At 47.0% G+C, this 54,617-nt stretch carries 46 protein-coding genes and 1 pseudogene; 9 read left to right on the forward strand and 38 right to left on the reverse strand.

The annotated features are described in order from the left end of the window. Positions 1-346: 346 nt before the first annotated feature. The gene (locus tag ASG89_RS25910; protein ID WP_057313917.1) at positions 347-1,090 is read right to left on the reverse strand and encodes an IclR family transcriptional regulator; all 744 of its coding nucleotides are present in this window, start codon (positions 1,088-1,090) and stop codon (positions 347-349) included. A gap of 296 nt (positions 1,091-1,386) precedes the next feature. Between ASG89_RS25910 and ASG89_RS25915 the strand changes: the two genes are divergently transcribed. Further along, the gene (locus ASG89_RS25915; RefSeq protein ID WP_057313918.1) at positions 1,387-2,415 is read left to right on the forward strand and encodes an alpha/beta hydrolase; all 1,029 of its coding nucleotides are present in this window, start codon (positions 1,387-1,389) and stop codon (positions 2,413-2,415) included. 917 nt (positions 2,416-3,332) lie between these two features. Here ASG89_RS25915 and ASG89_RS25920 read toward each other — a convergent pair. From ASG89_RS25920 to ASG89_RS25965, 11 genes and pseudogenes are all read right to left on the reverse strand, one after another. Continuing rightward, positions 3,333-4,658 (reverse strand): deoxyguanosinetriphosphate triphosphohydrolase family protein, encoded by a 1,326-nt coding sequence (locus tag ASG89_RS25920; RefSeq protein WP_057313919.1) that lies wholly within the window; start codon positions 4,656-4,658, stop codon positions 3,333-3,335. A gap of 262 nt (positions 4,659-4,920) precedes the next feature. Next, the gene (gene folE / locus ASG89_RS25925; RefSeq protein ID WP_057313920.1) at positions 4,921-5,508 is read right to left on the reverse strand and encodes a GTP cyclohydrolase I FolE; all 588 of its coding nucleotides are present in this window, start codon (positions 5,506-5,508) and stop codon (positions 4,921-4,923) included. Positions 5,509-5,552: 44 nt separating this feature from the next. Continuing rightward, on the reverse strand, positions 5,553-5,774 hold the full coding sequence (locus ASG89_RS25930) for a YneF family protein (RefSeq protein ID WP_028555371.1): 222 nt from the start codon (positions 5,772-5,774) through the stop codon (positions 5,553-5,555). 78 nt (positions 5,775-5,852) lie between these two features. Beyond that, a complete protein-coding gene (locus tag ASG89_RS25935; RefSeq protein ID WP_057313921.1) occupies positions 5,853-6,884 on the reverse strand; it encodes an HD-GYP domain-containing protein in 1,032 nt (343 codons plus the stop codon). Positions 6,885-6,918: 34 nt separating this feature from the next. After that, positions 6,919-7,458, reverse strand: coding sequence for a methylated-DNA--[protein]-cysteine S-methyltransferase (locus ASG89_RS25940; RefSeq protein WP_057313922.1), 540 nt, complete (start codon positions 7,456-7,458; stop codon positions 6,919-6,921). A 162-nt stretch (positions 7,459-7,620) separates the two neighbouring features. Then, positions 7,621-8,781, reverse strand: a complete 1,161-nt coding sequence (locus tag ASG89_RS25945; protein ID WP_057313923.1) for an RNA-guided endonuclease InsQ/TnpB family protein — start codon at positions 8,779-8,781, stop codon at positions 7,621-7,623. A gap of 20 nt (positions 8,782-8,801) precedes the next feature. Beyond that, positions 8,802-8,988, reverse strand: a pseudogene (locus ASG89_RS37880) (IS607 family transposase); the annotation flags it as partial. A 39-nt stretch (positions 8,989-9,027) separates the two neighbouring features. Continuing rightward, positions 9,028-10,206, reverse strand: a complete 1,179-nt coding sequence (gene queG / locus ASG89_RS25950; RefSeq protein ID WP_057313924.1) for a tRNA epoxyqueuosine(34) reductase QueG — start codon at positions 10,204-10,206, stop codon at positions 9,028-9,030. A 40-nt stretch (positions 10,207-10,246) separates the two neighbouring features. Further along, a complete protein-coding gene (gene lepB, locus ASG89_RS25955) occupies positions 10,247-10,846 on the reverse strand; it encodes a signal peptidase I (RefSeq protein WP_057313925.1) in 600 nt (199 codons plus the stop codon). Then, on the reverse strand, positions 10,847-11,401 hold the full coding sequence (locus ASG89_RS25960; RefSeq protein ID WP_057313926.1) for a DUF402 domain-containing protein: 555 nt from the start codon (positions 11,399-11,401) through the stop codon (positions 10,847-10,849). It abuts the gene before it with no gap. Positions 11,402-11,543: 142 nt separating this feature from the next. Further along, positions 11,544-11,975 (reverse strand): GNAT family N-acetyltransferase, encoded by a 432-nt coding sequence (locus tag ASG89_RS25965; RefSeq protein ID WP_157276806.1) that lies wholly within the window; start codon positions 11,973-11,975, stop codon positions 11,544-11,546. 325 nt (positions 11,976-12,300) lie between these two features. On the opposite strand from ASG89_RS25965, the gene ASG89_RS25970 reads away from it, so the two are divergent. The 5 genes from ASG89_RS25970 (at position 12,301) to ASG89_RS25990 (ending at position 17,126) form a co-directional block, all read left to right on the forward strand. Continuing rightward, positions 12,301-13,857 carry a spore germination protein gene (locus ASG89_RS25970; protein WP_321166533.1) on the forward strand — a complete coding sequence of 519 codons (1,557 nt, stop codon included), beginning with the start codon at positions 12,301-12,303 and terminating at the stop codon, positions 13,855-13,857. Next, positions 13,854-14,954 (forward strand): GerAB/ArcD/ProY family transporter, encoded by a 1,101-nt coding sequence (locus ASG89_RS25975; RefSeq protein WP_057313928.1) that lies wholly within the window; start codon positions 13,854-13,856, stop codon positions 14,952-14,954. The genes ASG89_RS25970 and ASG89_RS25975 overlap by 4 nt, the downstream gene beginning before the upstream one ends. Then, positions 14,951-16,075 (forward strand): Ger(x)C family spore germination protein, encoded by a 1,125-nt coding sequence (locus ASG89_RS25980; RefSeq protein ID WP_057313929.1) that lies wholly within the window; start codon positions 14,951-14,953, stop codon positions 16,073-16,075. The genes ASG89_RS25975 and ASG89_RS25980 overlap by 4 nt, the downstream gene beginning before the upstream one ends. Before the next feature lie 70 nt (positions 16,076-16,145). Then, positions 16,146-16,364 (forward strand): hypothetical protein, encoded by a 219-nt coding sequence (locus ASG89_RS25985; protein WP_057313930.1) that lies wholly within the window; start codon positions 16,146-16,148, stop codon positions 16,362-16,364. 150 nt (positions 16,365-16,514) lie between these two features. Continuing rightward, positions 16,515-17,126, forward strand: coding sequence for a superoxide dismutase (locus ASG89_RS25990; RefSeq protein ID WP_028555379.1), 612 nt, complete (start codon positions 16,515-16,517; stop codon positions 17,124-17,126). A 103-nt stretch (positions 17,127-17,229) separates the two neighbouring features. On the opposite strand, the gene ASG89_RS25995 is transcribed toward ASG89_RS25990, so the two are convergent. Next, entirely contained in the window at positions 17,230-17,577 is a 348-nt protein-coding gene (locus tag ASG89_RS25995) for a DUF805 domain-containing protein (protein WP_057313931.1), read from the reverse strand. Between the two features lie 199 nt (positions 17,578-17,776). Between ASG89_RS25995 and ASG89_RS26000 the strand changes: the two genes are divergently transcribed. Next, positions 17,777-18,457: a Crp/Fnr family transcriptional regulator gene (locus ASG89_RS26000; RefSeq protein WP_057313932.1), complete on the forward strand. Its 681-nt coding sequence runs from the start codon at positions 17,777-17,779 to the stop codon at positions 18,455-18,457. Positions 18,458-18,479: 22 nt separating this feature from the next. On the opposite strand, the gene mutY is transcribed toward ASG89_RS26000, so the two are convergent. Next, on the reverse strand, positions 18,480-19,604 hold the full coding sequence (gene mutY / locus ASG89_RS26005; protein WP_057313933.1) for an A/G-specific adenine glycosylase: 1,125 nt from the start codon (positions 19,602-19,604) through the stop codon (positions 18,480-18,482). Positions 19,605-19,703: 99 nt separating this feature from the next. Between mutY and ASG89_RS26010 the strand changes: the two genes are divergently transcribed. Next, complete coding sequence (locus ASG89_RS26010) at positions 19,704-20,303, forward strand: hypothetical protein (RefSeq protein WP_057313934.1); 600 nt, start codon at positions 19,704-19,706, stop codon at positions 20,301-20,303. Positions 20,304-20,613: 310 nt separating this feature from the next. On the opposite strand, the gene acpS is transcribed toward ASG89_RS26010, so the two are convergent. Then, positions 20,614-21,003 (reverse strand): holo-ACP synthase, encoded by a 390-nt coding sequence (gene acpS / locus ASG89_RS26015; RefSeq protein WP_057313935.1) that lies wholly within the window; start codon positions 21,001-21,003, stop codon positions 20,614-20,616. A 234-nt stretch (positions 21,004-21,237) separates the two neighbouring features. Between acpS and ASG89_RS26020 the strand changes: the two genes are divergently transcribed. Beyond that, positions 21,238-22,215: an aldo/keto reductase gene (locus ASG89_RS26020; RefSeq protein WP_057313936.1), complete on the forward strand. Its 978-nt coding sequence runs from the start codon at positions 21,238-21,240 to the stop codon at positions 22,213-22,215. 298 nt (positions 22,216-22,513) lie between these two features. Here ASG89_RS26020 and ASG89_RS26025 read toward each other — a convergent pair whose 3' ends face one another. The 23 genes from ASG89_RS26025 to ASG89_RS26140 form a co-directional block, all read right to left on the reverse strand. Beyond that, entirely contained in the window at positions 22,514-24,076 is a 1,563-nt protein-coding gene (locus ASG89_RS26025; RefSeq protein ID WP_057313937.1) for a response regulator transcription factor, read from the reverse strand. Continuing rightward, positions 24,054-25,967, reverse strand: a complete 1,914-nt coding sequence (locus ASG89_RS26030) for a sensor histidine kinase (protein WP_057313938.1) — start codon at positions 25,965-25,967, stop codon at positions 24,054-24,056. The genes ASG89_RS26025 and ASG89_RS26030 overlap by 23 nt, the downstream gene beginning before the upstream one ends. Before the next feature lie 131 nt (positions 25,968-26,098). After that, positions 26,099-27,802 (reverse strand): extracellular solute-binding protein, encoded by a 1,704-nt coding sequence (locus ASG89_RS26035; protein WP_057313939.1) that lies wholly within the window; start codon positions 27,800-27,802, stop codon positions 26,099-26,101. 90 nt (positions 27,803-27,892) lie between these two features. After that, positions 27,893-28,780 (reverse strand): carbohydrate ABC transporter permease, encoded by an 888-nt coding sequence (locus ASG89_RS26040; RefSeq protein WP_057313940.1) that lies wholly within the window; start codon positions 28,778-28,780, stop codon positions 27,893-27,895. A 24-nt stretch (positions 28,781-28,804) separates the two neighbouring features. Next, a complete protein-coding gene (locus tag ASG89_RS26045) occupies positions 28,805-29,773 on the reverse strand; it encodes an ABC transporter permease (RefSeq protein WP_057313960.1) in 969 nt (322 codons plus the stop codon). 271 nt (positions 29,774-30,044) lie between these two features. Further along, entirely contained in the window at positions 30,045-31,517 is a 1,473-nt protein-coding gene (locus tag ASG89_RS26050) for a M56 family metallopeptidase (RefSeq protein ID WP_057313941.1), read from the reverse strand. Then, positions 31,514-31,846 carry a BlaI/MecI/CopY family transcriptional regulator gene (locus ASG89_RS26055; protein ID WP_063868163.1) on the reverse strand — a complete coding sequence of 111 codons (333 nt, stop codon included), beginning with the start codon at positions 31,844-31,846 and terminating at the stop codon, positions 31,514-31,516. Before ASG89_RS26055 ends, ASG89_RS26050 begins: the two co-directional genes overlap by 4 nt. A 206-nt stretch (positions 31,847-32,052) precedes the next feature. Continuing rightward, entirely contained in the window at positions 32,053-32,862 is an 810-nt protein-coding gene (gene nadE / locus ASG89_RS26060) for an ammonia-dependent NAD(+) synthetase (RefSeq protein ID WP_057313943.1), read from the reverse strand. Positions 32,863-33,834: 972 nt separating this feature from the next. After that, entirely contained in the window at positions 33,835-34,272 is a 438-nt protein-coding gene (locus tag ASG89_RS26070; protein WP_057313945.1) for a BrxA/BrxB family bacilliredoxin, read from the reverse strand. Positions 34,273-34,402: 130 nt separating this feature from the next. Then, the gene (locus ASG89_RS26075) at positions 34,403-34,795 is read right to left on the reverse strand and encodes a DUF3905 domain-containing protein (RefSeq protein ID WP_057313946.1); all 393 of its coding nucleotides are present in this window, start codon (positions 34,793-34,795) and stop codon (positions 34,403-34,405) included. Then, entirely contained in the window at positions 34,792-35,700 is a 909-nt protein-coding gene (locus ASG89_RS26080) for a hypothetical protein (RefSeq protein WP_057313947.1), read from the reverse strand. Before ASG89_RS26080 ends, ASG89_RS26075 begins: the two co-directional genes overlap by 4 nt. Before the next feature lie 157 nt (positions 35,701-35,857). Continuing rightward, complete coding sequence (locus ASG89_RS26085; RefSeq protein ID WP_057313961.1) at positions 35,858-36,838, reverse strand: substrate-binding domain-containing protein; 981 nt, start codon at positions 36,836-36,838, stop codon at positions 35,858-35,860. Between the two features lie 16 nt (positions 36,839-36,854). After that, positions 36,855-38,648: a sensor histidine kinase gene (locus ASG89_RS26090; RefSeq protein WP_057313948.1), complete on the reverse strand. Its 1,794-nt coding sequence runs from the start codon at positions 38,646-38,648 to the stop codon at positions 36,855-36,857. Beyond that, positions 38,645-40,267 (reverse strand): response regulator, encoded by a 1,623-nt coding sequence (locus ASG89_RS26095; protein WP_057313949.1) that lies wholly within the window; start codon positions 40,265-40,267, stop codon positions 38,645-38,647. Before ASG89_RS26095 ends, ASG89_RS26090 begins: the two co-directional genes overlap by 4 nt. 171 nt (positions 40,268-40,438) lie before the next feature. After that, positions 40,439-43,489: a glycoside hydrolase family 2 TIM barrel-domain containing protein gene (locus tag ASG89_RS26100; protein WP_057313950.1), complete on the reverse strand. Its 3,051-nt coding sequence runs from the start codon at positions 43,487-43,489 to the stop codon at positions 40,439-40,441. Positions 43,490-43,538: 49 nt separating this feature from the next. Beyond that, positions 43,539-44,363: a carbohydrate ABC transporter permease gene (locus ASG89_RS26105; RefSeq protein WP_057313951.1), complete on the reverse strand. Its 825-nt coding sequence runs from the start codon at positions 44,361-44,363 to the stop codon at positions 43,539-43,541. Then, positions 44,360-45,238, reverse strand: a complete 879-nt coding sequence (locus ASG89_RS26110; protein WP_057313952.1) for a carbohydrate ABC transporter permease — start codon at positions 45,236-45,238, stop codon at positions 44,360-44,362. Before ASG89_RS26110 ends, ASG89_RS26105 begins: the two co-directional genes overlap by 4 nt. Positions 45,239-45,349: 111 nt before the next feature. Next, the gene (locus tag ASG89_RS26115) at positions 45,350-46,657 is read right to left on the reverse strand and encodes an ABC transporter substrate-binding protein (protein WP_057313953.1); all 1,308 of its coding nucleotides are present in this window, start codon (positions 46,655-46,657) and stop codon (positions 45,350-45,352) included. A 184-nt stretch (positions 46,658-46,841) separates the two neighbouring features. Next, complete coding sequence (locus ASG89_RS26120) at positions 46,842-48,620, reverse strand: histidine kinase (RefSeq protein WP_057313954.1); 1,779 nt, start codon at positions 48,618-48,620, stop codon at positions 46,842-46,844. A gap of 20 nt (positions 48,621-48,640) precedes the next feature. After that, complete coding sequence (locus ASG89_RS26125) at positions 48,641-50,185, reverse strand: response regulator transcription factor (RefSeq protein WP_057313955.1); 1,545 nt, start codon at positions 50,183-50,185, stop codon at positions 48,641-48,643. Positions 50,186-50,419: 234 nt separating this feature from the next. Next, positions 50,420-51,421 carry an ABC transporter substrate-binding protein gene (locus ASG89_RS26130; protein WP_057313956.1) on the reverse strand — a complete coding sequence of 334 codons (1,002 nt, stop codon included), beginning with the start codon at positions 51,419-51,421 and terminating at the stop codon, positions 50,420-50,422. A 64-nt stretch (positions 51,422-51,485) separates the two neighbouring features. Further along, entirely contained in the window at positions 51,486-52,493 is a 1,008-nt protein-coding gene (locus tag ASG89_RS26135) for an ABC transporter permease (RefSeq protein ID WP_057313957.1), read from the reverse strand. A 10-nt stretch (positions 52,494-52,503) separates the two neighbouring features. Continuing rightward, positions 52,504-54,006 carry a sugar ABC transporter ATP-binding protein gene (locus tag ASG89_RS26140; RefSeq protein ID WP_057313958.1) on the reverse strand — a complete coding sequence of 501 codons (1,503 nt, stop codon included), beginning with the start codon at positions 54,004-54,006 and terminating at the stop codon, positions 52,504-52,506. Positions 54,007-54,617 lie beyond the last annotated feature (611 nt).

The raw sequence follows: 54,617 nt of genomic DNA on the forward strand, positions 1-54,617 counted from the left end.
TTCACCGTGATCCGGCTCTGAAACTGTGTTCTCCTTTGTATGAGATGTATGGATTAGGTCCCTACATCTCTACACTGGAGATTTTTTTATGCATTGTCCATGAAAATATAAGATAAAATTACATAAATAGTAAATAATTGAAGTATTTTTTCGTGTTAGCTTTGATGCAACGCTAGTGTAGTTTCTCCATCTAATCTCGAAAACAAGTCAGTTACGAGCAAATTAGCTGTACTTTTTCCATCTAAACACGAATCGGCAGTGGGACAGCCACTTTGTCAGGTCTTATCGTGAGATACGACCACCGCAGGTGCTTATCAGTTGCAATAAGACCAATATTGCCCCGCTCTTAGCTCAGCATGGTGCCCATCCGCCGCGCCGCCTCCATAATCGTCGGCGCCTGCTCTTGCATCAGCTCCAGCGTGAGCCTGTTCGCTGGACCCGAAACCGCGAGGGCGGCTACTAGCCGGCCACCGCGGTCGAGAATCGGCGCGGACACAGCCGCCGCGCCGGGCTCGCGCTCTTCGACGCTCGTGGCGAAGCCCGCGCGTCTTGTGTCGCTGAGCTGCTGCAGGTACGCGTGCGTGTCTAACCCAGTCGGCCAATCGGCCGAGGTTAGCAGCTGCTCCAGCAGCCCTGGCTCAGCGAAGGCGACGAGCACCTTGCTCGAGGCGCCGACGTAAAGCGGCATTCGCGCCCCCACAGGGGCAACTCGGCGAATGGCATGGTTGCTCTGGACGGCTTGGATGCGCACGCGCACTAGGCCGTCCTGTACGTACAGCGAGATCGTTTCGCCGAGTTGATCGCGCAGCCGTTCCATTTCCGGCAGCAGAATGATGCCGGGGTCTCCCTCTTTGGACAGGTTAGCCGAAAGCTCCCAGAGCCGGTAACCCAGTCTGTACTTATCCGTCGCTTCATCACGCATGATGAAGCCCTTGCCTTCTAGGGATGCTAGAAGGCGATGGACTGTACTTTTATGAAGCTGCACACGTGTAGCAATTTCAGTTAACGTCAATTCGGACGCTCCCGTGAAACAAAGCATAATATCTAAAGCGCGCTCAACAGCACGCACGGTCAGCTTGCCATCTTCCATAGAAGAGTCACCACCTTCATAAGCCAAACTGTTTCACTATATGAAACCTTGTTATGTCCAGTATAACGAAACTACATCGAACCGTAAAGGTCAAACACCTCTTTTTCCCATTATTACAGAACCGTTACAAAAGGCTTACAAATGTCGCATCTACATTGACTTGAAAGCGCATTCAGAATACTATTAAAGTACAGTATCACTTATCAGAATATTTAAACAATTAACTCTCCTTCCCATGTAATACCTCTACCTAGCGGCTTTTCACATACACATCTTCACGGAGGGAGGCTTCAAGCATGTCTACAACCACTCTAAATCCCGTAACTGGTTCGCTTCAACCGACAATCGACCAAGTCATTACGCAACCTTTTTTACGTAGGAAAAAGCTTATCATCACGACTCTTTTAGCCTTATTAATTGTATGCACTTCCATCCTTCTCATCTTCCACGCTTACATTGCTTGGACCTTAGCTAGACCGCATATTGAACCTCTACATTCGAATCCGATGAAGGCAGTTCGACTTCCTTATGCGAACGTTACCTTCCCGAGTCACAACGGTAATTCCACTTTAGACGGTTGGTTCGTCCCAGCTACCGGCTCGAGTAAAACTGTCATTTTCTCACATGGCTATGGTGGTAATCGTGAAGAAGAATGGGTTCCTTTGTATACGTTAGCCCGCGAGCTTCATAAAAAACAGTATAACGTTCTCATGTTTGACTATGGCTATGTGAATCCCACTAGTAGTCGCCTCATGACCGGCGGTGTTCAGGAATCCCAAGAGCTGCTTGGGGCCATTGATTACATCAAACAGTCCACTGGCGGTTCGATCTTTATTTGGGGCTTTTCCATGGGGGCAGGTACTGCCTTACAGACTGCTCTACAGCAAAACGGGGATATTTCAGGGATGATTCTGGACAGTACATTTCTACTGAACTCGGACACCCTTTATCAAAATATGAATCAGATCGTACGCCTGCCTAAATACCCTTCTCTGCCACTTGTTCGTTTGTTTTTCCCATTGCTTAATGGCGTAAGCTTGCATGACGTACCCTTCACTAAAGTGACCACAACGTCATATGAGATGCCGATCTTCATGATTCATGGCACAAATGACAACAAAGCTCCTCATGTTTTAGTGGAAGCTATGTTCAAGCAGCAACATAACACCGCCTCTAAGCTATGGATTCTCCCTAACGCACAGCATGAACTCCTGTATCGAGCTGAGCCCAAAACGTATGTGAGCCGCACGATGGACTTTCTAGGCAGCATTGAACCACCGGCCACATCCGAGCATGTTAACGCTGGTATTCCCTCCTCCCTATAAAATCGACCTCTGATGAGGTCGGTATTTTTTTGCCGTTTACTAGTCTTGCATCCTATTCGAAACCTAAACGAAAAAGAGGCAAGCAGCGCTGGTTGCTTTGAGGCTAGTTGGAGTTACTCATCCGACAAGTGTTGTTGGAGTCTAGTTAGAGTTAATTGAATGACGGCTACTTTGAAGTAATGGTATGTGCTAAGTGTTACGTGGCCTCTGTTGAATGCTAGTTTATGCACGGTGAGGGTTGGGTTGGGTTGGGTTGGGTTGGGTTGGGTGATGGCTACTTTGAAGTGCTAGTTTGCGACGATTGAATGTTGGGTGCTGTCAGGGGCGGTTATTGGAGAAAGTAAGTTGAGTAGCTTAAATTTTTTCCGCAGTACTCGCAACTCCCAGCGCGCGGTACCTGACTGTGCTCTTGGGCATTAGCGCACCAATACAACTCGATTCAAGCCCCCACGTACGCCTGCCAGCCCGCTCCACGAACTTAACTGGAAAACATACAGCTAATTTCTGTCTATTTCATTGTTTTTTGAGTTTAACTGTAAAAAGTACAGCTAAATGTAGCGATTTTCGCCGATATCCCCAAAACTCGCTGATTTAACTACAGAAAATCCATCTATTCCTCTGAATTCTGAAAAACTAGCTAAATTAGATGTATAAAATCCATCTATTCGCGCGGGGGCGGCGGGGTGGATTGCGCGGGGGCGACGACGGCAAGCGTTGCCGCCACGATGGGCTGCCCGGCTCGGCGACGACAGCACGCATTGCCGCCACGATGGGCTGTACGGCTCGGCGACGGTACGCGTTGCCGCCACGATGGGCTGCCCCGCTCGACGACAGCCCGCGTTGCCGCCACGACGGCCAGGCGGCGACGGCACGCATTGCCGCCGCATCACGTCAGCCCTGGCTTACAGCAGGCCCACTCAATCCATCTCGTAGATCGAGCCGGATTTGCTCGCGAACAGCTCCGCGTACACCTTCTCCGCATAGGCGTCGGTCATGCCCGAGATGTAGTCCGCGATGAAGCGCGGCCAGCTCCAATTGCTGTTGCTGCTGCGCCGCTCGTAGCTATCGATCCAGTCGGGCGGGATGATCCACTGCCCTTTGTCCTTCTCGATGAAGCTGTCCCAGAGACGCTCGACGATGATCTCGCTGCGCTTCTGCAAGCGCAGGACCCGGAAGTCCTTGATCAGCGTGACCCACGCCAGCTTCTTGAGGATCTCCATCGTCCGCAGCAGGTCCATGTCCTCTGCGCCGTCTTTGACGAGAGCGACCTTCTTCCAACCGCGTTCTGTGTCGTCGATGATGTCGAGGCGGCTGGCGAATGAGCTGACCCAGCGCGCTTTCATCTCTCTGCGCGTCCGTGACTCCTCGCCGTTGCACTCGGCAAAAATAAGCTGCCATTGCTCCAAATAATCATGGAGAACCCGGCGCACCATCTGCTCAATATCAACCTGCTCCCAGCCGAATTTATGTTGGTTGGGATCGTTTAATATCTCCATCACGAGATGCCTGATCAACCGTTGATCCTCGAAGAAGGTGGCGTTCATTTGAATTTTGCCTGCGCGGATGCCATCTTCGATATCATGTGTGGAATAGGCAATATCATCGCATAAATCCATCAATTGCGCTTCCAGCGTGGAACAACCGGCAGGCATTTTCCAAATATCACGCAGCTCTTGAATGACTTCCCACTCTGCCCCGTATACACCCTTCAATCGCCCCTCTTCCTCGATCAAAAAAGGATACTTATTGATGCCGAGAAGCACAGCTGCCGTCAGATCCAAGCCGCTCTCGCTGCCCGCTCGTTTTTCCAAAAACATGAGAATCCGGAAATTTTGCGCATTGCCTTCATATTTCAAGCCGTGATCCCTCATCAGGATATGGTTGAGCACTTCTTCGCCCTTATGTCCAAAAGGCGGGTGACCGAAGTCATGCGCAATGGATGCACACTCGACCACGGTCGGATCGATGATCAGGCCTGGATGCTCTCTTTTGCTCAAAAAGGGATTCGTCCGCTCTAATCGCTTCGCCACTTCCCGCGCGATCTGTGCAACCTCCAAGGAATGTGTCAGACGCGTCCGATAGTAATCGCCCGAGCCGGCTCCGAACACCTGAGATTTCCCTTGTAAACGACGAAAAGTCGGTGACTGAATCAACCTTGCATAATCCCGTTCAAATTCATCCCGTTCTTCACTCCATTTTGAGGAAGCTGCCTCACCAGGCCGATATTTCCGTATGTTGTTCATATGCTTGCCTCCTCTTGCCCTCTAGCGCTTGTAGGGCGCCGTTCTCACCTGTGTCCTGCCCCTAAAGCCGTTCCTCACACTATTATCAGTTTATGCGAGAGCATGTACGATAGTAACCATTCGACCTCACGATGCAGAAGGATTATATTTTTAAAAGAATACTATATTCTCCGTGCCCCAACAAGCCTAATATGGCGCACAATTGAAAAAAGGGAATGATGCACAAGACCATTGTCTCCATGCACATTCCCCGGTGCTCTTATTATTTTAATAAGGAAAGAAATTCCGAACGCAGTGTTGCATCCTTACGGAAGGAACCGCGTACAGCGGACGTTACCGTCTGACTGCCGTACTTCTTCACGCCTCTGGCACACATACACATATGTTCGCCTTCAACGACAACCATGACGCCATGCGGCTTAAGCACATCGAATAGGATGTCAGCAATTTCAGAGGTAATTCGTTCTTGTACCTGCAGCTTGCGTGTAACAACATCAACCAAACGTGCAAATTTGCTCAGACCAGCCACTTTGCCGCTCGGCAAGTAACCAACATGGACTTTTCCGAAGAAAGGCGCCATATGGTGCTCGCACTGGCTGTAGTAAACGATATCTTTGATAATAACCAGCTCTTCATGCTGTTCATCAAAAGTTACACCAAGTACTTCGCGAGGATCCGCAGCATACCCTGCAAAAATTTCTTCATACATACGCGTTACACGAGCTGGCGTATCCAACAGACCTTCCCGATCTACATCTTCACCAATCAGTCGCAAAATTTCACGGACATGACTTTCAATCTGCTCACGATTCTCCGCGACTAATGCATTTTTATAATCGATGGATGCCATCTTCTCTACCACTCCACCCTGTTTCTTAAAATTAAGAATGTATTTTATTTCCGCTTTTGGTTAAAATTTTGGTTCTTCATCATTTGCTGTGCTTTATTCAATTGTTGCTTATTCATGTTGTAGCCCATTTGCTTCGCCATTTTGGCAAGCATTTCAGGATTGTTCTGCATGGATTCCAGCTGTCTCTTCAAATAGAATACACCAATAAAGAAACCGCCAACCAAACCAACAATCAACGTGAGAATGGGAATTAAATAACTCCACATAACCTATGCCCCCTGCTTGTACAAATTTAGAATAGAATGCTTGTTCTATCATATCATTACTGTTCCACGGTTTACAAATTAAAGAACTTGCTCAATGAATAACGTCGTTTCTTTGGCCAGGTCGATCTCTTTGATCTCCAGCACTTTATCTGTGGCATCTTGCTTCACAATCCGAATAATCGGGCGCGTTGGAAGCCCCCTGTGTTGACCCACGACAACGCCGGTCTCCCGATTCGTCAACCGAACGGAAGTTCCTGTCGGATAGATCGAAACTATTTTCAGAAATTGAATCAACACATCGCGATCCAGCTTCGTCTCCGCCAATGCCAGCATATATTCACAGGCTTCATGCGGCAGCTTGCGGCGTCCTGCAGACATATCAAAGAGCAAATTATCGTACATATTGGCGACGGCTGTTATTTTGCCATAGAGATGAATCTCTTCACTCAAGATCCCTCTCGGAACGCCTTCTCCATTCAGGGCCTCATGATGCTGAAAGGCAACATGTGCAATAAGCAGATTGAACTCGCGCTTATTCTTCAAAAGCTCAAACCCGCGCCACGTATGATGTCTTCGCGGATCCTCCGATTCATCGTCTGTGAGGAGCTCCACTTTGCCTATATCATGCAGAAGCGCCCCCATGGCGAGATCCTTCAATTGGGTTGCATTCATTCCCATATTCATCCCGATGAGCACCGACATCATACAGACGTTCATGGCATGGATGTACATTTGGTTGTCCTGCGTTCGAATATCATTCAGCTGTACGAGGACATCCCGATTTTTCATAATCTCATCTAACAATGTATTGATCGACATGCTGACGTTACGCGAGTTGAACTCTTTACCCGACTGAATTGATGCGAACGTCTGCCCCATCTGTGTCATGACAAGCCGCTTCGTTTCATCCGACAGGATTTCTGGGATCTCCACATCTTCTAAGTTCGGGTCTTTGATATATATCATCGTGACACCAATGCGATTCAGTGTATTAATCATAAATACGGTTAGCTGCACATTCTCCGAAAGCAAAATAGCCCCATTGCTGGCGTATATCGTGCGTCCCAGGTATTGGCCAGCCTCCACCGAATCCAAATGCACATATTTCATAGGATTCACTCCACATGTTGTAATTGTTGAACTTCTAGGAGAACAGTGTTCGTTGTTCCAAATCTAATAAGTGCACTTTGGTCGGAAGGCCCCCGCCATAACCCACAAGATCCCCGCTAGCTCCAATAATCCGATGACAAGGAATGATAACAGGAATGGGATTCTGATTGTTCGCTCCCCCTACGGCTCTAACCGCTTTAGGCGAGCCAATCACTTCCGCTATATGTTTATAGGAAGCTGTCTCCCCATAAGGGATCGTCTGCAAAGCCAGCCACACACGCTTTTGGAAATCCGTCCCTTGTAGATCCATATCCCCTTCAAAGCTCTCTCGTTCCCTCTGAAAATACTGCGTTAACTGCTCAGCTACGGGCGCTAGCTGCTCTGCATTTTCGCTCAGCTCAAACGCCCCATACCAACGACCTGCCCATTGTTCACGTTGTTCTCGATTCTTCTCATAGGTACCGAACTCGACTTTGCAGAGTCCTTGTGGGGATGCCACAAGCACGAGGGGACCGATAGGCGAGTCGATCTCGGTATAGGTGAGCAAGACTGTTTCTTGCGGCGGCTGTTTCATCTTAATCCTGCTACTTAAAATATGGACAAAATATCCATATCAAGAAAATTCCTTCTTCAATGTGCCTGTTCTCGATATAACTCATATCTACTAACATTTGATATAGCACTCCAAAGGCTTAAATTCCCGACTAGCCATCGGTACATACGTATAATAGCTTGATTATGCTACTTTATACGTTAGAGCATTCAACAAATTAACACTAGCATTTTTATCTCTATCCATCACAATGCCACATCCACAGACATAAAGTCGATCTGATAATTTCAAATCTTCTTTAATTTTCCCGCAAGATGAACAGGTCTTACTAGAGGGATAGAACCGGTCAACAATTCTCAATTCAATTCCAGTAAGTTTGCATTTCGTCGTCAACTTGATTCGGAATTGATTAAAGCATTGCTGTGCTATTGCTTTTGACAAATGCCTATTCTTCATCATTCCTCTAACATTCAAATCTTCAATTGAAATGAAGCTTGGTTTTTGCTTCATAATTGTATTAATCGTTTGATTAATATGATTTTCACGAATATGAGATAGCCTGCAATGAAGTTTCTGTACCTTTAAGACCTGTTTGGATATATTACGCCTAGTAGCATCTCCTTTTCGTGTATTTTCCTTCAAACTCTCGTATTTCTTCGAAAGTTTTCTTTGTTGCCTTTTCAATGACTTTTCAAGTTTTTTTACTTTTGAAGTCTTGTTGATATTTTTAATTGGCTTTTCAACATTGCTTATATTGGCAAAATCTTTAATACCCAGATCAATACCGATTCCATTGTTCGGATTCGAAGGAACAATAGGTGAGCTATTGTCAACTACCAACACAGATACAAAATATCTTCCTGCCTTTATGGATACGGTACCGCTTTTAATAATTGCATCTGTTGGAATATATCCATATTCTTTTAATGTAACCCATCCAAGTGTAGGGATTTTAATTCTGTGTCTTTCGCATGGAATGATAACCTTTGCATCATTTTTAACAAAGTACATCTTTACATCTTGATTTTTCTTCTTTTTGAATCTAGGGAATTTGCTTACTCCCTTAAAGAAGTTCTTAAATGCTTTTTCAGCGTTCATGATCGATTGTTTAGTAGCTTTTGCGTAAACATCTTTCATCCAGCAATACTCAGGATTCTTGGGGATGAACTCATTGTTTAGCCATTTTGAAAATTCAATACCTGAAACAAAGCGCTTCTCATTTTCGTGAATTTCCTTATTGTGTGCTAAGTAAAAGTTATAAGTGAATCTACTTACACCAATCGTTTGATTGATAATTTTAATTTGTTCTATACTCGGCTTAAGTTCTGTTTTAAATGATCTCATTTAAACTCATCCTTTATATCTTTTCTTAATCCATAAATCCGACACGAAAATACATGGATGATTGAAATTAAGTCTTTAACAATCTCTTCCTCTGGTGACACCCTCATCATTGTTTATAACTAATATTTCCATACCTTGTGAAGCCAGAAAATCTCTAAACCAATCAAATCCAAAGCGGATAACTCTATCCTTGTGCGGTTCAATGATTACTAAGTATGTTTCTTTGTCTTCTATTTCGTTTACTGTTTATTCCTCCTGTATGATCACTTGGTTATTCAGTGCAGCCAGTACCTTCTCGATATCCATCCGAACCTGCGGCTCTTGCTCAGCCGCAGCAGCTTTACTTAATGCAGCGATAGCTTCCTCGCCGCCGATGCGCCCTAATGCCCAAGCTGCGGTAGCCCGGATCTCCGGGCGAGGATCGCTCCGCAGCAGCTCTGTCAGGACCGGCACCGCTGACGCGTCCTTGAAATTGCCGAGCGCAATAATCGCGTTGCGCTGGATCGGTTTTTTGCCGCGCCAGGATGCCGCGATGCGCCCGTACTGCTCTTTGAAATCCTTGTTCGACATCGTGAGCAAGGGAATAAGGAGCGGCTTGACCTTCTCCGGGTCAGGCGTAAGCTCGGGATGATGCGTCCAGTTCATCCCCTTGTTCTTCGGGCAGACGACCTGGCATGTATCACAGCCGTAGAGTCGGTTGCCGATCTTGCGTTTGTATTCATCATCCACGTACCCTTTGGTCTGTGTGATGAACGAGATGCAGCGGCTCGAATTCAGCTGCCCTGGGCCGACTAGCGCCCCTGTTGGACAAGCATCGATACAAATCGTGCAGTCACCGCATTGGTCCATAATACCTATATCGGATTCGAACGGGATGTTCGTGATCATTTCGCCCAAATATACCCATGATCCCCATTCGGGGGTGATGACGGCGCAGTTTTTGCCGCTCCAGCCGATGCCGGCCCGTTCGGCGACGGCCCGGTCGACGAGGGCACCGGTGTCGACCATGCTCTGCAGCCTCGCCTCCGGCACGCGCTCGGCGATGAAGGCTTCCAGTTTCGCGAGTCTGTCGCGAAGCACGTCGTGGTAGTCGCTCCCCCACGAGGAGCGCGAGATCATGCCCCGATAAGCCCCTGGCTCGGATCGGGGCGGGTTCGGGAGCTTCGACGGGTACGCGACAGCGATCGAGATGATCGACCGCGGCGCGTCGAAGCTCAGCTCGGGATGTACCCGCTTCTCGATGTCCGGCTCCTCGAAGCCGGATTCGAAGCCCTTCTCCCTGTGGCGGAGAAGGATATCCTTCAATGCGTGAAACGGCTCCGCAGAAGTGAAGCCGATCTTATCAATGCCAAGAGAGGGTGCGGCTTCCACGATCTCTTGTTGTAGCTTGCGCCAGTCTGCTGTGTCTGTAATGGAAACCGCCAATCTGCTCACCTCTCTCTTTCACATCATCTATGGGTTGTACTTACAGCTTTCCCGCCATGTCTAACGGCCATAACACGAAGTCAGCTCGTCCTTGAACGAGACTGATCGGTATGACTCCGAACATACGGCTGTCTGCACTTGCTGCCAGATGCCGATTATCGCCCATGACGAAGATCTGGCCCGGTCCGACTTCTGTCGGTCCGAAATCGCCATCCTGGATAAGCGTATCCGTATATGTCTCTGATACTTTATCGCCATTTACATAAAGCGCCCCTTGGCGGCCCTGCACTTCATCACCTGCGATTGCAATGACCCTTTTGACCAACAAGGGGTGCTGAGGTAACGCTAACTTCTCAGGCTCCTCAAGAATCACAATTTCGCCTCGGCTCGGTGCTTTCAAGTAGGTGATAGCTTTATTCACGAAGAGCCACTCCCCTTCTCGAAGGGTCGGATCCATCGAGTGACCACGCACCGTAGATAGATTGAAACCGAATTGATGAACAATAATAACAACAAGAAGAGCTACGAGAATGGATTTCGTCCAATCCCACAGCTCGTGCGTGAAGCTTTTCGATTCATGAACATACCCTTGTGCAGAAACCTTCCTTTTCGAATCTTCTCGCCCTACAAAGAAGCTCACTTAACCGCCTCCGCTCTTATACTTTTCCCATTGCTCATAGTAATAGATCACCATATCATCCTGGAAAGGAGGCTTGTCCTCATTCACTAATGCCAGCAGCGCTGCGAGCCCTTCTTTCACCTTCGTTTCGACAAGGGACGAATAATGGTAGCCTAGCTTATGACGCTCGTATTCGTCTTGATCCACAATATGTACAGATCGATCTGGCAACCGAATAACATCCAAGTCATAATCGATATACGTTAAAATTTGCTGATTCACATATAAAGGAGAGGCCACATTGCAGTAATAACGCACCCCTGTCTCTTCAATAAGAGCAACGATATTAAACCACATTTTCGGAATAAAAAAAGAAACACCGGGAATGCGGCTTACCCACTCCTTGCCATCCGCTTCTTGAATCTTAGTTTGACTATTAATGAACACAAGCATGCCCTGTTTCTGATGCTCTTCATGGAGCATACTTGAAGGAACCCGCCAATTAGTCAACCACATGCGATGGAGATGCCCGTCGTGTTTGAAGCTTTTTATCACATACGGCGTGAAAGTATCCATATTCCAAGCTCCTCTGTAAATTGCTGCCGAAACGTCACCTTATTATACTAGAAAAGCATATCTGACCCCCAATTGCAATGGCGGCACAGATATGCTCCCTATAAGCAAATTCATTTATTTCCCTATCAGCAACAAGTGACGACTACACGCTTACTTTTTTGACAATGCTAAGCCGATGAGCAGCTCTGGAAAAATCATCTGAACTGTACCCAGCAGATTCATACACAGGCAGCACCATTTCATTGTGTACATCTACTGTTACCATAATTTTCTTAACATTCCGCCCGAGAAACCGCTGCTTCATTGCCCCGATCAAAGCTTTGCCAATACCTTTACGTTGATATGCTGTTGCGACTGCGATCCTATAGTAGTAGCCATTGTTATTATCAATCGTGCCGATAATCATGCCTACGACTTGCTCTTCTTCTTGAGCGATTAAAACAAGCTCCGTGTCCCACGATAGCTGACGAGCGAAGGCTTCAATCGTCTCCTCATAGCAGGTTTCCGACAGAACGTCTTCTAGAAGTTCTTTAACCGACGAGGTATCACCAAGCTGAAATGAACGAACATGCATACGGTTCTCTCCCAATTCCATATTAATTTGTAGAGATTAATTTTCTGGTAAAGAAGTAAATACGACAAAAAAACACGAAATCCTGCTGAAAATGTGGTGAAATTCACAAAAAACTTTGTTTTTTTCGATATATCTCTTGAAAGCGCTTAAATGCAAGCGTTTCCAACAAATTATTTTCGTCTTTGCTGATTATTCTAGTTCTTTTTACCTCTTTGCGATCCGTTATGACCTAGCCTTTTAGACGCATAAGACGCATAAAATGAGAACCGCCAAGGAACAATGTAAAACAGAACTATGAAATTGAGAATATATGGGATGGTTGCATATGGAATTGGTCCGTCGGTTACTCAAGGCCGCATCTCGCATGCTCGAAGAGGGCTCGGCCCATCAACAAGAAGCCCAAGCGCCAGAAATCGTCGATATTAGCCCTAGCCTCGTGGAAAATATAGACCACCTCACTACGATTTTCAGCGACACACCTGATTTAATCGTTCGCACTTTTACTTACAAAAAATCTGGTGCCCCTGCCGCGCTTGCCTTTATAGAAGGGTTGGTGGATAAAAGCTCCATCAATAATAATGTGCTTTATCATCTCATGTTTCACACATCTGGCGATGAGCAGGATGAAGTTCCTGTCACATTAGGCGAACTCCAAAACCACATGGCTTGGTCTGCGGTTGAAGCATCGATTTTACATGGCTACAGCATTCTATTTATTGATGGGCAAGCGCATGCTTTTGCATTAGAAACCCAAGGATGGCCTCAACGAGCGATCTCTGATTCTCAAATTGAAGCCTCACTGAAAGGCGCTCATCAAGGCTTTGTCGAAACAGGCAGTCAAAATATTGCGTTAATTCGCCGCTACATCTCCAGCCGAGAGCTAAAGATTAAAGAGTTTTTTGTCGGAAAACGAACGAAAAGCAGGGTTTCCATCTTGTATTTAGAGGATGTTGCACTTCCCGAGATTCGCCTTGAATTGGCGCGCCGGATCACGAGCTTGCAAGTTGACTGTATTTTGAATACAGGGGAGCTTGCAGAGCTGATTGAGGATAATCCCCTCTCCTTATTTCCTCAGATGATTACTACGGAGCGACCAGACACTGCCGCTTCGCAACTTCTGCAAGGCAGATATTGTGTTGTCGTGGACCGTTCATCAAGCGTACTTATCGCACCAGTAGGCTTAGCTGCCTTCTTTCAAGGCATCGATGATTACAGTAATCGGTGGCCCGTTGCTACCTTCTTTCGACTGCTTCGTTTTTTTGCGTGCTTGATCGCCGCCTTCCTACCCGCCTTCTACATTGCCTGCATCTCCTATAACCATGAACTGATTCCTCTAGATTTAATTTTGTCGATCGGAGAATTTCGGTCAGCGGTCCCATTCCCTCCCTTTATAGAGGCACTCATCATGGAGATTATGCTCGAGATGCTGCGGGAGGCCGGCGTTCGCTTACCTGCACCAATTGGACAAACGGTAGGCATTGTAGGCGGGATTGTCATTGGACAAGCCGCGGTTCAAGCAGGCATTGTGAGCAATCTCATGGTCGTTGTCGTCGCCTCCACGGCGGTTGCTTCGTTCATTCTCCCCAATTATGACATGGCGTCATCGGTTCGATTAATTCGCTTTCCGATGATGACGCTCGCTTCTCTGTACGGCATCATAGGGATGATCGCAGGCGCGATGGTTATCCTAGCGCATCTCATCTCCTTAAAATCTCTCGGAGAACCGTATAGTACGCCCATTGCACCGCTGCGAATATCAGACTGGAAGGATGTGTTCATCCGCCTGCCTCTCAGAAATATGGTGTATCGGCCCAAAAGCGTCCGTTCTCTTCAAAAGCGTCGATACGGCAAGGTGAATCAGAAAGGGGATGATACTACATGATTCCAGGTAAAGGCAATCAGGTTACGCTATTTCAGTACATTTTGCTTATACATAGTGTTCAGATGGGTGTTGGCCTCGTTCCTCTGCCTGGCGACCTCGCCAAAGGCTGCGGTACAGATGGGTGGATTGTTTTAGTCATTGGTTGGCTTGCCTCTACAGCCAGCAGCTTGATGATCATTCAGATTATGAAAAGGCGCCCCGATGGCACGGTCATTGATTTGCTGAATCACTATTTCGGTCGTTGGGTTGGAAAAATCGGAATGCTGATGTTTATCAGCTACTTCCTCATCTTTATTTTTTTAATCTATAATCGCATGGCCCTTCTCATTCAGAACTGGATTATGCAGCAGACCAATACCGCCGTCCTCATGCTGTTGTTCTTCCTGCCTGCTTATATGATCACAAGGGGAGGGTTTCGCAACATTGGCCGCTATTCGGAAGCCCTTATTTTTCTTTCTTTGACCTTCCTGCTGATTAGTCTTTATTTATTTAAGCATGCGCATTGGATTCACTTGTTGCCTGTCCTCAAGCATGGCTGGATCCCGATCTTCGAAACCTTGCGATCGACGATTTTGGCCTTTACCGGCTTTGAGATCACCTTCTTTCTTTATCCTTACTTGGAAAAAAAGAGCTCCGCCTCCATCGGCGTCATTCTTGCAAATGGGTTAACTTTTTTCATTTACCTGTTAGTAACGATTCTTGCCTATGTTAATTTCAGTCCGGATGAAATCACGCAATTCCACAATACACTCATGTCGCTATTCAAATTTGTTGAATTTCGCTTTCTGGAACGTTTTGATATTATGGTTCTCTCCATGTACCTGCTCATTATTATGAGATGCTGGATTCCCATGTTGTTTGCGACGGTCTTATGTACGCAGCAGCTTGGCATCAAGGGAGATCCACGCTTGCACATCCTGTTCATTCTTACTGCCATGATTGGTTTGGCCTGGATATGGAACCCTGGCTGGAATGAGAGCTTGCAATTGAGCAGCTTCATACAAACGATCGGCATCTGCATCGCCTTTGTTATGCCGCCACTGTTGTGGGCCGTTCTAGCTGCCCTGCGCGGATTCTCACGGAGGTTTTCCTCATGAAGCCGATGCGCACAAGCCTTGTGTTATTGCTCGTATTCTCTGTCATCGCCGGCCTGTCCAGCTGCAAAGATCAGATGCCCTTAGAAAATGTTACACTCGTGCTCATGGTAGGATTTGATTTGGATAAAGACAATCATCTTGTTATGTATTCATCAAGTCCGGTCTTTAGTAAGGAAGCCAAAGAGCAGAATGAAGTGGTGCAAGTGAAGGCTATCACCATCAAAGATGGACGGAACGAACTCGAGGGACGCGTATCGGCGCTGATCAGTGCAGGTAAAATCCAAAATGTGCTGATCAGCAAGCGGATTCTGGCTCATGATGACTGGTTTAAGCTCATGGACGTCTTCTACCGTGATCCCAAAACGTCGGAAACTGCTCGCGTCATCGCCGTTGATGGCTCCGTGGAAGAGGTTATGCGTTTCGCGCCACGAGATAAACGAAGATTGTCGATGCATATAGCCAAACTAGTGGATACCGCTCATATGCGCAGCCTTGTACAATCTACAAACTTATTCGACCTCCATCGGCAAATGTATGATAAAGGGATCACGCCGTATATAACGAACCTGCGCAAGGATGGGGACATTGATGCTATAGGCACGCTGCTGCTCGATAAGAAAGGCAAGTATGCCTATCCGATCAACAATGAAGAGAATCAATTCCTTCAAATGTTGCAAAATGACAGGCAGGGCTCTCTCACCTTAACTGTCGTGATCCCTGAGGAAAAAGGCGATTCGCTGTTTGACACAGGGGCGATAAGCTTCTTCGCTTTGCGTGTGAAAAGAGACATTAAGGTTATGTATGACCAGCAGAAGTTCCATTTTGATATTCAGCTATCGATCCCTGTTCAATTGACTGAAAAATATTTCGCCGTTGATGTCAGGCAGGAAGCAGCCCGATTGGAAACTCAGATTAATGAGCAGTTGGAAGCGAAAATGAACGCTCTGGTTACGAAAATGCAACAGCATGAAATTGATCCCATCGGTCTAGGCTTATATGCGAGAGGCTATCAATTCAAGGCTTGGGAATCTGTGCAGGATGATTGGGGACACGCGTTTTCACGAGCTGAGGTCCGTATACAAGTGAAGACGAAAATAAAGAATATGGGCGAAACCTTATAAGGCATGTATGAGATCGATCAAAAAACACCATCTTATAGGAGGATATTCCGATAAGAAAGAGGTGAAACCTATGTTCGATAAAGAATTGGATCATGAACTTACAGCACATGAGTATCCTCGTGAAATTCCAGATTTTCAATTTATGAGCACGAAAAAACCAGAAGAATGGACGGAGATCGAGCTGCTCCAGCTCCACCGTACGATGAGCGACTTATCCCCCTACCTTCACGAGCAAGATACCGCCTTGCATAATCAAATCACACGGGAAATGGAACGTCGCGGCATTTGATTATCGATTGAGTTACGATTGGGTAACTATTGGGTAACTACTTAGTAACTACTTCGGACGACCGACTTAGTAAACACAAATGTTGCTTTATTAGCTTGGTTCATTCATAATGAGATTGAAACTACATAATTTTTAGGAGGTATTTATTCAATGGCACATCAACTACCAGCTCTTCCGTACGCTAACGAGGCTCTTGAGCCGCACATCGATGCAAAAACGATGGAGATTCACCATGATCGTCACCATAACGCTTATGTAACTAACTTGAATGCAGCATTGGACAAACACCCAGCTCTGCATGACAAATCCCTTAATGACCTGATTGCTGACCTTAACAGCCTTCCTGAAGATATCCGCACAGCAGTTCGTAACAATGGTGGCGGACACGCTAACCACTCCCTATTCTGGGAAACAATCGGACCAGAAGCTGGCGGCGCACCTACAGGCGCTCTAGCAGCTGCTATTGACAGCGAGCTTGGCGGCTTTGATAAATTCAAAGCAGATTTCGCTGCTGCTGCAACTACACGTTTTGGCTCTGGCTGGGCTTTCCTAGCTGTTGACAAAGCTGGTAAATTGAAAGTATACAGCTTGCCTAACCAAGACAGCCCGATCATGGAAGGCGAAACGCCGGTTCTTGGTCTTGATGTTTGGGAGCATGCTTACTACCTGAACTACCAAAACAAACGCCCTGACTACATCGCAGCTTTCTGGAACGTTGTTAACTGGAACGAAGTTGGCAAACGTTACGACGCAGCGAAGTAATCTGAGAGACTTTTAGCTCCGCTAAAAGATCCCTGTATTATGATTGAAAAAGCGACCCTGAGGGGTCGCTTTTTTGTTGCATACCGCTTTTACCTCGGATCTCTTATTCTCTCTTCGGATTTGGTCCATATTGATTATCGTTGTCGTCGCTGTCTTGACAGAAGAATATAAGCAAAATAATGGAGCCAATTAGGGGGATTAAGCTAATCAGCAACCACCACCCGCTTTTACCGGTGTCATGCAATCTTCGAAAGGCTACGGCTAGAGAAGGTAAAAGGACTGCTAACGAATAAATACCTGACAAGAACTTATCTACTCCGATGATGGACTCAACGATAGCAAGACCAATAGAAATAATAATATTGAATAGAACGAACATCCAATACTCCTTGCGTCTTGCCCTGCCTGAAAACCCTACATAATTTGTTAGCACTTTTAAATACCATTCCATCTGCAACGACTCCTTTTCATGTAGTCACCGAACAGTGTCTTGGATAGTTAACTTTCTCCCATTCATATTCCAGTTTGGAGCATCTCATACATCTTTTCCATCGCAGCTAGGTTCTCTTTCGCTTTTCTCTTTACGCAGACAAAACGAAGTTGTACGATAATGGTAAATAATTCTACAACCGGAAAGAGATGACGAGCCCTTGACCATCGTACCGTTACTTCAACATGTCCCCTTGTTTCATGAGCTTTCGGAAGAAGATCTGATCGGGATTGCCCCTTTATTTACAGAAAAGAAAGTAAAGAAGGAAACCATACTTTTTGAAGAAGGCGAAATTGGTGAGGAATTATTCCTGATCCAATCTGGCGTAGTAAAAATTTACCGATTGGACGAGGCGAGAGAGGTCACACTGGCCTTATTTCGTGATGGGGACTTCTTCGGAGAGATGTCACTGCTCAGCAGCGGGATGACGCGTTCGGCAACAGCTGAAACGATGGCTTCTTGCACCCTCTATGTACTCAACCGCACTGATTTCACCACGTTCATGGAAAAGAGCCCTAGGCTATGCCTAAAGCTCCTGGAAACGACAATGCAACGGTTACGCCATGCCAATGATCAAATCTACGATTTGACGTTCCTTGGGGTTCGCTCACGTATTATTAAAACAATCCTTCGATTGTCTGAGCAGCACGGAATCTCTACCCCTGACGGTCTTCTGATTGATGTTAAGCTGACTCATCAGCAGCTCGCCAACTTGGTTGGCACAGTAAGGGAGTCCGTCACAAAGGTACTACAGGAATTGCTTGATGATGAGCTGATTCTTATTGATAAAAAACTCATCACCTTAATAAATATCGAAGGGATTCAGGCCGAGATTCGTTAAGATTGTAGGCTTCTGACTGCAGCTACTCAACATTACGGTCCTGCCATTCTTTGATGATTCGGACAAAAACATTGGGGAACGCATAGTTCTGGAGATCTTCCGGCCCTACCCAACGGTAATGGAACGGAATCCATTCTTCTCCGGTACTTGGACGATTCGCGTCACCGAGCTTTGCACGGTACACCTTCATTTTCCACACAATATGGCTAAAAATATGTTCCGTATCCATGAACCACTCATCGGGTTGAATACCAATTTGCTCTTGTTCAGCAAGGGCTTCGCGAAGTATTGTCTGGTTGTCCTCATCGGACTGCCAGCCGTCTTGCGTCCACTCGACATGCGGTAATTCCCACATCCGGGCGAGCAAGCCCTCTTGCGGGCGCTGTCTGATCAACCATTTGCCTGCATGCTCACCTGTACCTTCGATGAAAGCCACGGCCCTCAGTTCTGGACGGGGCGGTTTGGCTTTCTTTTTGATGGGCAGGGCTTCTTCCATGCCTGCTTCACGTGCCGAACAGTGCGCCATGACAGGGCATGTCAAGCAATGCGGTGACCTTGGCGTACACACCATAGCTCCCAGCTCCATGAGAGCTTGATTGAAATCGCTGGCGGTCCCCTCCAGAATGAGCTCGCGTGCGAGCTTCTCCATAATCGTCCGCGTCGACGGCTTCATTATGTCTTCTTCGATGAGAAAATAGCGCGAAAGCACGCGCATCACATTGCCATCGACAGCTGGCTCCGGCTTGTTATAGGCGATGCTCAAGATCGCCCCTGATGTGTACGGACCGACGCCTTTGAGCGCGGAGATGTCGGCTTTATTTTGCGGGACAATACCTTCGTAACGTTCATGAACTTCTCTAACCGCAGTTTGCAGATTCCTCGCACGTGAGTAATAGCCGAGACCTTCCCATGCTTTCAGTACATTTTCTTCCGGTGCCGTCGCTAAGGCCTCCACAGTTGGGAATTGATCCACAAACCGATGGAAATACGGAATTACTGTATCTACGCGTGTTTGCTGCAGCATCACTTCGGATATCCATATATAATAAGGGTTTTTACTTCTACGCCAAGGTAAATCTCGTTTATGTGTCTGGTACCAATCCAAGAGGTTCTTAGAAAAATACATCTTCTGTTCTTCGCTGTACATGGGCACTCCTTCTCTATGGGGCACGTTCAAGTTATAATGGATGAATAGATATGGTACCATTATACGAGAAGTGCGGAACATAAAACTAGAGGTGAATGTATGCAAACGTCGAAACAAGCTGATATGACTACACCAGGACAACAACAATTAGAAAATAAAAGAAAAGATTGGCTGCGCGAGGCCCAGGGTCTAATTCCCCTTCTGTTCATTTGGGGCGCTGAGTGGGTGTTTAGTGCAATCATTGATTTTGCGCTGTACTGGCGCGACTTGGATTGGCTGAAGCAAGCGGCTTTCGTTACAGCCGTGGTGGCCAGTTTGATTCAGATATGGGGAATGCGGAAACTGTTTAACACGGGGGAAACGCGTACGACTGATGATACTGTCAAAAGTGGCTGGGGGCATCCGGTATTCCTAGTCCTGCCTGGCGCTATGCTCATTGCCGCAGTGGCTTTATTAGAGGCGATCGGTGCGGTGAATCCGCTGTTTGCTCCTATTTTGCGAGCTTTTCTACTCGCGATCGGGTTCGTTCAAGTTGGACTGCTGCTCGGCAGATCACTTATTTATGTGGGGTTCTGGCTTTTCGCGCTAACCGTGCTGATGAGCGTGTGGTATTTGGGCTATTCTGGGATGGTTCTTGAGGGAATGGGCGGCATCAGCCTGCTTGTTAGTGGGTATATGCTGCGAGTTTGGGCGCGGTAGGGATCTTAGTTGAACACGAACCCAAAATAACTGGAAAACCTCCAGCTATTTTATGACAAATACGCGTTCCTCAATGATTAGATGGATTTTCTGCATCTATTTTCGCCGAAAATAGCTACTTTAGCTAGGTTTGGCTGAAATTAACAGCAGAAAATCCATCTATTTGCTTTAAACGCCGATATTTCGTCCATTTAGATGTAGAAAATCCAGTTATTTGTGATGCTGGTCGCCGCAGACTGCCACTGGCGGCCGCAAATTACAGCGGGTTGCAACAAGTTACTGAGATTGCTGCATATGTGGAAGTCGCTGCTTACACGACTTGCTCAACAATCGCATAGGCAGCAGCCATGGACTCCGTGTGCGTAATGCTGATATGGATGCGATGACTGCCTGATAGTCCTGCCCGGAGCAGAGCATCTTCCTTCACCGTACAGATCGGTTTGCCCAGCGCGTCCGGCAGCACCTCTACATCTTGAAAACCAATCTGCTTACCAATCCCGCAGCCAATTGCTTTGACGATCGCTTCCTTCGCCGCAAAACGACCAGACACAAATTCCGCGAGCCGTCCGCGGCGCTTCTGTGCCAAATCCCGCTCCGCTGGTGTCAAAATCCGCTCCATAAACCGATCACCTGAAGAACCCTCTAACATGCTGCGCACTCGCGCGATTTCAAGTAAATCCGTTCCGACCCCAATGATCATCGTTAGCCGATCCTCTCTTCTTCCAGAACTAGCCTTTTGCGTACAATTTAACTGATTCCTCGCTTAAGGTCAAGGGAACATATCTAGTTGGTTGCATCGTATATGCCATATCACCCTTCCTTGAGTAACCATAGCTTACGTTGAGGTAAGTAAGTAACACTATTTTCAGCTCTTATGCCAATCTTTCTCAGGGGTTATACTAAGCGTAGAAATTATAGCTGGGAGGCCATCATAGTGAAAATCATGCCACTGGAAAGACGAGGAGTTTCGAACAGCCGAATTGTTTTCGGATGTATGGGATTAGGCGGAGATTGGGCTGGAAATGCCTTAACCAAGGAAGATTACATCACCGCTGAAAAAGCTGTAGAAGCCGCATTATCTATCGGAATTACGATGTTCGATCATGCCGACATTTATAAAAGAGGGAATTCCGAGACTGTTTTCGGTCAGGTTCTCAAAAATAGACGGGATTTGCGCGATCAAATCATTTTGCAATCGAAATGCGGGATTCGTTTCCAAGATGATCAGAACCCACAGCGTTTTGATTTTAGCAAAGGTCACATCCTTAGCTCCGTTGACGGCATTCTTGGTCGTCTTGGGGTTGAGCACATCGATATCTTGCTGCTGCACCGCCCGGATCCGCTTATGGAGCCTGAAGAAATTGCGGAAGCTTTCAATACATTGCGCTCTGCGGGTAAGGTGCGCCATTTCGGCGTGTCCAACATGACGTCCGCGCAAATGCGCTTCATTCAAAACTCCTTGCCTGAGCCACTTGTCGTGAACCAATTGGAGATGAGCTTGGCGCGCGTGGACTGGGTTGAGCAAGGTATTCTGGTGAATCAGAAGGTAGGCGCCGGCGTTAATTTCGCAGATGGCATCCTTGAATATTGCCAAATGAACGACGTTCAAATTCAGGCTTGGGGCCCACTCGCCAAAGGCAAGTTCTCCGGCAGCGATATCTCGGATGCGCCTGAAACCGTCAAGAAAACGGCCGCACTCGTCCAGAAGCTGGCCACTGAGAAAGAAACGACGCCCGAAGCCATCGTGCTCGGCTGGCTCATGAAGCATCCGGCACGCATTCAGCCGGTCATCGGCACTTCTTCTGCCAAGCGTATCGTCGCTTGTGAAGACGCAGTTCGCATCGCGGACACCATGAGCCGCGAAGAGTGGTACACGCTGCTCGAGAGCTCCCGCGGCGTGCGCATGCCGTAGACTCACCCATAGAGGGAACGAGGGTATACTATTTCCGACGAAATAAGCAAAATAAACGTCGAAGGGAACGAGAATGTCCTATTTCACCAAGAAGTTGCCAAATATGGCGAAAATCGAAGAAATAGAGCATCTACGTTCCTCTCGGAGCAAATTTCGAATGTTTTCGGTGCAATAGAGCATCTACGTTCCTCTCGCCACCTTGTCCCAGGCAATTCAGCTGCGTTTAGAGGTGGGTTAGATCAGTGAATAAGGCCGTCTTGAAGTAGAAGAATCTACTTCAAGACGGCCTCTTTCACATTCAGCTTATCACTTCACGCAGATCCCGATATTCCTGGGGACTAACCCCCTCCATCTCTTTGAATACACGGCTGAAATGTTTCACATTCTCGAAGCCAGCCCGCTCGCTGATCTCATAAACCTTGAAATCCGTTGTTGCGAGCAGCTCGCGTGCCCGCTCAATCCGCAGCCTTTTCAAATAATGAACGAAGCTTTCACCGGTGTACTCCTTGAAGGCCTGACTGAAATAGGAGTAATTGAAAGAAACATGATTCGATACCATGGCCATATTCAAATCTTTATCAAAGTTCTCCTGTATGTATTGCGTGGCTATCTTCATCTCTCTGTGATCGATATGGAACGTCTTCATCGTGCGCACATATGCATTGAGTCGGTCTAACAGACCCTCAACACTATGAAAGTAATCGGAGAAATAGTAGAAATTCGAGATATCACCGACCTTTTTGAACAGCCGCAGGATCTCCACAGACTCTCCCCCATACACATGAAACACTTTATCAAAAACAAGCTCGTTCAAGGCCTTGCTCACAGCCTCTACATAGGCGATATCGAATCGAGTCACGGTTTTCATGTCCAATATGTCCAATAGCAGCGCCGACATTTCCTTGTTGCGATCCGTTCCGAGCATGTTAGCGATTCTTTGAATCTTATCCACAGGCACAGTGAAATCTTTATTTATATGACAAATTGTTTCATAGCTCACACTGCCTGGGCCCGACTGCAAGAACGCATACTTCAACGCCTCTAGCGCTTCCATATACGCAGGCTGCAATCGCTCCACGCCACGCGTGTAGTCACTTACCCCCATACTGTACATGAAATAACCCGCGCCCGCGATCCGCTCCACCAAATACGGAAACAAATCCCCCTGCTCGGCGATGAGCACTAGTTGGTTTTCTTTATCCAGCGCGATCGCATGCCGATCACGGCAGTGGTCTGGCACATGGGCCAGCTCATCTTGCATACGAGCGGGAAATTCGGAATGCTTCATCCCCGTTATCGTTCCCCGATACTGAAGCACGCCAACCTGAAACCCCGCCTCTACCCAAGCCATATCAATCTGCCCCAGCTTACTCCTCATGGTTTCCCCGTCCAGATGCGTATGCCTGAGCAGATAACTCAATTGACTCTCCTTGAAAGCTTCCCGCTGCTGGAAGGAACTGCTCAATTGCTCGGAGATTTGTTCCTTCAGCTTCAGATCACTTTCCAAACGAACTAAGGCGCTAAACAGCTCTTCCCGAATAATGGGCTTCAAGAGATATTCCTTCACTTCGCAGCGGATCGCTTCCTTCGCATACGGGAAGTCGTCGTGTCCGCTTAAAATAATAACCGCAGGCTTCAGAACTAACTCCTGAATACGATTGATCAGCGTAATCCCGTCCATCACAGGCATACGAATATCCGTAATGACAATGTCTACCGTGGAACTCTGCAACAGCTGCAGCGCTTCTGCGCCGTCCTCAGCAAACTCGAACGTATACGCTTCGGGAAATTCGCGGGCAATCATAGCTTTCAAGCCGAGTCGGATATTTTTCTCATCGTCAACGATAAGTATGTTTCTCATCCGTAGACATTCCTCCAGATAATATCAAATAAGGCAGCTTCATGAATACTTTGGTATACGTCCCCTCCGCACTCTCTACCCAAATCCCATACTCATTCCCATAGTACATTTGGATTCGCTGCATCACATTACGCATACCGATGCCGTTTCCTTCCTGCTCACGCTCAGGCCTATTCCCATATTTGTTATGAAAATAAGCGTCCTCCATATGCATCTTCTCATGAAGCACTTCTAGCTGATGCGTGGACATGCCTGCGCCGTTATCCCCAACCTCGATGAGCATGCCATCCTCGCTCTGGCTCGCACGAATCCAGATCGTCACACCCTCGCGTCTGGCACGCTCGATATTCATGCCATGCTTCACCGCATTCTCTACAAGGGGTTGAAGCGACATTTTCAACACCTCTTGCTCGAGATAGCTGCTCGGGATATCCAGTTTCAGCTCTAATTTGTCATCATAGCGAATGTTCATAATCGCAATATAGTTCTGAATATGCTGGATTTCATAGCGCAGCTGAACCTGATCACTGGACCACTTCAGACTGTAGCGCATCATGGCGCCAAGTGAAGTCAACGCATTCGAAATCGTATACTGAGCTTCGACTTCGGCCATCATTTTCAAATTTTCCAACGTGTTGTACAGGAAATGTGCGTCGATTTGATTCTTGAGCGAACTCAACTCCGCCTCTTTCGTCGCCGCTTGCTTGTTCACAGCCTCCACGATGAGCTCATTCATCTTCTTCATCATTTGCCGGAAATGATGGGCAAGCTCGCCCACTTCTCCCCCAGCATCCATATCAATCTGGACATTGAGATCGCCTCTGCGCACCTTTTTCATCGAGTCTCGCAAGATATGCAATTTTTTCAGAATTAACCCTTGTAAGAAGTACGTAATCGCTGACAAAAGCGCAATCAACACAACTGCTGCCGCGATAAATAAATTCCGGGTATGACGGATTTGCGTCACCGGTTCTTTCAGGGACACTACATTCAGCAAATGAGCATCCAGATTATCGATGGCCGTCGCCAAGATCAGGTACGGCGTATCCCCGATGGTGACCGTGAAATTAGATCCTTCGGGATGCGTGTTAGTGTTCCACGCTTGCCGCAGCTGCTCCATGTTCATGCCTTTGAAAAACACATCGCCATTCCCCGTGAACATCCCGCCATGACGATCGATCACAAGCATATGCGACTGACCATCCTGAATGGGGCTGAACAGCTTCTGGAAAAAATTCTCCATCAGCATATCGACCTCAAGTATGGCAACGCGCGTGTCCTTGGGATAATAAATTTCCTTCAACAGGGATACATAGGTCCAGCTAGCTTCATTATCCGTGTTGTAGCGATTCATAATATCCTTCTCATTCTGCAAAATTTCCCACCGAGCCTCACCCTTACGCGCAAGCACATCCTTGTACCAGGATCGATCGGCAATCCGGCTCTCTTTGAGAAAAATGGGCCAAATCTCTTCGGTATTCGGATTATCTGTAAACAGGCGAACATTGGCGATACTCGGGTTGTTAAACAGGAGACGTTGCAAATTTGAGAACGTATTCATATTAAAATCAACAAGTTCAGAGACTTCAAGCTCATGCGCGCTATGCAAATATTGAATAACCTCTTTGTCCGTTATAGAAAACTGCGCTGCGCGTCCCATGGCTTCAATATTGTTAAGAATACTCGCCTTCTCGCTCTCTAACGCGTATTGATTATTGTTCACGGTGTCTTGGATCGTATTTTGGTAAAATTCATTAAATAAATACCAAGAAATCAATATAATGGGAATCAAAATGATGATGATATAGGCACCGATTAATTTCGTTTGAATCGAAATCCGGTTCGTCATCTGCGTAAACCGCATTCTCCCTTTGCCCAACATGGTTCCCATGGTCTTATATCCCGTCTTTCTATCGGTGGTAGTTCTCTTATTTTAAACTAAAATACAGAGCATGCGGGAACTATTTGCAGCGAAAAACCCGAAAACCCGATAAATTCGGGCTCTCAGGTCATCATATCGGATTACTTCGCAGATGCGGCAATTTTCTTCGTGTTCGATTCAAATTCTTTTTGTTGGTAAGCCTTCACTTTATCCAGTCCAGCTGCCTGCCGATCTTTTTGGTATTTATCAAACAGCTGATCGAATTCAGCATCCGTCTTGGCTAACAGCAGCTTCGGAAGTGTTTTGCCCCACGCCTGGGCAATTTTCGTATTGGCAATTCCCTCTTCTGATGTCCCTGTAGGAACAATGTTATCGTACTGCGAGAAGCTCTTCGACTTGCCTTTCGTCCACTCTTCAGGTTGTTTGATCGGTTCCACACTAGGCGGCGCCCATTGCAAGTTCATGTTCGTATCCATCAGCATCCAGAAGGTGTAGGAGGAGCCGTATTTTTTATCAAAAGCAGCCCGGTCTTTATTCATCAGATCCAGCACTTCTGGCTTAAATTGATCCTTACCATTGATCGTGTCATAGCTGACGCCTTTTTCACCCAGGTACAGATCTTTGTTGCCTTCTTCACTAATGAGATAGCTCAAGAATTTAATTGCTCTTGCTTTATCTTTGACGTCTTTGGAAATCAAGGTTACTGTCCAACCGGAGATACCAGGACCTGCTAGGGTTGGCGGGCTTTTTGCAGCATTCGCTGGACCATCTACGGCAATGTAAACTTTGTTCGGATCTTTTTGGTACAGGGAAATATTTTGATTCGCTAAGTCAGAACGTTGATACAACATGGCAAAATAACGGCCTTGCGCAATCTTTTCTTCCATTTGAGGTCGCTTATCGATAAAAATATCTTTAGCCAGCAAGCCCATTTCATTGGCTTTACGGAACGTTTTGAGCCAGCTTACGAACTCTGGATCTGTGGAACGATCGTAGAGCTTATTATCTTTTTCGTACGGAATCGCTAAGAAATTCTGCAGCATGGAACCATTTTGACCAGCATCCAGAAGTGAACTATTCCCTAAGTCTCCGAACTCATGCAAACCTAGCGGAATCAGCGGCTGACCGTTCACATCAGGAAACTTCTCTTTCGCAGCTTTGAGCGCGTTCAAGAACCCTTCTTGTGTTCTCATATCCGGCTTGCCGATCGCCTCATACATATCTTTGCGAACTAGGAATGTTTGATTAGATACGAAGTTTTGCCCGTACTTCTTATAATCCTCGGAGGAGGAGGAAGCATTCGGATATCCGTAGAAATTGCCATCTTTCTGTGTATACCACGATGTTTTAGCCGGATCAGCCACCTTAATAAAATAAGGATCATACTGTTTGGCAAGCTCATTCAGTGGAAGCACCATATTGCCTTCAATCATCTTTTTCACAGCATCTTCATACCAGCCCAGCGTGATAAAATCAGGCAACTTCCCAGAAGCGATCATCGTATTCAGCTTCTCATTCTCATTGCCCGCAGGGACGATAAAGTTGATATTCACACCGGTTTTCTTGGTAATGTATTGCGAAGTGGCATCAACGCCCCATTTATTAGGAAACCAAGAAAAGTTAAGGTACCAATCGAACGTAATCGGCTTCGTATCGGATTTCCAACCTGGATCATTCGCATTCGCCACAGGAGCAGCGGAATGTGCTGCAGCGGTTTCAGCTGCTTTTGTAGCCTCAGGGCTAGTGGTGCTGCTGTTGGTCTCTTTATCTGTGGTACAGGCGGTTATTGAAAAAGCTGTAAATAAAGCAAGCAAGGTCATTAGCGATTTGCGTGGTTTCCTCATTGGCGTTTCCCCTTTTCGGATTCATTATCATATGTGCAATCTCTGTCTTGAACAGAGTTGGCCACCTATATGGCGTGATGCTTCGTATGACTAGCCTTTAATCGAGCCAATCATAAAACCTTTTACAAAATACTTCTGTAAGAACGGATAGACCAACACAATGGGCAATGTGGTCACAACCATCGTTGCGAGCTTAATCGACTGAGAAGATACCGTCTTCGCCACACTTCCCGTCGTTGCTGCCATCATTTGATTGGAGCTGGACTGCGCAACAACCCGATAGAGATACGTCTGAATCGGTTGAAGCTCGCTTTTGTTAATATAAATCATCCCGGTAAAGTAGTCATTCCATTGGTAGACGCCGTGAAAGAGGGCAATCGTAGCCACGACGGGCATGGACACCGGCAGAATAATTTGGTAAAAGATTTTGAAATCATTCGCACCATCAATTTTGGCGGCTTCCTCTAGTGCGTCTGGAATTTCTCTGAAGAAGGATAAGAATATAATAAGATCAAAAAAGCTGAACATCGCCGGAATGATATACACCAGGAAGCTGTCTAGCATCCCTAAATCTCGGATCAACAAGTAATACGGAATTAAGCCTCCGCTGAAAAATAAGGTAACTGTACCGATCAGCATGTAGACGTTGCGGCCGATTAACTCTTTGCGGGAAAATGCGTAGGCAACCATCGCTGTAAAAAGGACGTGAACGACAGTGCCTATCAACGTTTTCGCTACGGTGACTCCCATGGCTAGCATGATGCCATTATTCGCAAAAACCGCCTTATAGCTGTCGATGCTGAACACCCGTGGCCACCAGTAGATCCCCCCTCGCATGGCGTCATTCCCTTCATTGAAGGAGTTGACGAGCACGTACCAGATCGGATAGATGGTTACGAAGCAGATGACTAGCATGAATATAAAGTTGAAATGATCGAATGCAGCCTCTTTGTAGGTTCTGCGATTCAGGGAGATCATGATTGGCTACCTCCTAGCCTAGGTTTAAAATAGCGACGTGTTGTTGAGCCGCTTGGTAATGAAATTCGCCGAAAGCAGCAGCAGGAGTGAAATGAGCGACTTAATCAAACCAACCGCCGTAGCATAGGAGAATCGGCTCTGACGAAGACCTACTTCATACACATACACATCAATCACGTTGCTGGCACTGGCGTTCAGTTGGTTTTTGAGTACCAGAATTTGATCAAAGTTGGAGTTCAGAATACCACTCACAGACAGAATGAACAGGATCGTGATCGTTCCTTTAATTGAAGGAAGCGTTACATAGAACATTTTCTGAAAACGTCCTGCCCCATCGATCGTTGCCGCCTCATACATATCCGGTGATACACCGGACATCGCAGCGAGATAGATAATCGCCGACCAGCCAAGTTCCTTCCATATATCTGAGGTGACGATAATACTCCAGAAATACGAAGGTTCTGCCAAGTAGCTGATAGGCTCTTGGATGATATGGAGTGCCAAGAGGAGCTTGTTCACTAGGCCAACGTCAGCTAACCAAGTGGCGAGTATGCCACCGAGAATAACCCAAGATAAGAAGTGGGGTAAGTAGGAAATGGTTTGCACCAGCTTCTTAAAACGGATAGATCGGAGTTCATTCAGAAATAAAGCGAACACGATGGGAAGTGGAAAGCCTATGACGAGCTTGAGAACACTCATCCCCACGGTATTCTTAATGACGCTGGCCAAATTGTCATCTTCCAGAAAAGCCTTGAAATGCTCCAGCCCCGCCCAAGGTGCAGCGGATATGGGTTTCACAATATTGAAATCCTTAAAGGCAATGATAATCCCATACATGGGGACATAGTGAAAAATGATCATCCATGCGACGCCCAGCAGTGCCATGACCTGCAAATATCGCTGTGCGTACGCGATGCGGAGCAGCCTTGACGCTGACCTGCGGAAGGGGACTGACTTGTGATTCGGAGTGGCGATGTCCGTCTCCGTCTTCATTTCTGGCTGCACCTCCTGTGTCTTCTTCCTTGTAAGCACTTTCACTTTTCTCATTATAGGCGTTCTCATTTGCTGATGTAAGGCTTCAAATTTCAGCTATGGTTACTATTTTTTGGGTGTGTGGTGCATCCTGACAGACAAACAAACAAACAAACAAACAAACAAACAAACAAACTTCTACTACCAACGCCCCCGGCTCAATGAACAACCAGCGTGCCACACGAAAAAAGACCCAAGGCATAATTTCACCTCGGGTCTTCTTCAATTAGGTTTACTCCGCTACAGGAGCAGCTGTCGGTGTTGCTGTTAACTCTCTCACTGCCGGGACAGCAGCAGGTGCTGATCTTGAGCCCTCAGCTGCTTGGGCTGCTGCTGGTGCTGATCTTGACCTCTCCACTGCTGGTGCAGCTGCAGGTGCTAATCTTGACCCCTCAGCTGCTGGGACAGCCGCAGGTGCTGATCTTGACCTCTCAGCTGCTGGTGCAGCCGTAGGTACTAATCTTGATCCCTCCGTTGCTTGGGCTGCTGCAGCTTCCGACCTTGATCCCTCCACTACTTGGGCGGGCGCTGGTGTTAGTGTTGGCGCTGGACTTGACTCTACCGTCGGAGTGGTTGGTGTCACGACAACGTCAGCAACCTTAGTTTCATCTACGGTTGCTGCTGTGTTATTTTTATCCGTGCCCGTTGTTAACGAGCTTGTCTCGGTTGTCTTTTGATCAACAATTGGTGGATTTGATTCAGATGCTGATTTCTTATCGACACTAGCATTCGTCAATGAACAACCACTAATAATGACAACGGCAGCCAAACCAAGGAACGACCAGCGATACGAATTAAATTGAAACTGTTTTATCATCATAATTCTCCTCTTTAACTGTGACTTGTTTCCAGATAAATGAACATTGCCTGGCACACTTACAGGACGGACATAGCTTTCTAATAATTGAATGAGGGTATATCCGTACTCCTCTCTCTTTGCTGGCTCTATATAAGAAAGGGCTAAAGCATCGCTTGCAATCTCCTGGTCTTCACGCATCCGTTGATGCGCGTACCAAAGTACAGGGTTGAACCAATGAATAATCAATAGAAATTGCATCACCCAATTGACGCCAATATCATTTCGTTTGCAATGTGCCAATTCATGTAGAAAAACATGCCGTAATTGCTCATGATTTAAACTATTAATTACCGACTGCGGTATTATTAAACAGGGATTCCTGAATCCAAATAATGTTGGCATCGACAATTTGTCAGATATCACTAATGTGACCGGTTTATGTATCGACATTAGCTGCCTACTCTGAGCGAATAACTGTACTATGCCGATGTCTGTTATTGGTCTTATTTCTTTCGTTACTTTCAGCGCAAATTTACGGTTGATCACGAATGTATATATCGCAAATAGAATGATTCCAAGCACCCATACGTACATGGCATATTTATATAAAATATTCGCCAATGAGTCACCAACTGCCAATTCCTCTTGCGTTCCTATTTCTACTGCTGAATCGAGTTCGTGAATAGTATCAGGGTAGGATAACCAATTATAAATACTTAAATTGCTCTCGAGGTGCCAAGGCAGGAGCAGTCTTACAAGCACCAACAACCACATGAGATAGTGCCATCTAGGTTTTATCCGTTTATGCAAGATGCGCTGAATCAGCATGATGAACACAACTGTAATGGTCGCCATGATCGATACCGATAGGATCCAATCAAAAAAACCCGTAAGAAGTTCACTCATTTGCGTTTACCGTCTAGCATGTCTTTTAACTCCTTGATGTCTTCCTCTGACAACTGCTCCTCTTTCAAAAAATTAACAAGCATCGGCTTAAATGCCCCGCCATAAATTCTTTTCAGAAAAGAGTTCGTCTCCGACTTCACACACTCTCCCTCAGAAACCAAAGGGAAATAAGCGTACACTCTGTTCTCTTGCGTAAACGATATCGCATCTTTCTGTGCTAACCTGTTCAATAAGGTTCGAATCGTCTTGGGCTTCCACTCTGTCCGCTCCTGCATGGCATCAATAACCTCATTCGCCGTGCGTGGTGATTCGTTCCAGAGTACCTTCATAACTTCCCATTCCGCATCCGTAATATGAGGGACCGTCTTCACTTCGTTTCCTCCTTTCAACTGGATTACAACTGTAATACAACTTGAATATTACAATTGTAATCCAAATATGTCAAGCTGCGTCGTTTGAGAAAAGAGAAAAGACCATCCACATTAAACATGGATGGTCTCTTCTCAGGCAGATTGCCTACAACTTGCCGTAAACCCTAAATCCCTGGAATCGGGATACGTTTATGCTCCGTTTTCATGTACTGCTTCTCCAGCTTATCTTGCACAGCTGGATCGATTTGCTTGCCTTCGAGGTAGTCGCTGTTATCACCGTAGGTGATACCGAGCTCGTCCTCGTCGGTTTGCCCATCCCAAAGCCCGGCTGTCGGGGCTTTGTCCAGCACGCTTTGCGGCACGCCGATCTTCGCCGCTAGTGAACGCACTTGCCGCTTATTCAGCGTGCTCAGCGGCGTAATGTCAACGGCACCGTCACCGTACTTCGTGAAGAAGCCGGTGATCGCTTCAGAGGCATGATCCGTGCCTACGACGATCAAGCCCAGCTCGAAAGCCAAGGCATACTGCATGACCATGCGTGTACGCGCCTTGATGTTGCCTTTGCCGCCACGGCTCACGTGCTGGTGCACGCCGATATGCTTGAGTCCGTACTCGACTTCGATGGCAATCTCGTCGACGGACTCTTCGATGTTGTTCTCGATTTGATATTTCAAATCGAAGGCTTTCGCTACAGCGTAGCTATCCTCGATGTCGACTTGCTGCCCATAAGGCTGGAACACGCCGACGGTTTTGTATTCTTTGCCTTTTTCCGCTGTCAGCTCGTCTGTAGCTTGCTTACATAGCCCTGCCGCTACCGCACTGTCAATACCGCCGCTGATCGCGATCAGCAGGCCGTTCGCGTGCGCGCCAAGCACGTAATTTTTCAGGAAATCCACACGTTTACGGATCTCTTCGTCAATATCAATTTCAGGTTTAACGCCAAGTTTCGCGATGATTTCTGTTTGCAAGCTCATGCAACTCTCCACCTTTTATCTAAATTTTGGAATAATGCCTTCTTTAAGCATTAGTATAGACTTATAGCCTTTAAATTTCAAAGTGTAATCCACGGTCCCACCGAAAATTGGCGACAGGGCTTTCGCAGTCCGTAAGTCGATTTTTTCGACTTGCGTTAACGAGACCTGGGCTTTCGCACTCCGTAAGTCGATTTTTTCGACTTGCGGGAGCGGGACCTGGGCTTTCGCAGTCCGTAAGTCGATTTTTTCGACTTGCGGGAGCGGGACCTGGGCTTTCGCAGTCTGTAAGTCGATTTTTTCGACTTGCGGGAGCGTGAACTGGGCTTTCGCACTCTCTAAGTCGATTTTTTCGACTTGCGGGAGCGGGACCTGGGCTTTCGCAGTCTGTAAGTCGATTTTTTCGACTTGCGGGAGCGAGACCTGGGCTTTCGCAGTCCGTAAGTCGATTTTTTCGACTTGCGWGAGCGAGACCCTGGGCTTTCGCAGTCCGTAAGTCGATTTTTTCGACTTGCGGGAGCAGGACTTGGGCTTTCTCACTCCGTAAGTCGATTTTTTCGACTTGCGGGAGCGAGACCTGGGCTTTCTCACTCCGTAAGTCGATTTTTTCGACTTGCGGGAGCGGGACCTGGGCTTTCGCACTCCGTAAGTCGATTTTTTCGACTTGCGGGAGCGGGACCTGGGCTTTCGCASTCCGTAAGTCGATTTTTTCGACTTGCGTGAGCGGGACCTGGGCTTTCGCACTCCGTAAGTCGATTTTTTCGACTTGCGGGAGCGGGACCTGGGCTCTTGCAGTCCGTAAGTCGATTTTTTCGACTTGCTCTTAACGAGACCTGGGCTTTCGCACTCCGTAAGTCGATTTTTTCGACTTGCGTGTTCGAGACTTGCTTTATCTCGCTAGGAATAGCGTGCAAGCCGAATATAAAAAGCCCACCTGCTCATTGGCAGGTAGGGCTTCTATGTTGCCTAACAATATTATTTGCAATATTGCTCAAAAGCACCAATCAAATCGCCAGCGATCATATCCGCGGAACGATCTTCGATTTGGTGGCGTTGAATGAAGTGAGCTAGCTCACCGTTCTTGAACAACGCGATGGATGGGGATGATGGCGGGTATGGCGCCAAGAATTCACGCGCTTTGGCCGTAGCATCCTTCTCTTGACCCGCGAACACGGTGTATGTGTACGTTGGTACAATTTCGTTCTGAAGGGCTTTCGCAACACCTGGACGACATTGACCAGCTGCACAGCCACAAACGGAGTTCACGACAAGCAGCATCGTGCCATCCTTGGATTTCTCAATTGCTTCCTCTACTTGCTCAGGAGTCAGAAGCTCCGTAATACCCAGACGAGTCAAATCTTCTCTCATCGGTTTAACCATATCTTTCATGTATGAATCAAAAGACATTGCCATATGTGCCACCCCTTAGGATTTAATAGTTACTCTTAAAACGTAATGACTATAACTTATATTATACATCCGTTGGCGATGAAAGCAAAGTCCAATGTCCCAGCTGCATGGCATAGAAATAAAGCGAAAGCTGTTAGGCTTCCGCTTCATCATTCTTTTTACTTGTCGTAGCTTCGTCCGTCACAGCGGCCACATTCTTATCCGCATGGGTAAAAATCCCGCTTTGCGGCGCGACGCCCTCTTCAAAAATCTCCCGATTCTGGGCACTTTGGAACCCGACATCCTTAAAGGGATGCACCCATTGGTCTCCCGCCATGACTTCGGGGTTCGTATCCGACGTCCATTGCTCCAGAGGGGAATTATCGGATTCATAATCATGATCACCGATCGTAACCCCATACTCATTCACAAACGGCGTTCGCGGGCCTCGCCCCTGCTCAAATTGCGGCAGAAAATCAATCTCAAACGGATCGAGCTCGCTCTGGTCCTGGGCTGATTTGGTCGACTTCTTATTGTCCTGACTCATGTGGATGGGCGGTTGGGACCGTCCAGTTTTTTATCGACATAGCCCTCTTTACCCGCAGGTGATTTGGCACGTTCTTGGTTTTGCTGTTCTTGCTGGATTTGCGTTTTAGAATCATTCTGACTCATATCCATCAGCTCCCTTCTGCCCGTAGTATGTGACAAAATAGGGAGGTTCATTCCAATAATCAACATGAGTAGATTCACTAACTGCCCAGGGGTGAGATACACCGCGGTATGCTCCGACAACGCAAAAAAGCTCGCAACCATCCCCGCAGCACCGCCATAAAACAAGGAGTATTTCAGCAGCATGCCGGTTCCTAGAACCGTTGTAGAGCGAGCTGTCCACAGCTGCTGCCACACCAGTAATGGCACCAATAAGATCGCTAGGTACGCGTGATGGGGATGAAACCTCGACACGGTGCCTTCTACGCCAATCCCCCAAGGCAACTGGGTTGGCAGCCCGAAAGAAGGCGTCAACGCCGCATAAAGGAACAACGCTGACGCAGCACCGATCGCGAGCAAGTCCAGTAAAACTCGCCAAGCAATACCATGCTTACGCACCTGATACGATAAATAGATATACGCTAGTACGATGCCTGCTACGATCTCCATCTTGGAGCCTGCTGTCAAAAGCAGCTTCATCGGGCTCTCCCATAGCAAGGATGGCTGCGTCAGCAGACTACCCAAACGCCAAGTAAAGAACACGATGAGGACACCGCTCAGAATCAGATCATCCATTCCTTTAACAGCTACCCCAGCAGCCGGCACTTCAGGCACTTCCGACTCTACCCGATTCCATTGCCGTAATACTCGCCGCATCAGCCAAAACCCAAGCACACACGCCAACAACAACGCGACTAATTGCCCTTGCAATTGCAATGGTCCGATTTGTACCACTTCAGGCATAGGTGACCTCCATTTTCCTTTACCATGTAACATTAATGTGCTTAACTTTCGACAAAACGCTTACTATTTCCTGGGAAATTATGCAGAAGAGCGTGAACGTTTGTCTAAAACCCTCGAACTTACTGATGATCGATCTTCAGCGTTCGTTGTCCCCATCCTATTTCCCGACAAAAGGAAACAACAACTTCTGATTCTCATTCGTATACATATTCTCCTTGGTGATGACCTCAGAGCCCGTATCCATCATCCGTTTAACCGTTTCGCCGCGATGCGCTTGGAGGGCAGTTTTGACAGCGAGGTATCCCATGTTAAAAGGCTTCTGAACAATCGTCCCCTGCAGAATTCCCGCTTCGAGAAAGGAAATCTCATTCATCGAGCTGTCGAAGCCTACAAGTTTAATGTTGCGATCGGGGTCCAACTCCTTCAGAGCTCTCGCAGCACCAATGGTCGACACCTCATTTAACCCGAATATGCCGCGGATGTCGGAATGCTCACTAAGCAGCTCCTTCGTTTGCTCATACGCCTTGTCCTCCGACCCGTTACTATACAACGAATCTAGCAGTTTAACGGAAGCATCACTCTTCAAGCTATCCCGCACCCCATTTTCGCGATCCATCTGGGTGGTCGAGGTTTTCACAAAGCTAACGATGGCATAGGTTGCAGGCCCCTTCACATAGCCCTTCATCGTTTCCACCGCTTTGCGCCCTGCCGCGTAATTATCCGTTGCAATAAAGCTCTCTGAAACGCCGCCCGCAAGACCCGAATCGACCGTAATCAACGTAATCCCTGCATCTATCACACGCTGAGCAACAGGAACTAATCGATTGTAGTCGGTCGCCGCCAGGACAATTGCCTTCGGCTTCTCCGCTATCGCTTGTTCCACCAGCTTAATCTGTTCCTCAATCTGTGATTCCGCCGCGGTTCCCATAATCTTAATCTCTGCATTATACTCCTTCGCGGCTGCAAGTACGCCCTGATTCAGTACCTGCCAGAATTCCACATGTGGATCAATGGTCTTAGGGATCACAATAATCGAATTATTTTTAGCACCGAAATGGTTTACATAGATCAGATATCCCCCGATTAGACTAACAGCAGCAGCAAATGTAATCACAACAGCACTCACTCTAATTTTCATAAAAATCACCTCACTTCTAGCCTCCACTTTGATCTGGAACTGGCGGCATGACTGGGAACGTAAGCGTGACTGTCGTCCCCTCTTCAAGTTCGCTTTCAAATTGCAATCCGTACAGCTCCCCAAAATACAGCTGAATGCGGTGATTCACATTGTGCAAACCGAAACCTTTACCTGATTGCGATTGATGCGTCGTCTTCTGTCTTACAGCTTTTAACTGCTCCTCACTCATGCCAACGCCGTTATCCATGACCTTCAACTCGATGACACCGTCCCGCTTCCGCCCCGTTATGCGGATATGCCCGCTTTCTGCCAAATGCTTCATGCCATGATAGATGGCATTTTCGACGAGCGGCTGCAGTACGATTTTCAAGCTGCGATCCTCCAATAGATCCGATTCCACCTCGATGTCGTACGTAAATTTATTGCGGTAACGGATATTTTGTATCGTTAAATAGTTCTCAATATGGGCCAATTCCACACGGATAGGGACGAGTTCCTCCCCTTTGCTAATGCTTGAACGCAGCAACTTGGACAAGGCAGAGGTCATCGTCACCACATCATCGACTTTCCCCATCTCAGCCATCCAAATAATCGAATCCAGCGTATTATATAAGAAATGAGGCTGAATCTGCGCCTGCAAAGCCTTCAGCTCGCTAATCCGTTTGACTTCCTGATCCAGTACGGTCTGGCTCATCAGCTCTTTGATTTTGCTAATCATCAGATTAAACGTCCGTGACAGTTTACTGATCTCGTTGGCACCTTCCACATCGACACGAATGTCGAAGTTCCCCTTCTCCACTTGCTTCATGTGCACTTCGAGCTGTTTGATCGGTTTGGTCAGCGTGATCGACAGCCAAATCGAAATCGCCAGCGCTATAATAAGCGCAATCCCTCCCCACATGGCGGAGGTCAGCTGCATCTCTTTTTTGTTCCCGCTGAGGTCACCGGCATAGGTTACGCCAATCATTTTCCAACCAAAGCTCGTTGTGCGTACGGTATAAATCTTATTTTCATCCGTGGCCACCGTCTCGAAAGTGCTATCCTGAGACTGCATCAATGCCCGGATATCCTCGGATTTCAAGCCCGAATAAAGCAGTTGCTGCTGAGGATGATAAATAAGATCGCCGCTCTGATCGAGGATGAATACGTACCCCCGCTGACCCAACTGAATTTGATTGCACAAATCATTTATGAGGTTAAAGTTCAGGTCAACGAGCAGCACCCCGCTTGCGCCGCCTGATTGTGGACTTGGCATCTGTTTCGAGATCGAAACGACCCATTTATATTCATCTTGATACACATGCTGCACATGAGAGGAGGAGATGACGATATCCCCCTTGCTCCGGCTCGCTTGTGTGTACCATTCCTGTGATATCAGCTCGGCATAGGGCTTAAACTCGGGTGACACTCGATCTGATACAACAGCACCATTCGAACCGATGAACATAATGGAAGCGATATCATTTCGCGATGCAACGATCGTGCTGAAATAGCTGCTGATCTGGTGTTCCAACTGCTGCGCTTCGGCTTCCTGTGGATTTTTCCATGAGAGATATTGCTTCAGATCTGTGTTGCTCAAAGATAGGGTAGAGATACTCTCCATATTGCCAATGTAAGTTTGGATGTTCTTATTCACTTGCTCCATTAGTTGATTCGTATATGTCAGTGAGGCATCTGTTACAGCAACCGTCGAGAGACGATAGGCGCTATAGCTGAGAATCGCGGTTGTACATAAAATTAAACAAGAAAAGGCCAACGCGAACTTCGTATGAATGCTTTTGAATTGAAAGGCATTGTATAGACTTCTCATAAGCTCAGCCCAGCCTTGTTAGCGGCTCTGAACTCCTTCGGGGTCATCCCTATATGTCTTTTGAAGATGACACTAAAATACTGCGGATCCCCATAACCTACCTTCGCGGCAAGCTCATATGTTTTGAGCTGTGTGGTGGCTAGCATTTCCTTGGCCTTTTCCAATCGGTATCGGGTCACATACTCAATGAAGGTCTCCCCCGTATGCGGCTTAAATAGGGCGCTGAAATAACTCATGCTCATATAGATATGACTGCATACCTGCTGCAGCGAAAGCTGCTCATCGCCATAATGCTCATGGATATAGGCAACAGCCGACTCCAACTGCGCCCCCGACACATGGGTACGCTTCTCTGCCAGCCGGTCTACGAAGGCTAAACAAATGGCTTCTAGCCAAAGCCGTACATCGTCTAATGTTTTGCGCGTGTAGAGTTCCATGAACGAGTGATCACCTAGCACGTCATCCCCATCCAGCCCCGTCTCCACCCCGGCATTCATCAGGGCGACGAGAAGTTTGTGCAGCTTGCCGTAGCAAGATTCCATCGGGCACGCCGACTTCTTCAAATCGTCAATCCACTCCTGTAGCGTGTTCGTGATGGCTGTCTTTTCACCTATTTTGATCGCTGCGATCAGTCTCTTCTCTGTACGCAAATAGCTCGTGTTATCTTGACTGCTCCCGAACTCCATATCTCCAATCGCTATGATGCGATTATTCCCCAGCATAAAGCGATAATCCAATGCCGTAAGCGCTTCCTGAAATGCCTTCGGCAGCTCCTGCAGTCCCTCACACATGCGGCTAATGCCGACCGTGACCGTCATGCCCAAATACTTCTCAATACTATATCTCGCCTGTTCGGCCAGCGTTTGACAGATGACCTCGCCCCGCTCCTCTGTGCCCGAAACAAGCCCGACAAGCTTATCATCACGAGTCCGAAAAACTGCACCGCCATGCTCCTTCTCCACAATTTCATGCAAAATATTAAAAGCCGCAAATCGCAGCAGCTCCTCTTCTGCCACTTGGTCGCTGTACAGCTCCCTCCCAAAATCATCAATATCGAGTGCCAGCACGGTATGCCCCGATCCGGAGCCCTCTAAATGCAGGCCAAACATCGGGAGCTTCCTCTCGATCTCTTCTTTCCGCATGCCGGATGTGACCAGCCGTTCCAAAAAACGCTCACGCAGCAAAGGCATGCTCTCTTGAAATTGGTGGCGAAGGAATGTGATGTCCTCACGCTGCTTGCGCTCCTCATCCAGCTCAAGACATAGCTTCTGCAGGAATTCCGTGAATTCAGCACTATTGATCGGCTTTAGCAAATAGTCTTTGACCTTCAGCTTAATCGCTTGCTTCGCATAGTCAAAATCCTCGTAACCGGTTACAATGACGACTTTGATCGTGCGATACTTCGCGACAATCCGCTCCGTGAGCTGAAGTCCGTCCATGAACGGCATATTAATATCCGTAATGACGACATCTGGCTGCAACCGCTCGACCGCTTCATAAGCGTCTCGGCCATTATCATAATCGCCAACCAGCTGGAAGCCGCAAGCTTCCCAGTTCGTCTTCTTCTTGATGCCTTCTCTGACTTCATCCTCATCATCGATCATGATGATTGTATACATCTCGGTTCACCTCTAGCGAAATCGAATTAGGCTCTATATATATTGTACACAGCAGTCCTAGTAACTGGCAATGCATGCTCCCTAGTCGATGCACTGACAAGCACACAAAAGAGGCTGCACAATGGCAGCCCCTATCGCTTGTATACTTATTTCCCAGAACTTCTACTATGCTTAGGAAGGTACGTTATGACTAGACAAGAAGAATTCAAATTGAATCTCCTGATCCGCTGGAATCTGATATTCTTCATGAACAGGTGCCCCCCAGCTGTCATCCCCACCAACACCCATTTGTTTCCCAGCAACGGTAACAACCGTGTAATGAACATCTGGCAGTTCAAAGGCATGGTCCGCATGTTCAAGTTCAAATGCCGTATATGGAGACAAGTTGCATTCTACCGGTGCTAGTGGATCTGACTGAATCGATAGACCGATACCAGACTCATCTGTCACATTCACACGGCGTACGCCCGTACGGTTGCCTGATTCCTGCGGAACCAAATAAGGCGTAGGCAATTGATCCACCTGACGGCTGAATACGCCTAAGCGAGCACCGAAATTGCGGTCGATATAGTTTTCTTCAGGTCCCATCGCATACCACTCGGATTGACTATAATCCGCAGACATCTTGAACGATACAGCGAGTATCGGCAAATTCGGCAGACCCGCGGCACCCTTGTACTGCGTATTCACACAAATCGTTCCATTCGCTAATACCGTATAAGCAATGCGAACTGTCACATCAGCGCTAATGCTGAATTTGTAATCAAAAATGACCGTTGCTGAACCTTGATCTTGAAGCAGCTCCCATTTGACGCATTTGCGCGCTAGGCTGGCGGCATACCAAGCTCCGGCCGTAAAGCTCATTGCCGTCCCTTTGTCATTATCCGTGGTAGCCCGCCAGAATAAAGGCGCAGGCGGCGTAGCGATCATTTCGCGGCCCTCGTATTTCAACGAAACGAGCGATCCTACCTGTTTCGAGAAAATAGCGGTGAAGCCTTTACCAGTCACGCTCATATTGACATCGCCCTCAACGACGACGACTTCGCCAGCAGGCTGCTCATTCTGACGGCTGGCTTGTACCACGAACGTCATTTCACCAAACGTAGTCTCAAATCCAGCATCAGCCCATAATGTAGCTTCTCTTAGAACTAAAGAAGCTTGAATGCAGTACTCACCTGGCGTTCCATCTACATTCGGCAATTCGATTGGCAGACTGAATTCACTCTGAGCCTCGACTTCAATATTTGCTTCTCCAGCGCTAATTTCTTTCCCCTCATGGTACAGACGGTACACAAGCACCAAATCATCTGTGTTCGCAAATAAATTCTCGTTCACGATGTTAATATGAGTTCGGGTTGGTTCCAGCTTGATATTTTGATACAGGAATTTAACTTCCTGCATTTTAGGTGTAATTTGACGATCAGCAAACACTAGACCATTGCCGCAGAAGCTGTAATCGGTTGGACGATCTTTGAAATCCCCGCCGTACGCCAAAAACTCACGGCCATTTCGATCCTTTTTCACAATTGCCTGATCGATATAATCCCAAATAAAGCCGCCTTGATACATCGGATATTTGTTCTCAAGCTCTGTATATTTATGAAGGCCTCCGACGGAATTCCCCATCGCGTGCATGTATTCGCAGCTAATGTACGGCTTATCCGGCTGGCTATTGAGATACGCCTCAATATCCGCTGGCTTCGCATACATGCGGCTTTCCATGTCGCTAGTCGCTCCATAAGTGCGATCGTAGAAAACACCTTCATAGTGAACGAGTCGCGTAGGATCCGTCTCACGGAAATAGTTGGATACATTTAGAATAACTTGGCCAGCATACGATTCATTCCCGCAAGACCAAATGAGAATCGACGGATGATTCTTATCCCGCTCCACCATCGAAATCGCCCGGTCCATGACGATGTCTTGCCACCCCATATCATTACCTGGAATATTCCAAGAAGGTTCGACAGCGCCCATCTTTTGCCATGAGCCATGCGTCTCTAAATTCATTTCATCTATGACATAGACCCCGTACTCATCACAAAGTTCGTACCATAGCGTCTGGTTCGGATAATGAGACGTGCGGACCGAATTAATGTTACTGCGCTTCAGCGTTTGAATATCCCACAACATATCCTGCTTCGTAATCGCACGTCCGCTGCGGGAGTTAAATTCATGTCGATTGACACCTTTGAAAACAATGCGCTTCCCATTGATGCACATCAGCTTGTCTTTCATTTCAAACCGGCGGAACCCCGTCTTCTGAACGATGGCTTCCACGACATTTCCGCTCTCATCGTAAATCGAGATACACGCGGCATATAGATAAGGGCTTTCCGCACTCCAGGGCTGAACAGTACCTGCAGAAAGGTTGAAGATCAGATTACCCTTGCTGAATTCACCCTCTTCGGAGAGAATAATAAGCCCTTCAGCATCCTTTAATTCAAGCTTAGCGCGGATGGATTCGGCATACTCATTGCGAAGCTTGAGCTCAATTTCAAGCAGCCCTTGCTCATAGGTATCATCTAAATCTGCCTTCACACGCATATCCCATACATGCACTTTAGGTACCGTATACAAGTACACCTCACGGAAAATACCCGACATCCGCCAGAAATCCTGATCTTCCAACCAGCTTCCTGTGCTTCGCTGATAGACTTCAACAGCCAGTTTATTCTCACCTTCACGAATATGCGGCGTTAAGTCAAACTCGGCAGGCGTAAAGCTATCTTCACTGTAACCGATAAATTCGCCGTTAAGCCACACATAGAAGGCCGTTTCAACGCCTTGAAAGGAAATATAGACAGGCTTGCCAATCATCGTTTCCGGCAATTCAAAATTTTTCACATAGGAGCCAACTGGATTATGCTCTTGCGAAATGTGAGGAGGGCGAAGCGCCTCTACCCCATCCCACGGATACATCGTGTTGACATATTGCGGTTGTCCCCAGCCTTGAAGCTGGATATGACCAGGCACCTGGATATGCTGCCAAGCGCTGCAGTTATAATCCATTTGATAAAAAGACTGCACACGACTTGCGGGATTAACCGCGTAGTTGAACTGCCATCGCCCGTTCAAGCTATGTCGCATAGCCATAGGTGCGCCTGCCTCCGCAGACGCCATAGCATCGTAATAGCGATGATCCGAATGGGCTTCCAGCCGGTTCACTTTGAATACCTGTACATCTTGAAGCCAATCCAGGCTAGGTACCGAATGTTTCATTTATATGCCTCCCGAAAAATAAGACCCACGAAGGGTCTTGATTTACACACTATTTTACAGAACCTACCATACCGGCGACAAATTGTTTTTGCATTAAGAAAAATACGAGTGCTGTCGGCAGTGTTGAGATGACAATAGCCGTCATGATCACCCCAAAATCCGGTGAATAACTCGAGCCCAAATTGGAAATCAACAAAGGAATTGTTCGTTTCTCCGGTGTTTGCAAGACGATCAACGGCCACAAGTAATTGTTCCAGCTCGACATAAAGGTAATGATAGCGGCAGCTGAATACGTCGTTTTCATCGTCGGCATATATACGCGGAAGAACAACCCTAATTCGGTCAATCCATCGATCCGCCCAGCTTCTAGAAGCTCCCTCGCAAACATTTTCGTGCTTTGACGGAAGAAGAAAATGAGAAAAGCTGTCGTAAATGTCGGAAGAACAACCGCGTTCATCGTGTTGATCCCGATTACCGGAATCGCACTCGATAGGCTGGAAAACATTTGGTAAAGCGGCACCATCAACGCTGCGAACGGAATCATCATGGAGACAAGCAGTAGATTGAACACGATATCCTTGGCTTTGCTCTGATAAATTTCAAAGGCATATCCTGCCAGCGATGCTACCAACAAGGCCAAGATGGTTGTCGTTAACGAGATCTTCAAGGAATTCCAAAGTGCGGGAACGAGATTAATCGATTCTGTCAATTTATGGAAATTATCCATAAAATGCGATCCTGGTAACATTCTGCCCTGCGTAACGTCCACAGATAGATTCGTGGAACTAATGACCATCCACAGGAATGGAAATATAGATATAATCGCCACAGCCGCAAGGAAGATATAGATGATTGAACGTCTTAGAGCTATCATTTTTTATCACCCGCCAATTTGATTTGAAGGACAGATAACACAATGATCATGACAACAACCGAGTAGGAAACTGTTGCTGCATAGCCAAAATCAGGTGTGTATTTAAAGGAAAGATTGTAAATGTATTGCGATATGGAGAGGGTAGCATTACCTGGGCCACCCTTCGTAATATTCATAATCTCATCGAACAATTGCAGCGTACCAATCGTCGAGGTAATGGACGTGAAGAGAACAATAGGCTTAAGCATTGGAAATGTAATAAAGAAAAACTGTTTGATCGGAGATGCTCCGTCAATACGTGCTGCTTCATAAATAGAGCTATCAATGTTCTGCAAAGCGGAAAGGAAAAAAATCATATTATATCCTGTCCAGCGCCATGTAATGGCAAGGATAATCGTAATTTTCGCCCAAAAAGGATCGGAAATCCATGCGATGGGCTGTGAAATCAAGTGAATCTTAATTAAAGCCATATTGATCAAACCATCGTTGCCAAACAAGTATTTGAAAACAACCGAGTAGGCAACAAGTGAAGTTACGCAAGGCAAGAAAATAGCTGTACGGAAAAACCCTTTGAAACGAAGCTTGCTATCATTCAACATGACGGAAATCATCATCGACAGAATGATCATGACCGGCACCTGAATAATCAAATAGATAAATGTATTCTTAACGGCAGTGATGAATGTCTTATCGCTAAAGAGCCGCTTATAGTTGCTTATCCCATTGAAATGTAGATTAGCACCCGCGCCTGTTTTAAAGGAAAGCAGCAATGCCTGAATCATTGGATAAAAGTAAAACAAACAAATCATCAATACAGCAATAGCGATAAACAGCCATCCCGTAAGCTTTGCACGGCTACGCATCGAGTAGTTCATTAGATTCAAATCCTTCCTATCATTTACGATAAAAAATCGAAACGCTGTCCCCTGCTTTGCATACATCGCAATTCAGAGGTCAGCGTTCCATAGGTTAATGGGAAGAGAAACTTACTTAAGTTGGGACTCTGCTTGGGACTGAGCATCGCCGAATACTTTCGCAATGTCTTTGCCTTTCAGGTAATTTTGCATCTCAACTTTGAGAATATCTTCAATCGCATACGTATGCAGACCATAGTTGACTTTAGGAATTTGAGCCGTCCATGTTGCGAAATCAGAAATCACCTTCTGACCTCCGAAGAAATCATCGGCTTTCGTGTAAGCTTCACCTTGCGCAGCAGGTTTATATGTTCCGACAACCCCTACGTCTGTCACTAATTTTTGATACAAATTCACATCAGAACCGAGCGTTTTTGCAAGGAAATCAGCAGCCGTATCTTTACCTGTACTGTTTAACACATACCAGGAGCTTCCTCCAAGGTTAGATGCGTTAACCGAAGTTGCTGTGTTTTTCAATTTAGGGAAAGGAACTACCGCCCATTTACCAGATTGATCAGCTTGTGATTTAATCGATGGTGTAATCCAGTTACCTGTCGGAACTGAAGCCACAGCACCGCTATTGAAACCAGCTAGGAAAGAGTTCCAATCCGAGTTGATTTTAACAATATTTGCGTTCATGATTTCTTTGTAAGTCTCGAAAGCTTCCTTCAACACTGCGTTGTCTTTCAGATCCGGCGTAGTACCGTCACTTTTCAGATACCAAGCGCCAGCGGATTGAATCATCATACGGACTAGACCAAGATCATTTGGATCCTGTGTCAGCAAATCTTTACCCGTTTTTGCTTTAACCGCTTTACCAACTTCAATGAATTTCTGCCAGTCAATATTTTTGAGATCATCGACCTTATAGCCTGCTTGTTCCAAATAATCTTTACGTACGTATAGACCAGTTACGCCTGAGTCGAATGGTACACCGTATTGTTTACCGTTCAAGCTTGTAGGACCTAATTTGTATTCAGCGAAATCCGAAGCCTTAATGGATGCGGACAAGTCTGCAAATGAATCTGGATATGTTTTCAGAAAGCCTTGTGCACGGTAATCTTCAATCAATACAACATTCGGCAGGCCTGACTTTGAACCGGAGTTTAGTCCCGTGTTCATCTTTTGAATAATGTCATCTTGTGCATATTCAACAACATTGATTTTCACATCAGGATGGTCTTTCGCATACGCGTCTTTCGCTAGGTTCATCGCTGCGATATTAAAGTTCTTATCCCATGCCCAAACTGTAATTTCCTTACTAGTGCTTGCAGCACCGCCGCTAGGAGTAGTAGTTGATGTCGAGTCTGGCGAGTTACTTGAACATGCTGTCAATAGCATAAAACTTGCAAGTAAAACCGTAGAAATTTTCTTCTTCATGTGATCCCCCTTGATGATCTTATATTGTTGTAAGTGCTTACTTATAAATAATATCATTTGGGCTAAATGTCTTGTTAGAACGAAATTTACTGAAATTAGCGTTTTTATTGTGTCTAAAATCCCTTCCTCCCTCGGTCATTTGTATTATTTTTATATTTTGTATTTATTTTAGTTTTTTATACTTCTATGTGATCTGTTCTGTACGCCATGGAAGGGTAATCGATATTTTCGTGCCTTGTCCCAACGTGCTTGTTATCGCAACTCCATATTCTTCTCCGTACAAAAGAACTAGGCGATCATGAACATTACGAATACCAATCCCTGTGAACAATTGCCTTGCACTTGTGGGATTCGGCATCTCATCCGCTTTATTCGAAAGTTCCATGCCATCCCCATTGTCAACGACTTCACAGAGCAGTGTATCCCTCTCTTTCGTGATGATGACATAAATATATCCCGTGCCCTTCTTATTAAACGCATGAAAAAAAGCATTCTCGATAAAAGGTTGCAGCATCAAATTAGGCACTTGCGCAGGCAAGCAGTCCGGAGATACGAAGTAATCAACCTTAATCCCTTGGCCATAACGAATCTGATTGATGAACACGTAATGCTTTAAATTCACCAACTCTTGCACGACGGGAATCGTTTCTTTGACATTGCTAATCGTATTCTGCAGGAGAGAAATAAGCGCATGAATCGTTTGGGTGGCGGTCTCTTTGCTCCCTCGCTGGACAAGGATGTTAACGGAAGCCAACGTATTATATAAAAAATGCGGATTAATCTGCTGCTGCAGCGCGGCTAATTCTGCCTTGCGCTGCTCTTTCTGCGTATCCACAAGCTGGCTAATGTAGTCATTCAACTCATCGAGCATAAAATTGAAGGATCTACTAAGTTCCCTTGTCTCATAGGTGCCCGTTACCGCCATATAATTATGAAAATTCTCTTTCGTCACCGTGGACATTTTCTTAACAAGCTTTCTTAACGAGAGCGTCAACCTCCGTGTAATCACATACACAATGAGCACTGCAACCGCTACCATGCCCGCAACAATGAAGAATATCGCTTTCCTGTTGAGCATTTGACCAAGTGTCACCTTTTTATCAATGACATTCATGATGTAAAAGTCATACAACGGCAAATCTCCCGCTAACACTATGACGTCCTTATCGAACATCTTCATTTCATCCTTGGCCAGACCCTGCTGCTGAATCCTCTGGGCACTGCCTAAGAGCTCTTTCGAGGTTGTACCGATCAGCTCGGCTCGGTTACTTGAAACGATCAGCCCCTGACGATCCAAGATCATCACATCATTCCCATCACTTGTAAAGCTGGTATAAATAGATCGCAAATCGCTTTCTTTCAAGATGATATAAAGTGTCCCATACCATTCTTTACTGCCAGAATCCGTTAGCGCTTTGGCGGCAACCAGTCCTTGATCCCCAGAACCTGGCGTTCCTTCATCCAAATAGCTGTACAACAAGCGCCCCGGCTCATCCCGCGACGCTTTTGTAATCGGATTTCGCCCTAAATCCGCCGAGGAACCGGACCAGTAGGTACGATCGCTCGTATAGTTTTTACCATTTATGCCCGAAATGATCATCCCAATGTTCTTGGCTCCAATACCCGACTGGATTCGCTTCATCTGTTCGCTCATCCCGAAGGTCACCTTGAAGTTGGTTACCGAATCGCTATCTCCTTCGGTCAGAAAGCTTTTAATCGCACCGCTTTGCGCTGCGTTGACGACAATATTTATATTTGAATAATGAATGGATTCCAGACCGCTTTTAATTTGCTCGATGATTTTGGAATTGGTGATACTAAATGTCTGCACAAAAAGCTTCTCCGACATTTGCACGGTAACCCAAGAAGTTGCCACCGTAACCGTAATCATGCTAAGCACCATGACAAGAAACAATTTACTAAATAAACTTTGATCGGAGATCCTTCTAAGCCACGCCCCCATAGTGATGATTCCCTTCTTCTCTATTTTTTTCGATAGTGGCTAGGTGAAGTCCCCATCAACTTCCGAAACACTTTCGTGAAATAACTGTGATCCGAGTATCCAACAAGAGAGGAGATTTCCGAAATCGATATATGCACGTTATCCCTTAATAATTCACACGCACGTTGGATTCGAATACGATTCAAATACTCATTAAAACCTTCTTTATTATGAATAGTAAAATAATTGGATAGATACGATGGGTTGAAATGAAAATGTTTGGCTACTTCTGTCAGTGTGAGGGGTTCCGTAAAATGCTCATCCAGATACATTAAAATCTTCTGTATGCCCGGAGAACTCGTTTTATTTCCAGTCACACAGTCTGTCGCCTCATTAAGAAACTTGGCTAGAAGTGCGCGGACTTCCCCAATATGTTTGGTCTCATGAATGGCACGGAAATACTCATACTTCGCTTCATCCAGCGTTCTAGCCTCGTAGTGAAAATGCAGTAAGGAAACAATAATATTGAATAGGCTGTGGCCTAAAAAAGATTTAAACTCAAACATATCCGTATCCAGCCTGTCAGGCATGGATTCTACATAATGGCTGAGACGCCCAAAAGCTTGTTGAAATTCTTGACGATTCAGCTCCGCAGTAAACGCCTCCGAATCAAATGTTTCACCTTTCCCTTCATGTTCCACCAGTTCGTCAGCAAAAAACAGCTGTTGATCCGACAGGAAGAAACGGTGATCCAACACTTTGAGACTATCATGCGTATACACGTCATGCAGTTCTGTAATTTTCGTAAAATTCTTGCTAAGTGCTACATAAAAGGATAAACCCGACCTTACGCCTGATTCTACCAATTGCTCTGCTAAATGAATGACATCCATTCGGCCAGCATCCTCTATATTCAGCAAAAACCGGATATGGCTGTCTTGATGTGAAAGGCGGTGAATGATGCATGGTTCCTTCACATCCTGAACCATACCTTTCAGAAAAGCTTCGATCCATTCCTCGTTTCGCTTCAGAGAGGATGAATTATCCTGCCTATCTGCAACTAATAGTACGAAACAAGGATACGGAAAATGGGTGCTTATCTCTGCACCATCCAACTCCATGGCATAGCCGGAAATCAGCTTGTCCAACACATAGTCGACGGACTGCCCTTTTTCATTCGTAAAGTCCAAGTGTCGAAAGGCTGGCATCCCCTCTACCGTCTTTTTTAATACGGCTAACAGCGACTTCGCATCTAATTTGGGCTTTAGTAAATAATCAGCTACACCACTCTGGAACGTAGAACGTACATACTCAAATTCACCGTAGCTGCTGAGAACTACAATTTCAATCTCCGGATATAAGCCTTTTACAACCCTAACCAATTCCTCCCCACTCATGACCGGCATAACGATATCCGTTAGGATCATGTTGGGTTCGAGTTGTTTCACCATATCAAGAGCATCCTTACCGTTAGATGCCTCGCCGACAATTTGAAAGCCTTCGCTTTCCCAATCGAGAAGATGTCTGATTCCTTGACGGACCAGCATCTCATCATCAACAATTAATACCTTGCAATATGTCTCCATGACTTACTCCTTTGTGGACTATACATAGCTTCCCACTTGTTGATTGAACGATGTACGATCTCTGTCAGATTTTAAATGTAATTGTACACTTTAACAAGAATGAATCAACAATCATCCCGAGAGCTTAACAACGCAGCAAAAAAGCATCATTCACCATGTTAACGTGAACGATGCTTCCAGCAGATCGTGTTTTAGTTCAATTCCCATTTAAATAAAACGTCGCATGTTGTCGTTTTACTCGTATAATAGCGGTTTGATATCCGCAGCATCAATGTTCGTTTTGTCATACCAGTGGAAACCGGTATCGATGTTCTTGGCAACTGTTTCACCTTTGATCGCTTGCACAGCCGCCTTAACGGACCAATAGCCGATGCCGATCGGATCTTGCGTAATCGCCCCAGCCATTTTACCGCTGCGGATGGCATCCATTTGTTGCTTGCCAGAGTCGTAGCCGATGACGACGATTTTATCTTTCTTCAACTCGCTCACAGCATTCAGAACACCGATTGCTGAACCTTCGTTGGCACCGAAGAAGCCCTTGATATTCGGGTGTGCTTGAACAATCGCCTTAGCTAAGTCTGTTGATTTGAGCTGGTCGCCGCCGCCGTATTGGGTATCGACGATTTTGATGTTCGGATATTTGGCTTTGATCTGATTCGTGAAGCCATCTCGACGATCAATCCCTGTGCGGCTCGTTTGGTCATGGACGACGAGAGCGATTTCGCCTTCGTTACCGATAAGCGCAGCCATTTTGTCGGCGGCGAGCGCAGCAGCCGCTTTATTATCTGTAGCGGCCGTCGTTACCGGAATGTCGCTATCTACACCGGAGTCGAAACCGATAACCGGGATTTTGCTTGCTTTGGCCTTCTCGAGCAGCGGCGTCGCCGCTTTACTGTCAAGGGCAGCGAACGCGATGGCCTGCGGCTTTTTGCCCAGTGCAGCTTGCAGCATTTCAATTTGCTTATCCACCTGCGTCTCCGTCTCAGGGCCTTCAAATGTAATCTCTACGTTGAATTCTTTCGCTGCTTTCTCTGCTCCTTGCTTCACCGCTTGCCAGAATTGATGCTGGAAGCCCTTGGAGATGACCGGAATATAGATTTTATCTGACTTTACAGTTGTTGTCGTTCCCGATGTGGATGTCGCTGTTTTCGTTGTGGAACTGCACGCACTTAATAAAATGGCTGACAGCAATACCAAAGATGATGCTACTGCAAATTTCTTTGTCCGTTTAAGCACTGTACCTCGCCCCTTACTTCTCAATTTTGGTTGTATAGGACTCCTGACGGAGTGAATACCACGGTTATTTCTTACGGCGGCGCATCATGTCTGCGTAAACAGCTAACACAATAACGATCCCAACAATGACGGTCTGCCACTCCTGCTTCACGGATAAAATACGAAGTCCATTCGTCAGCACACTCATGATCAAGGCACCGATGACAGTGCCAAGGATGGAACCCTTACCCCCGCTGAGTGACGTCCCCCCAATGACCACGGCTGCGATGGCTTCCAGCTCATAACCAGATCCAAGCGCAGGCTGCGCTGAGTTGAGGCGAGAGGCCATCATGATGCCAGCAATCCCGCTGAACACACCTGTCAGTGTGTAAATCACGATTTTCCAGTAGTCCACGTTAACACCGGAGAGCCTGGTGGACTCTTCATTGCTGCCTAGGGCAAAGTTATAGCGACCGATGATCGTTTTGGTGAGGATGAGGCTCGCGATAATCGCTGCTCCGAAGAATACGAGAATCGCGTTCGGGATTTCCACCCCTGGGAAAATATCGCTGATGAGTGAGCCCATCGAAATCTTCGCGAATGCTGGCGTGTCGTTAAAATAAATCGGCTTCGTTCCCGATATGACAAGCGATAACCCCTTCGTCACCATCATCATGGCAAGCGTTGCAATAAAGGGCGGGATTTTCATTTTAGCTACAAGCAGCCCGCTAATGAGTCCGCAGACAGCCCCTGTAAGAATGCCTCCAACAATACCGAGAGGCATCGGGAGCTGCCACGTCGTAATGATGACGCCGGCCATGACAGAGGAGAAAGTCATCACGGTACCAACGGCCAAATCGATCCCCGAGGTGATGATAACGAATGTTGAGCCCAAGGCTAGTACCCCGATAACAGCGGTCGAGAGCATAATGGCGATGAGATTATCGAATTGAAAAAAGTTGCTCGACGAGATGGAAAAAATGAGAACGAGCATAATTAAGCTAGCGAATGCCAATAGCTTCTGTGCAGCCCCGCTTTGTTGGGACAAGGCGGGTATGGTTTTTTTGTAGGCATGTGCAAGTCTTGTTGACATGAGACTCCTCCTAACTGATCCGCATTGTGGCGAATTTCATAATGGCTTCCTGTGTGGCTTCTTGCTGCGTGAGCTCACCGGTAATGCGCCCTTCGCACATGACCATGATGCGATGACTCATACGTAATATTTCTGGCAGCTCTGAGGAGATCATAATGATCGATTTCCCCTGCGCCGCGAGATCATCAAGCAACTTGTAAATCTCGGTTTTGGCTCCCACATCGATGCCTCTCGTCGGCTCATCAAAAATGAGAATATCGCAGTCCCGCAGCAGCCATTTGCCGATAACAACCTTCTGTTGGTTGCCGCCTGACAAGAACTTCACCTGTTGGTGAATGCTCGGCGTTTTGATTTGAAGCGCTTCCACAAAGTGCTGCGCGGTTTGGCCGATGATGCCATCTTGCATCCAGCCGAGCCGCCGTGCTTTGCGATAGGAGGCGAGTGCGATGTTCATTTTCACATCCATCTCCACCATAAGCCCGTAGCGCTTCCGGTCCTCCGACAAGTAGCCGATCCCGTGTCTCACCGCATCATGCGGCGCTTGGATACGGACCTGCTGTCCGTGGATGCGGATTTCTCCAGAATCGATGGCATCTGCGCCAAAAATCGCCCGCGCCACCTCCGTGCGCCCCGCTCCCATGAGTCCAGCGAAGCCGAGGATTTCACCTTTGGCCAGATGGAAGGAAACATCCTTCACCGCCGAGCCGCGGTTTAGCTTGGATACCTCCAGCACCTTGGTCGGTGAGGTGGTCGTTGTTTGTTGATTCGGGCTGACGTAGAGCTCGCGTCCTACCATCATCGCAATGATCTGATCGATGGAAGTAGACTGCGTCTGCACCGTGTCGATGTAACGGCCGTCACGCATGACGGTGATGCGGTCGCTGATGCGTTTCAACTCTTCCATTCGGTGAGAAATGTAGACGATGCCCACACCGCGGCTGCGGAGCTGGTTGATGATGCGGAACAACTCCTCTATCTCTGCGTGCGTGAGAGCCGCTGTCGGCTCATCCATGATCAGCACCTCGGATTGGAAGGATAGCGCCTTCGCAATCTCCACCATTTGCTGCTTGGCAACGGTCAAATCCGCTACCATCGTTCGCGGATCTAGCTGTAGGTTCATCTGATCGAGGAGTCGCTGCGCTTGCTCGTTCAGCTTGCGCTCATCAACGAATAGCTTGATGCCGTGTCTCGGCTCCCGGCCGATATAAATATTCTGTGCAATCGTCAAATCCGGCATCAGGTTCAGCTCTTGGTGAATCATCGAAATACCTAGCTGCTGCGCTGCTCTTGTATGGGGAAGATTCACTTCACTGCCTTTGATGAAGATGCGTCCCTCATCCTTCTGATACACCCCTGTGGCTATTTTCATCAACGTGGATTTCCCTGCCCCATTCTCACCAACTAGCGCATGTACTTCACCTGGTGCTAAAGTTAGTCTGCATTGGTGCAGCGCGTGCACGCCGGGAAAATGCTTCTCAATCCCTTCCATCCTGAGCAAAGCTTCCTCACTCATCGTCTATCTCACCTCGTACCTCAGTTCGTCATGTCCCTTGTTCATGAATTCATTCTACCTGCCAGAAGCTGGAATGAGAGTGGATTAATCTCTTCAAAAACGTTGAAAATCTTCTGATTCAGGCGCAAGGGGCTGGCGGCTAAGTGGGCGTGCGGTGCGGAAAAAGCACTCCCAGCGCGCGGTGGGTGCATGCCACGCGGTGGTTGTTAAACACGTGAGTGGGTCAGTGGTGTGGTATGGACATGCGAGAATGTAGGTACCAACGCACGCGAATCCTGGGCGCGCGTTGTGTCGCCGACGCATGGCGGCGGTAAAAACTACCTGAGGTACTGTGTGCCGGCAATGACAACTCTGTCCCTTCAAACACATCAACCGGCTTCCGCCGCTTTAAGGCCCAAAACGGGCCTTATCGGCCAGCCCCGCTGCACGCGTACGCACAATAGCGCCCATTTAGGGCGCTATTGGCTCAGCTTCGCTGCCTTCGCGGCGGCTTCCGCCGCTTTAAGGCCCAAAATGTATCTGAGTCAATAGAGTGGACACAAAAAAAGCTAAGAAATCAGTTTCTGTTGTTTGTAAAACTGTGATTCAAACTTATCTGGAGACAAATAGCC

It is taken from the genome of Paenibacillus sp. Soil766 (assembly GCF_001428105.1).
Taxonomy (GTDB): domain Bacteria; phylum Bacillota; class Bacilli; order Paenibacillales; family NBRC-103111; genus Paenibacillus_E.

Bases quoted from the DNA above. Each gene is read 5' to 3' on its own strand.
- ASG89_RS25960 (WP_057313926.1), bottom strand. From the start codon at position 11,401: ATGGATACTTTCACGCCGTATGTGATAAAAAGCTTCAAACACGACGGG.
- ASG89_RS26050 (WP_057313941.1), bottom strand. From the start codon at position 31,517: ATGAGTGAACTTCTTACGGGTTTTTTTGATTGGATCCTATCGGTATCG.
- ASG89_RS25995 (WP_057313931.1), bottom strand. From the start codon at position 17,577: ATGGAATGGTATTTAAAAGTGCTAACAAATTATGTAGGGTTTTCAGGC.
- ASG89_RS26125 (WP_057313955.1), bottom strand. From the start codon at position 50,185: ATGGAGACATATTGCAAGGTATTAATTGTTGATGATGAGATGCTGGTC.
- ASG89_RS25990 (WP_028555379.1), top strand. From the start codon at position 16,515: ATGGCACATCAACTACCAGCTCTTCCGTACGCTAACGAGGCTCTTGAG.
- ASG89_RS26120 (WP_057313954.1), bottom strand. From the start codon at position 48,620: ATGGGGGCGTGGCTTAGAAGGATCTCCGATCAAAGTTTATTTAGTAAA.
- ASG89_RS26055 (WP_063868163.1), bottom strand. From the start codon at position 31,846: ATGAAGGTACTCTGGAACGAATCACCACGCACGGCGAATGAGGTTATT.
- ASG89_RS25970 (WP_321166533.1), top strand. From the start codon at position 12,301: ATGGAATTGGTCCGTCGGTTACTCAAGGCCGCATCTCGCATGCTCGAA.
- ASG89_RS26075 (WP_057313946.1), bottom strand. From the start codon at position 34,795: ATGAGTCAGGACAATAAGAAGTCGACCAAATCAGCCCAGGACCAGAGC.
- ASG89_RS25985 (WP_057313930.1), top strand. From the start codon at position 16,146: ATGTTCGATAAAGAATTGGATCATGAACTTACAGCACATGAGTATCCT.
- ASG89_RS26100 (WP_057313950.1), bottom strand. From the start codon at position 43,489: ATGAAACATTCGGTACCTAGCCTGGATTGGCTTCAAGATGTACAGGTA.
- ASG89_RS25910 (WP_057313917.1), bottom strand. From the start codon at position 1,090: ATGGAAGATGGCAAGCTGACCGTGCGTGCTGTTGAGCGCGCTTTAGAT.
- ASG89_RS26140 (WP_057313958.1), bottom strand. From the start codon at position 54,006: ATGAGTGAGGAAGCTTTGCTCAGGATGGAAGGGATTGAGAAGCATTTT.
- ASG89_RS26090 (WP_057313948.1), bottom strand. From the start codon at position 38,648: ATGAGAAGTCTATACAATGCCTTTCAATTCAAAAGCATTCATACGAAG.
- ASG89_RS25935 (WP_057313921.1), bottom strand. From the start codon at position 6,884: ATGAAATATGTGCATTTGGATTCGGTGGAGGCTGGCCAATACCTGGGA.
- ASG89_RS25975 (WP_057313928.1), top strand. From the start codon at position 13,854: ATGATTCCAGGTAAAGGCAATCAGGTTACGCTATTTCAGTACATTTTG.
- ASG89_RS26110 (WP_057313952.1), bottom strand. From the start codon at position 45,238: ATGAACTACTCGATGCGTAGCCGTGCAAAGCTTACGGGATGGCTGTTT.
- ASG89_RS26115 (WP_057313953.1), bottom strand. From the start codon at position 46,657: ATGAAGAAGAAAATTTCTACGGTTTTACTTGCAAGTTTTATGCTATTG.
- acpS (WP_057313935.1), bottom strand. From the start codon at position 21,003: ATGATCATTGGGGTCGGAACGGATTTACTTGAAATCGCGCGAGTGCGC.
- folE (WP_057313920.1), bottom strand. From the start codon at position 5,508: ATGGCATCCATCGATTATAAAAATGCATTAGTCGCGGAGAATCGTGAG.
- ASG89_RS26080 (WP_057313947.1), bottom strand. From the start codon at position 35,700: ATGCCTGAAGTGGTACAAATCGGACCATTGCAATTGCAAGGGCAATTA.
- ASG89_RS26030 (WP_057313938.1), bottom strand. From the start codon at position 25,967: ATGGGAACCATGTTGGGCAAAGGGAGAATGCGGTTTACGCAGATGACG.
- ASG89_RS26105 (WP_057313951.1), bottom strand. From the start codon at position 44,363: ATGATAGCTCTAAGACGTTCAATCATCTATATCTTCCTTGCGGCTGTG.
- ASG89_RS25930 (WP_028555371.1), bottom strand. From the start codon at position 5,774: ATGTGGAGTTATTTAATTCCCATTCTCACGTTGATTGTTGGTTTGGTT.
- ASG89_RS25940 (WP_057313922.1), bottom strand. From the start codon at position 7,458: ATGAAACAGCCGCCGCAAGAAACAGTCTTGCTCACCTATACCGAGATC.
- ASG89_RS26095 (WP_057313949.1), bottom strand. From the start codon at position 40,267: ATGTATACAATCATCATGATCGATGATGAGGATGAAGTCAGAGAAGGC.
- ASG89_RS25945 (WP_057313923.1), bottom strand. From the start codon at position 8,781: ATGAGATCATTTAAAACAGAACTTAAGCCGAGTATAGAACAAATTAAA.
- ASG89_RS26135 (WP_057313957.1), bottom strand. From the start codon at position 52,493: ATGTCAACAAGACTTGCACATGCCTACAAAAAAACCATACCCGCCTTG.
- ASG89_RS26025 (WP_057313937.1), bottom strand. From the start codon at position 24,076: ATGAGAAACATACTTATCGTTGACGATGAGAAAAATATCCGACTCGGC.
- ASG89_RS25920 (WP_057313919.1), bottom strand. From the start codon at position 4,658: ATGAACAACATACGGAAATATCGGCCTGGTGAGGCAGCTTCCTCAAAA.
- ASG89_RS25980 (WP_057313929.1), top strand. From the start codon at position 14,951: ATGAAGCCGATGCGCACAAGCCTTGTGTTATTGCTCGTATTCTCTGTC.
- mutY (WP_057313933.1), bottom strand. From the start codon at position 19,604: ATGTACAGCGAAGAACAGAAGATGTATTTTTCTAAGAACCTCTTGGAT.
- ASG89_RS25915 (WP_057313918.1), top strand. From the start codon at position 1,387: ATGTCTACAACCACTCTAAATCCCGTAACTGGTTCGCTTCAACCGACA.
- ASG89_RS25965 (WP_157276806.1), bottom strand. From the start codon at position 11,975: ATGCATGTTCGTTCATTTCAGCTTGGTGATACCTCGTCGGTTAAAGAA.
- ASG89_RS26035 (WP_057313939.1), bottom strand. From the start codon at position 27,802: ATGAGGAAACCACGCAAATCGCTAATGACCTTGCTTGCTTTATTTACA.
- ASG89_RS26085 (WP_057313961.1), bottom strand. From the start codon at position 36,838: ATGAAAATTAGAGTGAGTGCTGTTGTGATTACATTTGCTGCTGCTGTT.
- ASG89_RS26070 (WP_057313945.1), bottom strand. From the start codon at position 34,272: ATGGCAATGTCTTTTGATTCATACATGAAAGATATGGTTAAACCGATG.
- ASG89_RS26040 (WP_057313940.1), bottom strand. From the start codon at position 28,780: ATGATCTCCCTGAATCGCAGAACCTACAAAGAGGCTGCATTCGATCAT.
- ASG89_RS26010 (WP_057313934.1), top strand. From the start codon at position 19,704: ATGCAAACGTCGAAACAAGCTGATATGACTACACCAGGACAACAACAA.
- nadE (WP_057313943.1), bottom strand. From the start codon at position 32,862: ATGAGCTTGCAAACAGAAATCATCGCGAAACTTGGCGTTAAACCTGAA.
- ASG89_RS26045 (WP_057313960.1), bottom strand. From the start codon at position 29,773: ATGAAGACGGAGACGGACATCGCCACTCCGAATCACAAGTCAGTCCCC.